Source organism: Streptomyces cupreus, from assembly GCF_014257025.1.
GTDB classification, from domain to species: Bacteria; Actinomycetota; Actinomycetes; order Streptomycetales; family Streptomycetaceae; genus Streptomyces; species Streptomyces cupreus.
In genome coordinates this window covers 1-57671 of the sequence record NZ_JACMSF010000002.1, presented here as the reverse complement: position 1 = coordinate 57671, position 57671 = coordinate 1, and the positions used below count along the sequence as shown (strand labels likewise).

The window sequence follows — 57671 nt, the reverse complement described above, 5'->3', positions numbered from 1 at the left end:
CGCCTCGGCCGTCAGCGCCTCCAACTCCTCGGCGACACGGGCGTATTCGGCCTCCGCCTCCCGATGCACCCAGGCGATCGACGACCCGGGCAGGATGTCGTGGAACTGGTGCAGCAGCACCGTCTTCCACAGCCGGTCCAGCTTCTCGTACGGGTACACATGGCCCGGCGCGTGCAGCGCGGCCGTCGTCGCCCACAACTCCGCCTCGCGCAGCTTGTGTTCGCTGCGCCGGTTGCCCTGCTTGGTGCGGGCCTGGGTGGTGTAGGTGGCGCGATGCAGCTCAAGGTAGAGCTCGCCGACCCAGACCGGGGCGTCCGGGTACTCCTCGCGGGCCTTGGCGAAGAAGTTGTCCGGGTGTTCCACGACGACCTTGGGCGAGCCCTCCAAGTCGGCAAGCCTGCGGGCCCGTTCCATGATCTCGCGGGTGGGGCCGCCGCCGCCGTCGCCCCAGCCGAAGGGGGCCAGCGAGCGGGTGGCGCCGCCCTTCTCGGCGTAGTTGCGGACCGCGCGGGCCATCTCCACGCCGCTGAAGCGGGCGTTGTAGGTGTCGACCGGCGGGAAGTGGGTGAAGATCCGGGTGCCGTCGATACCCTCCCACCAGAAGGTGTGGTGGGGGAACTTGTTGGTCTGGTTCCAGGAGATCTTCTGGGTGAGGAACCACTCGTTGCCCGCGAGCTTGGCGAGCTGCGGGTAGGCCGCGTTGTAGCCGAAGGAGTCCGGCAGCCACACGCCCTTGGTCTCGATGCCGAAGTGCTCGATGAAGAACCGCTTGCCGTGGATCAGCTGGCGGGCGATGGCCTCGCCGCCGGGCAGGTTGCCGTCGGACTCGACCCACATGCCGCCGACCGGCGCCCACTGCCCCTTCTTCACCGACTCCTGGATGCGCGCCCACACCTTGGGGTAGTTGTCGCGCACCCACTCGTACTGCTGGGCCTGTGAGCAGGCGAAGATGAAGTCGTCGTACTCCTCGGCCAGCGCGGTGACGTTGGAGAAGGTCCGGGACGTCTTGCGCTTGGTCTCGCGGATGGGCCAGAGCCAGGCGGAGTCGATGTGCGCGTGGCCGACGCCGGAGACGATGTGGGCGCTGGCGTGGGCGGGCTTGGACAGCACGGGCCTCAGGGCCTCGCGCACCTCGGCCGCCGAGCCGGAGATGTCGTCGAGGTCGAGCAGGTCCATCGCCCGGTCCAGGGCGTGCATGATCTCGTGCCGACGCGGGTCGTGCTCGCCGAGCTCCAGCATCAGTTCGCGCAGCACCTGGATGTCCAGGTCGAGGTGGAAGACCTCCTCGTCGAGGACGGCGAGGTCGGCGCGCTTGAAGGTGTAGAGCGGCTTGTCCCCTGCGGTCAGGACGTCACCGAGCGGGGTCGGGCCCGCGAAGTCGCCTGCGAGGATGTCAGGGTTGGAGGCCGCCTCGACCAGGTAGTCGATCTGCTCGCCACCGGTCGCAGGGTTGCCGATCGGGACGTACTGATTGAGGGGGTTGACCGCCTTCAGCGGGGTGCCGTCCGTCAGATGGACCAGGGCCTCGGCCTGGTTGCCGGGCCAGTCCCCCACGAAGCCGAGGTCGATGACCGCCTCGACGCGCCTGCCCGCCCATTCGGCGGGCACCTGTCCGCGCATCCGGAACCAGGTCGTGCCCCAGGGCGGGCCCCAGGGGGTGTCCATGGCGAACGGGGCGTAGGAGGCTGCCGCCGCCTCCTCGAAGGGGACGGGCTCGCCCGGCGCCTGCCATGCCTCGACCGCCAAGGGCGCGGTGGCCGCGTAGAGGGCGGGCTTGATGCGCTGGCTGTGGAGGCGCTCGACGCGCTCCTCGATACGTCGGCGTTCGTCGTGCATGAAAGTCTCCAGGGAACGAACGGGGGAAAGCGCTTACACGAGGGCTTACACAAGGTACGCGAGGCCAGGATGGACCGCGGTGTAGCCGTCGACCAGCCTGCGGGCGACGTTCACCGAGTCGACCAGCGGGTGCAGGGCGAAGGCCTTCACGGCCGTCGCACGGGAGCCGGACTCGGCGGCGGCGAGCACCTCGCGCTCGACGGCCTTGACCGAGCAGACGAGTCCGGTGGCGTGGTCGGGCAGCGGGTCGACGGCGACGGGGTGGGCGCCGTTGGCGTCGACGAGGCAGGGGACCTCGATGACGGCATCGTTGTCGAGGACGGACAGGGTGCTCTGGTTGCGGACGTTGAGGATCAGGGTGGTGCGCTCGTCGCGGGCGATGGCCCGCATCAGGGCGAGGGCGACCTTCTCGTAGCCGCCGGAGAGGTCGTCGGCGTCGCGCTCGCCGACGCCCGCCGTCTCCCGGTTCTCGGCCATGTACGTGGCCTCGCGCTCGGCGCGGGTACGGTCCCAAGAGGCCAGGGCTTGGGCGTCCGGGTCGGTCATCTCGTCGTAGAACCGGGCCTGTTGGTCGCGCAGGAAGGCGCCGCGGGTCCGCTCGGCCTCCTGGTAGGCCTGTACGGCCTCGCGGTTGAAATAGTAGTAGTGCAGGTATTCGTTCGGGATCGCGCCGAGGGACTTCAGCCAGTCGGGGCCGAAGAGCTTGCCCTCCTCGAAGGAGCCGAGCAGGGCGGGGTCGGCGAGCAGGCGGGGGAGTTCGTCGCGGCCGGCGACGCGCAGGCCGCGGACCCAGCCGAGGTGGTTGAGGCCGACGTAGTCGATCCACGCCTCGGCCGGGTTCTTCACGCCGAGGACACGGGCGATACGGCGGCCGAGGCCGACCGGTGAGTCGCAGATGCCGATGACGCGGTCGCCGAGGTGGCGGGACATGGCCTCGGTGACCAGGCCCGCGGGGTTGGTGAAGTTGATGACCCAGGCGTCGGGCGCGAGGCGGGCCACGCGCCGGGCGATGTCGACAGCCACCGGTACGGTCCGCAGGCCGTATGCAATACCACCGGCACCCACCGTCTCCTGTCCGAGCACACCCTCGGCGAGCGCCACCCGCTCGTCGTTGGCACGGCCCTCCAGACCGCCGACGCGGATCGCCGAGAAGACGAAGTCGGCGCCGCGCAGGGCCTCGTCGAGGTCCGTCGTGGCGGTCACCCGGGGGGCGTCGGGGACCTGGGCGGCCTGTTCGGCCAGCACGCGGGTGACCGCGGAGAGCCTCTGGGGATCCAGGTCGTGCAGCACGACCCGGGTCACCCGCCCCTCGCCCCGGTCCCCGAGCAGCGCCCCGTACACGAGCGGCACCCGGAATCCGCCGCCGCCCAGAATCGTCAGCTTCACGCTTGCACCTTTCCTGCCACGACCACGTCGACGCCGGCCTCCTCCAGGGCGGCCCGGGTCGTCGTGTCCACGGGAGCGTTCGTCACCACCACGTCCAGGTCCTCGGGACCGCAGACCTTCGCCATACCCGTACCCGGGAACTTCGCCGAGTCCGCCAGCAGGACGACCTTGTCGCTCGCCGCGATCATGGCCCGCTTGACCGGCACCTCGACCACGGTCGTGTCCATCACCTGCCCGCCCGGACGCACCCCGCTGGTGCCGAGGAAGAGCCAGTCGGCGTGCAACTGGCGCAGATTGTCCTCGGTGAGGAAGCCGACCAGGGAGCGGTACTCGCGGCGGACCATGCCGCCGAGGATGACCAGCTCGATGCCCTCGTCGTCGGCGAGTTCCTCGTAGACCACCAGATTGCTGGTGATCACGGTGATGCGGCGGCCGTGCAGCTGCCGGGCCAGCCGGTAGGCGGTGGTGCCGATGTCGAGCAGCACCGACTGACCGTCCTTGATCATCGCGGCGGCGCGTTCCGCTATGACGTCCTTCTCGGCCACACGGACCTCGGCGACCTCCGCGAACGGCTGGTCGCCCTCCTCCACGACCGCGCCGCCGTGGACCCGGGTCAGCAGGCCCTCCTCCTCCAGTTTGAGCAGGTCACGCCGGATGGTGGCGGGGCTCACGCCGAGCTGCTCGGACAGGTCCGTCACGGCCGCGGGCCCGCCGGAGCGCAGGGCCCGCAGGATGAGTTGATGTCGTCGTTCTGCCAGCACGGCATGAACACTACTCGTCATCTTCAATCATTTCTATGCTCAGTTCTGCTTGGGTATTGACCAATGTCGCCGAGCGGCGCACGATTCCGGTCACTGAAATGAAGAGTTTTGACGAACTCCCGGCGAAGGGATGCGCGCGTGGACGACGACCGGCCCGATGTGCTGCTGACCGGGCTGCTCTTCTACGACCTCGTCCTGACCGGGCTCGGCAAGCCGCCGACGCCCGGCGAGGAGATCTGGACCGAGGGCATGGGCAGCAGCCCCGGCGGCATCGCCAACCTGGCGGTGGCCGCCTCCCGGTTCGGCCTGAGGACCTCCCTGGCCACGGTCTTCGGCGACGACTTCTACGGCACCCACTGCCGTGACGTCCTCGCCGGCCAGGAGCACATCGACCTCGCCCTCTCGCGCACCGCCCCCGGCTGGCCCACCCCGGTCACCGTCTCCCTCGCCTACGGCGCCGACCGCGCCCTCGTCACCCACGGCCAGGAGCCGCCGTACTCGCAGGACGCGCTGATGGGCGATCCCCCCGAGGCGCGCACCGCGCTCGTGCACCTCGAATCCGAACCGCGCGAGTGGATCGGCAAGGCGGCCGCGAACGGCACGCTCATCTACGCCGACGTCGGCTGGGACCCCACCCAGCGGTGGCCGGCGAGCCTGCTCGACCAGCTCGCCCTGTGCCATGCCTTCCTCCCCAACGAGACCGAGGCGATGGCCTACACCCGCACCGACAGCGCCCTCGCGGCGCTCGGCACGCTCGCCGAACTGGTGCCGGTGGCCGTGGTCACCCGCGGCGGCGACGGCGCGGTGGCCGTCGACCAGACCACCGGCGAGTTCGCCGAGGTCCCCGCGCTCGACATCGATGTCCTGGACGCGACGGGCGCCGGGGACGTCTTCGGCGCGAGCTTCGTCGCGGCCTCGCTCGGCGGCTGGCCGCTCGCGGAGCGGCTGAGGTTCGCGGTGCTGGCCGCCGGTCTGTCCGTAGGGCGGCACGGCGGGGCGCTCGCCGCGCCCGGCTGGTACGGCGTCCACCGCTGGTGGCAGGCGCTCGACGATCCCGGACTGCGGCGCTCGTACGGCTTTCTCGCCGACCGGCTGCCGCCGGACCCGGGACCGCCGGTCCGCCACGCCCCCGTCACTCCCCCGAACATCCCCCTTGGTACGTGAATCCCGAAAGGCGGTGGGAGCTGTGCGGCTCTCACGAAGAGGCCTGCTGCGCGCGGGCCTGGCCGGTACGGCCGCCACGGCACTGGGCGGTCTGGCGACCGGCTGTGCCGTACCGACCGGCTCCACGGGCCGGAACATGGTGCTGTGGTACTGGAGCGGCGGCCTGAGCGACACGGTCGTCGAGAACGCGAAGGCGCGTTACGACAGCTCCGTCACCCTCAAGGCCCAGCAGATCGGCGGCTACTACCGCTCCAAGCTGATCACCACGATGGCGGGACGAGCCCACATCCCCGACATCGCGGGGCTCAAGGGCGAGGACATGGCCTCGTATCTGCCGAACGCCGACCAGTTCGTGGATCTGCGGACCTTGGGCGCGGACCGGCTGAAAAGCCAGTACCTGTCCTGGAAGTGGGACCAGGCCATCGCCGACGACGGCTCGATGATCGGCTTCCCGATCGACTGCGGTCCGCTCGCGCACTACTACCAGCCGGCGGTGTTCGAGAAGGCAGGGCTGGCGTACGAGCCCGACGACGTCTCCCGCGAGATGGGCACCTGGGAGGCGTTCTTCGCGGCCGGTGAGCGGCTGAGGAAGCGCATACCCGGCACCTGTCTGCTCGTCGACGTCCTCGCCGTCTACGAGAACTCCGTCAACCAGGGCACCCAGCGGTACGTGGACAAGGACGACCACTTCATCGGCGACCAGGAGCACATCCGCACCGCCTGGGACCGAGCTGTCGAGGCCAAGCGGCGCGGGCTGATCTCCGACATCGTCAACGGCACCCCGGACTTCAACGCCGCCACCGAGAGAGGCCTGCTGCCCAGCCAACTGGGGGCCTCCTGGGCGGCGGGCGACCTCAAGCTCGGGCTGCCGAAGACCGCAGGGAAGTGGCGCGTCGCCGCCATGCCGGGCGGACCGGCGAACAACGGCGGCTCGTTCCTGTCCGTCACGAAGGCGTGCCGGGAGCCGGAGCGGGCCTTCGAGATCATCACCTGGATGCTGAACCCGGCCAACCAGGCGCAGGGCTTCGTCGACGCCGGTCTGTTCCCGTCGACGCCGGCCTCGTACGAGATGAAGAAGCTGCGTGAGCCCGACCCGTTCTTCGGGGGTCAGATCACCATGGATGTCTTCGGACCGGCGGCGGAGCAGATCCCCGTCGCCTACAACAGCCCCTACGACGTGGCGCTCGGACAGCCCATCAAGGACGAGATGAAGAACGTCGGCGTCCTCGGCAAGAACCCGGACAAGGCCTGGAGTGACGCCATGAGCAAGTGCCGGCGCATCGCGGACCACCTGGGGGTGACCTACTGATGGCCGTCATCGAACAGACCCCGCCCGCGGTCGCACAGCCCACCCCCACCCGGCCCAAGACGGGCTTCCGCACGTACTGGCACCTCTACGCCGCGATCTCCCCCTTCTATCTCCTCTTCCTCTCCTTCGGCCTGATCCCCGTCGGCTTCTCGCTCTATCTCTCCTTCCACCGCTGGGACGGCCTCGGCTCCATGGAGTGGGCGGGCCTGTCGCAGTACCAGTACCTGATCTCCGACAGCGACTTCTGGCAGTCGATCGGGAACACGATCGTCATCTGGGCGCTCGCGACCTTCCCCATGATCTTCCTGGCGATGGTCACGGCCGTGATGCTCAACTCCGCCGTCCGCTTCAAGAACGTTTACCGCTTCGCGTACTTCCTGCCGAACGTCACCTCGATCGTGGCCGTCGCGATCGTCTTCGGCTCGATCTTCTCCACCAACTTCGGCCTGATGAACGCCCTGTTGCAGGCCGTCGGCCTGGATCAGGTGGCCTGGCTGAACACTCCGTGGGGCATCAAGGTCGCCATCGCCACCCTGATGACCTGGCAGTGGACCGGCTACAACGCGATCATCTTCCTCGCCGGGCTCCAGACGATCCCGAGTGATCTGTACGAGGCGGCCCGCATCGACGGCGCCGGTCCCGTGCAGACGTTCTTCCGGGTCACCCTGCCGCTGCTGCGGCCGACGCTGCTGTTCGTGCTCGTCGTCTCGACGGTCACCGGCCTGCAGAGCTTCGCCGAGCCCCAGGTGCTGCTGCAGACCACGGCGAACGAGTCGACGTTCTCGGGCGGCCCCGACCACGCGGGCCGGACCATGGTCCTCTACTTCTTCCAGCAGACCTTCGACAACAACGACTTCGGCTACGGCGCCGCCGTGGCATGGGGCATCTTCCTCGTCGTCGTCATCTTCTCGATCATCAACTGGCGCCTGGTGCAGCGCCGGGGCGAAGAATAGGAAGGCCGGTCACCATGGCATCCATCAAGGGCTCCCGGCGCCGGGGCATCGCCCTGCACGCGGTCCTCGTCATCGGTCTGCTGCTGTCGGCCTTCCCGTTCTACTGGGCCGTGATCATGTCGACGCACACGTCGACCGAGATCTTCTCCTATCCGCCGAAGCTGCTGCCGGGCACGCACTTCCTGGAGAACGTCCGCCATCTCCTCGACAACATCGATTTCTTCGGGTCGATGTTCAACTCGCTCCTTGTCGCGACCTCAGTGACCTTTCTGGTTCTGTTCTTCGACTCGCTGGCCGCGTTCGTCTTCGCCAAGTTCCGGTTCCCGGGGCGGCGGCTGCTTTTCGCGCTGATGATGGCGATCTTCATGGTGCCGGCGCAGCTGGCCGCCATCCCGCAGTTCGTCATCATGGCCAAGCTCGGCTGGATCGGCTCGATGACCGCACTGATCGTCCCGGCCGCGGCGAACGCGTTCGGCATCTTCTGGATGCGCCAGTACATGAGGAGCGCCATCCACGACGAACTCCTGGACGCCTCCAGGCTGGACGGCGCGAGCTTCATGCGCCAGTACTGGCATGTGGCGCTCCCGGTCGTCCGGCCCGGCCTCGCCTTCCTCGGCATCTTCACGTTCATGGGCCAGTGGAACGACTACGCCTGGCCGTTGATCGCCCTGACCAACCCGGACAATGTCACCTTGCAGGTCGCACTGTCCCAACTCAACGGCACCCACGGCACCACGGACTACGGCATGGTGATGACCGGCGCGCTCCTCGCCCTCGTCCCGCTGCTGATCGTCTTCGCCATCGGCGCCCGGCAGATCATCGGCGACCTCGCCAAGGGGGCCGTGCGCGGATGAACGCCCTGTTGGCGCTCCGCCCCTGGGAGGCACCCGAGGTGACCTCCTGGGGGCGGCTTCCGATGTCCGCGGTCGACCGGCGGACCGGCGCCATGTCACTGGACGGTGAGTGGCGCTTCCAGTTGCTGCCGTCGCCGGACGCCGCATTGAGCGACGTCTGGTCCACTTCGTACGTCCCCGGCGCCTGGACCCTCCAGGACACCGACGACCTCCCGCAGTACACGAACGTCCGCATGCCGTTCGCGGAGTACCCGCCCTCGTCGCCCGTGGCCAATCCGACGGGGGTGTACGAGCGGGAGGTGAAGGTGCCCGCCGAGTGGGCCGGGCGGCGGATCGTGCTCCAGGTCGGGGCGGCGGAGCTCGGCTTCTACGTCGTCGACGAGGCGGACATCGAGTCGCACGACCACGCGCATGAGATCGCCGACGACCCGCGCTATCTGGGCGCCTTCGTGGACCGCGTCTCGCGGATGGTGCTGCGGGACAAGAACCATCCTTCGGTCATCATCTGGTCGCTGGGCAACGAGTCCGACTACGGGGCGAACCACGACGCGGCGGCGGGCTGGGTGCGCCGGCACGATCCGGCACGGCCGATCCAGTACGAGGGCGCGGCCAGACTCGACTGGGCGGCGACGGACGACGTCTCCGACATCGCATGCCCCATGTACGCGCCGATCGAGGACTGTGTCGCCCACGCGCTCTCCGGCGAGCAGACCAGACCGCTGATCCAGTGCGAGTACTCGCACGCCATGGGCAACAGCAACGGCACGCTCGCCGACCACTGGGCCGCCATCGAGTCAACGCCGGGTCTTCAGGGCGGCTTCATCTGGGAGTTCTGGGACCACGGAATTCTGCAGCGCGTGACAGACGGCAGACCCGCCGGGCGCTCCGGCGCCGGGCTGTACGACAACGGTGTCGCCGCGCCCGGCTTTCGCTGGGCGTACGGCGGCGACTTCGGCGAGGCGATCCACGACGGCGCGTTCATCGCCGACGGCATCGTCCTCCCCGACCGCACGCCCAAGCCCGTGATGTACGAACACCGGGAGATCGCGGCGCCGGTGCTCTTGCACTCCTTCCGCCACGAGGGGCTGGTAGTGCAGAACCACCAGTGCTTCCGTGGCCTGGACTGGCTGGAGGCCCGCTGGGAGCTGGCACTCGCGGACGGCCGCACCCTGACCGCTCCGGCCGAGCTGCCCGATCTCCGGCCCGGCGAGACGGCGGCGGTGCCGCTGCCGTTCGAGCTGCCTCAGGACGGTGGTGAGGCCTGGGTGACACTGCGGGTGACCACGAAGGACGACGAGCCATGGGGACCGCGCGGCACCGAGGTGTGCACGCCCCAACTCCGGCTGCGGGCGGCACCGGCTCCACGGGAGGCGACCGTCACGAGCGGTCCTCCCGTCGAGGTCGACGCCGAGGGTCTGCTGGTCCATCCGCTGCTGACCGCGGCCCCCACCCTGTCGCTGTGGCGCGCGCCCACCGACAACGACGAACTCGGTGGCATGGCACCGCGCTGGCGGACCTGGGGCCTCGACGCACTGGTCCGCAAGGTCGTGTCGGTGCGCGAGGACGACGGCCGGGTGACCGTGCACGCGCAGTACGCGGGCACGGTCGGCGTCGTCCGCCACGTCCAGACGTTCACTCCCGTCCAGGGCGGGGTCCGCATCGAGGAGTCGGCCGAGCTGCCCGAGTCCTTCGCCGACGTGGCCCGGGTCGGCTCGGTCTTCGAGACGGTGCCGGGGCTCGACCTGCTGGAGTGGTTCGGGCAGGGCCCCTGGGAGTCGTACCCGGACCGCAGCGCGGGAGCACCCGTGGGCCATCATCGGGTGCCGGTGGACGAGTTGTTCACGCCCTTTCTGCGCCCGCAGGAGAGCGACGGCCGGCACGGCGTACGGCATCTCACGCTGTCGGCGCCGGATGCCACGGGTCTCGCGGTACGGCTCGACGAGCCCCGGCAGGTCTCGGTGAACCGATACCGCGCCGCCGACCTCACCGCCGCCGCCCACCATGACGAACTGGTCCCGCGCTCCGAGTGCGTGGTGCACATCGACGCGGCTCACCGGGACCTTGGCACCGCCTCGTGCGGCCCGGACACCTCGGCCTCCTATCTGATCCCCCCGGGTGTCCACCGCTGGACCTGGACCCTGCGCGCCCTCTGAATCCCTCCCGTCACGGAACTCTCATCGGAGACGATGTGTGCACCTCGCACGAGCCTGGGCAGGAGTCTGCCCGCGCGAACGCCGGCAGACGCAACTTCCTCAGGGCCACCGCGCTGATCGGCGCCGCGGCCACCGCCGTCACGCTCCCAACGGTCGCCGAAGCGGCGGCAGTCGAGCGCGACCGGCGGCCCGACACCGAGAGCCGCCGCTTCACGCTCGCCGTGATGCCCGACACCCAGTACCTCTTCGACGGACCGAGCATCAACGCGGCGCCGGTCGAGGCCTCCCTGCGCTATCTGCTGGAGCACGGGCGCGAGGACAACGTCGTCTTCCTCTCCCACCTGGGCGATCTGACGGAGAACGGCGCCAAGGCCGAATGCGACGCGATCGGCGAGGCGTTCGAGCTGCTCGACCGGCGGGGCGTCGGCTACAGCGTCCTCGCGGGCAACCACGACGTCCGCTCCTCGACGAACGACCAGCGCGGTGCGACTCCGTACCTGGACACCTTCGGCCCGGACCGCTTCGCCGGAAAGCCGACCTTCGGCGGGGCCTCCCCCGACGGCTACAACACCTTCCACGTCTTCAAGGCGGCCGGATGCGAATGGCTCGTCCTGGCGCTGGACTGGCGGCTGTCGGAGAAGGGCTACGCCTGGGCGAAGGACGTAATCGCCCAGCACCCGAGCACCCCGGTCATCCTCACCACGCACGAACTCGTCCACGGCGACGACGCGTTGTCCTCCTACGGCCAGCAGCTGTGGGACAAGCTGGTCAAGGACCACGACCAGATCTTCCTCACCCTCAACGGCCACTACTGGCCGGCCGCCCGCGCGGTCCGCAAGAACACCGCAGGGAACGACGTCCATCTGCACCTGACGAACTATCAGAACCGTTACTACGGCGGCGCCGCGATGATCCGCCTCTACCACTTCGACCTCGACCGGAACACGATCGACGTCGAGACGCTCTCGCCGTGGATCCTGGGCCGGGCCTCGAAGGGACTGAACGAGCTGGAGCGGCAGGAGATGGAGCTGTCCGGTGACGCGGACCGGTTCTCCGTCGACATCGACTTCGCCGAGCGCTTCGCCGGGTTCGCGCCGATACCCGAGCGCCCGGCCCGGCCGGCCGCCGAGATGCTGGTGCGCGGCACGCTCGCTTACTGGCGGTTCGACGGCCACGAGGAGGGCGCGCCGGTCGAGGGCACGGTCCGTGACCTGTCCGGCAACGGCAACGACCTGACGGTGGTCAGGGTCGGCGACTCCGACCTGACCTGGTCCACGGCCCACCACCCCGACCAGCCGGGCCACGGCAGCCTGTACTTCCGGGGCGGCAAGCCCCCGCTGAAGGGCGCCTACCTCCGCACGATCGACGGCGCTCCCCTCAACTCGGCCACCCTCAAGGCCGGTTACACCATCGAGGCGTTCTACTGGCTCCCGGCCGACTGGACCGCGTCCCGCAACGCCTGGGCCGGACTGATCGGCCGTACCGGCACCGGCGGGGCGGCGGGCAGGACCGAGGGCGACCCGGACGAGCCGCTCGCCACCCTCTCGCTCTCCGACGGACCCGGCCCGCAGTGGGCCGTCCGCCCGCTCAACCAGCAGGGCATCGCCACCAACTGGGGCGACGAGACGGCCCCCGAGAAGTGGTGGCACCTCGCCGTCGTCAACGACGGCACCCACACCACGATGTACGTCCAGGGCTGCCCCGTCGCCCGCAACCCGCACGCCCCCGCCATCGGCCTCACCACGGTCGGCCTGCCCTGGCTGCTCGGCGGCTACGAGTACGGCGGAAAGATCGACCAGATCCTCTACGGCCGGCTCGGCGACGTCCGGATCGTCGGACGGGCGCTGCCCGTCACGTCGTTCATGAACCACTGACACCACCCTTGCGAAAGAGACCTCCCATGAACGACCAGCAGCTGCCCGCCTGGGCCGACCCGTCCGTCTCCCCCGAGTCGCTCGACCCGCAGGGCCTGTCCCGGCGTGGACTCCTGCGCGGCGCGGGCCTGTTCGGCGCCGCCTTCGCCCTCGGTGCCGCCGCCGTCCCCGCGTCCGCCTCCGAACGCTCCCTCGGCGGCGACGACCCGCGCCTCGCCTATCTCGTCGGCGACCATCACATCCACACCGTGTACAGCCACGACGCGAAGTACACGTTCTCCCAACTGGCCGCCGCGGGTGCGAAGTACGGCCTGGACTGGATGGTGTTCACCGAACACTCCAACTTCGGGCACGCCAAGTACGGCGCCCCGCTGGAGCACGAGGAGATCCTCAAGGCCCGCGCCGAGAACCCGCGCCAGCTCATCTTCCAGGGCCTGGAGTGGTACATCCCGGCCGCCGAGCACTGCACGGTCTTCACGGCGCCCGGCCCCAACGAGGTCGAGCTGCTCACGAAGTTCGAGAGCACCTACGACGGCAAGCTGCTCGGCTACACCGACGGGGCCCCCGGCCACCCCAACACGGCGCGCAACGAGGCCCACGCCGTCAAGGCGATCCAGTGGCTGGCCGAACAGCGGCGCACGGGCTACATCGACGACGTCCTGGTCCTCGCCAACCACCCCATGCGGCTCGGCATCGACTCCCCGCACGAGATGCGCAACTGGCGGGACGCGGCGCCCGAGATCATGATCGGCATGGAGGGCGCGCCGGGCGCCCAGGGCGCGGCCATCCCCGGCTGGCGCGGCACGACCTCCATCCGCGGCGAGTACGAGAACAAGCCGTCCGCCAACTCCTTCGCCGGTTACCCGACGGACGGCTACCTGACGTACGGCGGCTTCGACTGGGCGACGGCGACCGTCGGCGGGTTGTGGGACTCGATGCTGGCAGAAGGCAGCCTGTTCTCGATCACCACCAACTCCGACGCCCATCGGATCGTCTTCGACACCTGGAAGAACGGCGACTGGCAGCCGGGCCAGAACTTCGACAACACCGGCAGGCTGCCCGACCCGGTCAACACCGACTCCCCGCAGCCCGGCAGCGACTTCTGGCCCGGCCAGTTCTCCCGCACCCACGTCGGCGTCACCCGCTACGGCTACCGCTCCGTGATGGCGGGCCTGCGCGCGGGCCGCGTCTGGCTGGACCACGGGCATCTGCTGGACGGGCTCGACGTCCGGCTGAAGCGGGACTGCGACCTCGGCCGGGGCGTCACCCTGGGCGGCCGCCTCCGCGTCCGCAAGGGCGAGCGGCTCACCCTCAGCATCACGGTGACCAGCGCCTCCCGCCCCAACCCCCAGGGAATCCTGCCCGAGTTGGCGCATGTGGACGTCATCCGGGGCGCGGTGCGCGGCCCGGCGGCCGACCGGGACGACTGGCGGGCGCCCGACACCAAGGTCGTCCACACCAGCGACGTCGGCGGCCGCAAGGGGACGTACACCCTGCGCGTCCCGCTCGTCGCCGGGGACGAGTCCTTCTACGTCCGTCTGCGCGGCAGCGACGGCAACCGGAACGGCGCCGGGTACCTCGGCGCGTCGGTCGACCCGCACGGGCCGATCGTGCACGAGCCCGGCAACGGTGACCCGTGGGCCGATACGTGGTTCTATTCCAACCCGATATTCGTCGACGTGAAGGGTGCTTGATGAAGCGTCAACTCGCGTGCCTGGCCGCCTTATTCGGTGCGTTCGCGGTGGGCGCCGGGACCGCCTCGGCGGCCGGTGACCCGCACTGGGAGGAGACCAGCACGGCGTACACCGACACCCTGGGCGGCGGGCAGGGGCTCGCCAGCCGGGCCGACGGCTCGCTGCTGTACCGGGGTCTGGTGGACATCCCGCTGTCCCTGCGGATCAAGGGCTGGAACCACGTCGGCGACCCGGACATCGCCCAGGGGCATGTCTTCGACGCCTACCAGGGCCCGGACACGGCCACCTCCAAGATGTTCGCGGTCACCACCCCGGCCGGGAAGCGCTACGAGTACGTGCATCGGCTCAACCCGGGCGAGAAGCTGAACAACTCCTTCGCGACCGTCTCGCCGGACGGACAGTGGATGGTGTCGGGCGAGTGGGGCGACCAGAACCGCCTCCAGGTCTTCCCGACCCCGCTGCTCAATCCGTCCACACCGCCGACCGGCGGCGATCTGAAGGAGGCCTGGCAGATCACCCTGGACAAGCCGGTACGGGACATCCAGGGCTGTGACTTCATCACCGACACCCGTCTGGTGTGCGCCTCCAACGACGCCACCGGCTCCCTCTTCCCGGAGATCCGCCCCCTCCTCCAGGTCGACCTGCCCCGCAAGCTGGACGGTCAGCCGATCACCGGCGCGGTGAAGGCCCTGTTCGCACTGCCGCAGCGCAGCCTGTGCACGGGCACCTTCGAGACGGAGGGCGTGGACTACGACACGAAGAGCGGCATCCTGCGCGCCGAGGTGATCCAGCCCGGCGTGTGCGCGGTGTCGACGAGCGTCTACTCGTACCGCCAGGTCACGGACTGATCCACCAGAGGTACGGTGGGCCGCGTGACCATGGAAGAGTCGCTGCGGCCCCAGTCCCTCATGCTGACGTTCCTGGGCGAGCAGGTGCTCGGCCGGGACGTCTGCGTGTACTCGGGCTGCGTCATCGATGTCTTCGCCCGCGCGGGGATCGGCGAGCAGGCCACGCGCTCGACGCTGACCCGGATGGTGAACCGGGGTCTGCTGCGCCGCCAGCGCGAGGGCCGTCGTATGTACTTCGGGCTGACGGAGCGCTCGACGGCCGTACTGCGCGACGGCGAGCGCAGGATCTGGCACACCGGCGCCGTCAACCGGCAGTGGGACGGCACCTGGACCCTGCTCGGCTTCTCGCTCCCCGAGTCCTGGCAGCGCCAGCGCCACGATCTGCGCTCCCAGCTCACCTGGAGCGGCTTCGGACCGCTGTTCAACGGCCTGTGGCTCGCCCCCGGCGAGGTCGATGTGTCGTCCCTGGTCGCCGAACTCGGCCTGTCCGCCCATGTGAAGGTCTTCCGCGCCCACGCGGACACCGGCATGGACATCGGCGCGATGATCGAGGAGACCTGGGAACTGTCCGAACTGGCCGCCCGCTACGACGCGTTCGTGGACCGCTGGCAGCCGTGGGAGACACAAGCCCCCGACCCGGACGACGCGCTCACCCTGCGCCTGCGGCTGCAGGCGGAGTGGCTGCGGCTGATCCGCCGTGATCCCCGGCTGCCGGTCCGCCATCTGCCGGAGGGCTGGCCGGCGGACCGGGCCGAGAAGACGTTCCGGGCGGTCCACGAGCGGCTCACCCCGCTCGCGGACGCCGCGGCCGAGCGCCTTCTCGACCTGGTGCCGGTGCGCGAGGATCAGGCGTAGAACCGCGACAGGCTCTGCAGCACCGCCGCCGGCTTGGTGCCGTCCTCGATCTCGATCGTGCCGTCCACGGTGATCTGCGCCCCGCCGGGCACCTCATCGACCTCGGCGAGCCTTCCGACCAGGCGGATCCGCGAGCCGACCTTCACCGGCGAGGGGAAACGCACCTTGTTCAGGCCGTAGTTGACCTTCGTGGTGACGCCCTGGACGTCGAGCAGCTCGGTGAACAGGGGGATGAAGAGGGAGAGGGTGAGATAGCCGTGGGCGATGGGGGCGCCGAAGGGTCCGGCGGCGGCCTTCTCGGGGTCCACATGGATCCACTGGTGGTCGCCGGTGGCGTCGGCGAAGGTGTCGATGCGTTCCTGGGTGACCTCGATCCACTCGCTGGTGCCGAGGTCGCTGCCGGCCAGCTTCTTCAGTTCGTCGAGGCCGTTCACGGTGATGCTCATGGGGTTCCTTAGCTGTTGCCGTACCGATTGCGGACACGGGACTTGAGGAGCTTTCCGGAGGCGGTGCGCGGGAGTTCGTCCGCGAGGACGACCGACTTCGGGATCTTGTATCTGGCGAGGCGGCCGGAGAGGGAGGCGAGGATGTCGTCGGGGTCGAGCGTGGCGCCCTCGCGGGGCACCACGACCGCGCGCGGGACCTCGCCCCACTTGTCGTCGGGCACGCCGATGACCGCGCACTCGACGATGTCCGGGTGGGCGAGGAGCAGGTCCTCGATCTCGGCGGGGTAGATGTTCTCCCCACCGGAGATGATCATGTCCTTGATGCGGTCGACGATGAACACATAGCCGTCCTCGTCGATGCAGGCCGCGTCCCCGCTGCGGAACCAGCCGTCCGCGAAGGAGGCGGCGCTCTCCTCGGGCAGCCCCCAGTAGCCGGACATGACGTGCGGCCCGCGCACGACCACCTCCCCCGTCTCGCCGACGTCGGCCGGAGTCAGGTCGGGGCGCACCACCCGCACATCGCTGAAGAAGTGCGGCACACCCGCCGAACCCGCCTTGCTCACCGCGTGTTCGGCATCCAGGAAGAGCGCGCCGGGCGCGGTCTCGGTCATGCCGTAGCCCTGGAGGAAGGTCAGCCCGCGTTCCTGGTACGCGGCGATCAGCGGGGTCGGCACCGGGGAGCCGCCGCAGGTCAGGATCCGCAGGGAGGACAGATCGGCGTCCGCCCAGCGCGGATGCCGGGCCAGTTGGTCGAACATCGTCGGCACCCCGAACATGAAGCTGATCCGGTGCCGTTCGACCAGCTCGAAGGTGGCGTCCGGGTCGAAGGACTCGACCAGGACACAGGTGCCGCCCTTCAGCAGGACCGGGAGCGTCAGCATGTTCAGGCCGGCCGTGTGGAACAACGGGGCGGAGACCAGGGCGCGTTCATCGGTGATCAGGTCGGTGTCGACGAGGACGTTGATCGCGTTCCAGGTGAGGTTGCCATGGCTGAGCATGGCGCCCTTGGGGCGCCCCGTCGTGCCCGAGGTGTACATGATGATGCAGGTGTCGTCGGGGGCGACGGGTTCGTCGACGGGGTCGTCCGAGGCCGACGCGAGGACGGCCTCGTACTCCTCGCCGACCTCCAGATAGGTACGTACGTCCGTGCTGCCCGGCAGTCCCGCGACGAGCCCGGTGTGCGAAGGGCCGTGGATCAGTGCCTTCGCGCCGGAGTCGGCGAGCTGATAGGCGATCTCGGGTCCGGCCAGGCGTGTGTTGAGCGGGACGAAGACCGCGCCGAGGGTGCCCGCGGCGAACAGGGTCTCCAGATAGGAGGGGTGGTTGGGGCCGAGGTAGGCGATACGGTCGCCGCGGCGCAGGCCCCGGGCGCGCAGGGCGTGGGCGAGGCGGGTGGTGCGGTCGTACAGCTCGGCGTAGGTGAAGCTGGTGTCGCCGTGGATCAGGGCGGTGCGGTGCGGGGTCTTGCGGGCCCGGCGTGCGGGCCATGACCCGGTTCCCTCGTTGCGCATCGGGCACCCCTTACGGTTTGGTCAGCCCGAGCAGACGGGCGGCGTTCTCCTTGAGGATCTTCGGCCTGACCTCGTCCTTGATCTCCAGCTTCGCGAAGTCGGCGAGCCAGCGGTCGGGGGTGAGGACGGGGAAGTCGGAGCCGAAGAGGACCTTGTCCTTGAGCAGTGTGTTGGCGTACCGCACGAGCTGCGGCGGGAAGTACTTCGGCGACCAGCCGGACAGGTCGATGTGCACGCCCGGCTTGTGGGTGGCGACGGCGAGGGCCTCGTCCTGCCAGGGGAAGGACGGGTGCGCCAGGATGATCTTCAGATGCGGGAAGTCGGCGGCGACGTCGTCGATGTGCAGCGGGTTGGAGTACTTCAGCCGGATTCCGCCGCCGCCCGGCACTCCGGCGCCGATCCCGGTCTGTCCCGTGTGGAACAGGGCGATCGTGCCGGTCTCCTCGATCACCTCGTAGAGGCCGTAGGCCACCGAGCGGTCGTCGGGGAAGAAGCCCTGGATGCTGGGGTGGAACTTGAACCCCTTCACGCCATACTCCTCGACCAGCCGGCGCGCCTGTCTGATCCCCGCCTTGCCGCGGAAGGGGTCGATGGAGGCGAAGGGGATGAGGACGTCGGAGTTGGCCGCCGCGGCCTCGGCCACCTCCTCGTTCGGGACCGGTGCCGTGCCGGTCGCGGACTCGGCGTCCACCGTGAAGATCACGGCGGCCATGTTCCGCTCCCGGTAGTGGGCGGCGGTCTCCTCAAGAGTCGGCTTCCGCTTGCCCTCGACCTTGAAGTAGGCCGAGGAGGCGGCGTGCAGGTCGTCGGCGAGCGAGGAGTGGCCCCGGGAGGAGACCTCCGCGTGGGTGTGGACATCGATGGCGACCAGCTTGTCCAGGTCCATCACGCCTCCGGGAGCTTCGGTGCCGGGATGCCGACCGTCTGGAGTTCGGCGCCGACCGAGGCGGGCCAGGCGTCGGCGAGGGTGTCGGGGGTCCAGCCGCCGTCGGCGTAGGCCGTGCTGATCTCCTGCGGATGCGACCAGAGTGCCACCTTGTCGCCGCCGATGCCGATGCACTGGCCGGTCACCGAGCGGGCCGCCGCGGAGGCCAGGAAGGGGACGAGTGCCGCGCAGTCCTCGGGGGTGCCGAAGCCCTCGCCCTTGCGGAGGAAGTCGGGGAGCGGGTCCCCGTTCCGCATGGCCTCGATGTACGGCGCGAAGGCGGGGATGGTCTCGGTCATCGCGGTCGCGGCGACGGGCACGATCGCGTTGACGGTGATGTTCGCGCGGCCCAGCTCCATGGACCAGGTACGGGCCATGGCGGCGATGCCCGCCTTGGCCGCCGCGTAGTTGGTCTGGCCGAAGTTGCCGCGCTGCCCGGCCGGGGAGCCGACCAGGATCAGGCTGCCGCCCTCGCCCTGCTCGCGCATCCGGACGGCGGCGGCGCGGGCGCAGGTGAAGGTGCCCCTGAGGTGGGTCGTGACCACGGCGTCGAAGTCGTCGTCGGTCATCTTCCACAGCACCTTGTCGCGCAGGATGCCGGCGTTGGTGACCAGCGCGTCGAGCCGCCCGAACTCGGCCACGGCACGCTCGACGAGCCGGTCCGCGGCCTCGGTCGTACCGACCGCGACCGCCTCGGCGACGGCCGTGCCGCCCGCCTCGCGGATCGACTTCGCGGCCTGTTCGGCGACGGCCTCGTCGAGGTCGTTGACGACCACCGAGGCCCCGTGGGCGGCCAGGGCGTGCGCGTAGGCGAGGCCGAGGCCCCGGCCGCTGCCGGTGACGACGGCGGCCTTGCCGGTGAGATCGATGCTGGGCACGGCTGAGTCCCTTCAGGTCGGGAGGTGTGCGACGTGGAGATAGAAGCTAAGAGCAATAATTGGTGACGTCAATAGTTGTCGCCGACCGCCGGGTGCGAAAGACTGGGGCCATGGACACCAAGACCACCCCGATCGACGCAAACGAGCCGTGGATGCGCGAACTGCACGCGGACACCGGCTATCTGCTCTACCGACTGGGCCTGCGCTCCGGGCAGCTGTTCAACTCCTGCCTCCAGGAGTCCGGACTGCGCCTGCGCCACTACGCGGTGCTGCGCTTCCTCGCCACCTGCGAGGGTGCCCTCCAGCGCGAGCTGAGCGCCCGCCTCGGCTACGACCCGAGCGCGATCGTCGGCCTGGTCGACGACCTGGAGAAGGCGGGCTTCGCCGAGCGCCGCCCCTCCCCCGACGACCGCCGCAGCCGGATCGTCGTCCTGACCGATCCCGGCCGCGCCTTCCTGCGCGACATCGACGAGGCGGGCCTGCGCGTGACGAACGAGCTCCTGGATCCGCTCGACCCGGCCGAGCGCGAGACCCTGCACGCCCTGCTCCTGCGGATCGTCCAGGACGGACCGACCTGACGAAGGCGAATGTTGTGCAAATGATTGACGGCTGCACGACTACTGCCTAACTTCACGGAGGCATCAGGCACCGTCCCCCAGGGAGCCCATCGTGCAGCCAACCCAACTCTCCCCAGAATCCCGGCAGTTGCGCAGAGTCGCGCTGTCCGGCCTGCTCGGCACCGCCGTCGAGTTCTACGACTTCCTCGTCTACGGCACGGTCGCCGCGCTCGTCTTCGGCGATCTGTTCTTCCCCGGCGCCGACCCCGCCGTCGGCACGATCGCCGCCTTCGGCACCTTCGCCGCCGGCTATGTCGCCCGACCGCTCGGCGGCATCCTCTTCGGTCACTTCGGCGACCGGGTCGGCCGTAAGTCGATGATGCTGCTGACCATGCTCCTGATGGGCAGCGGCAGCTTCCTGATCGGTCTGCTGCCCACCTACGACGCCATCGGTGTCTGGGCGCCCGTGCTGCTGGTCCTGCTCCGGCTGGTGCAGGGCATCGCGATCGGCGGTGAGTGGGGCGGCGCCACCCTCATGGTCGTCGAGCACGCCGAGCACAGCCAGGGCGCAAGGCGCGGACTGTGGTCCAGCTTCACCCAACTCGGCGCCCCGCTCGGCTCGTTGCTCTCGGCCGGAGTAGTCACCGCCGTCGCCGCCCTGCCCGACGACGACTTCCGCTCCTGGGGCTGGCGCGTGCCGTTCCTGCTCAGCGTCGTGCTGCTCGCCGTCGGTATGTTCGTCCGCCTCAAGGTCGCCGAGAGCCCGCTGTTCACCAAGCCCGAGCCGCGCGAGAAGCCGCCCGTACTGGAGGTGCTGCGGCGGCCGAAGCCGGTGCTGCTGGCGGCCTGTGTCGGCATCGGCGCCTTCACCGCACAGTCGCTGCTGACCAGCTTCATGATCACGTACGCCGTCGACGAGGGCTACAGCCGCCCGCAGGTGCTCACCGCGGTGACCGTCGCCTCCGCTGTCGCCCTGCTGGTCCTGCCCGCGGCCTCCGCCCTGTCCGACCAGGTCGGCCGCCGCCCCGTGGTCCTGACCGGCGCCATCGCCTCCGCCGCGCTCGCCTTCCCGGTCCTGGCGTTGGTGAACTCCGGCTCCCCCGGCCTGCTGATCCTCGCCCTCGCCCTCGGTCACGGCGTGGCCCAGTCGACGATGTACGGCCCGCTGGGCGCCCTGCTCACCGAGATGTTCGGCACCCGGGTCCGCTACACCGGCGCCTCCCTCGGCTATCAGGCGGCCACCCTGCTCGGCGCGGGCTTCTCCCCGCTGATCGCCAGCAGCCTGCTCGCCTCGAACGGCGGCGGCAGTACCCCTATCTCGCTGCTGCTGTGCGGCGGCGCGGCGATCACCGCCCTGACGGTGTGGCGGATCCGCGAGACCCACACCGACGCCCTGGAACCCGCCCCGGCCCGTTCCGCGACCCCCACTCCGGAAGGGACACCCCGTTGAGAACCCTGGTCGTCGTCGCGCTGGCCGTCACCCTCACCACAGCCGCCGCACTGCCCGCCTCCGACACCCACCTGGAGGGCGAACTCCCCTCGGGCGCCGCCTACCTGATGGACGTCCCCGCGGACTGGAACGGCACGGTCCTGCTCTACAGCCACGGCTACCGGGCCGCCGGCTGGCCCAACCCGCCCCAGAACGCACCCGATTCGGCCACCCGGGACAAGCTCCTGGACCAGGGATACGCGCTCATCGGCTCCTCCTACGCCACCACCGGCTGGGCCGTGACCGACGCCGTACCCGACCAACTCGCCACGCTCGACGTCTTCACGGAGAAGTTCAGCGAGGCCGACCGGACCCTGGCGTGGGGCACGTCCTACGGCGGACTGGTCACGACCACCCTCGCCGAACGGCACGCCGACCGCTTCGACGGCTCGCTCTCCATGTGCGGCCTGGTGCAGGGCGGGGTGGCGAACTGGAACAGCACGCTGGACCCGGTGTTCGCGCTGAACACCCTGCTCGGCTCGGACGTCCGGCTCACCGGCTTCGCGGACCAGGCCGAGGCGCAGGGCGCCGCGCAGACGCTCACCGCGGACGTCACGGCAGCTCAGGAGAGCCCGGAGGGCCGGGCCCGCATCGCCCTCGCGGCGGCCCTGCACAACATCCCCGGCGACGCCGTACCAGGGCTCATCCAATTCCCCGCCTTCAGCTGGCGCCAGGAAGCGGAGAGCAGGGCGGGCGGGAACCCGTCCTGGAACACGGGCGTCGACTACACGGCGATGCTCCACCGCTCGCCCCTCTACAAGGAGGTGACCGAGCTCTACAAGGAGGCGGGAGTAGCGCTGCGCGCCGACCTCAAGGCCCTCAACCGCGCACCCCGCATCACCGCCGACGCCTCGGCCGTACGGTGGATGAGCGACACCAGCGTCTTCAAGGGCCGCCTCTCGGACCCCCAGTTGAACATCCACACCACCGGCGACACCCTGATCCCCGTACAGTCGGAGAGTGCCTACCGCAGGGCCGCCACCGCGGCAGGCGCGGGCCAACTGCTGGCGCAGGCCTACGTGGACGCGCCGGGCCACTGCACATTCACCCCGGGCGAGATGGTGGGCGCCCTGCGGACGCTGGAGAACCGGCTGGACACGGGCCGCTGGGACGTGGCACCGGGATCGCTCAACTCCCTTGCCCAGCAAGAGGATCCGACCACTGACGCCCGCTATGCCGCTTACCGGCCCACCCCCTACCCCCGCCCCTACGACCTGGCCCACCCGGGAGACGCCCGGCCATGACCCCTCGCTCCGCGCCCGACCGGCTGCTGTCCGTGCTCGCCGCGTTCGACCACGAGCACCCGGCGTTGAGCCTGACGGACATCAGCCGGCGGGCCGGGCTGACCCTGACCACCGCACACCGCCTGGTGGGCGCCCTGACCGAGTGGGGCGCCCTGGAGCGGGACTCCTGCGGCGTCTACCACGTGGGACTCAGGCTGTGGGAGATCGCGGCACTGGCACCTCGCGGCCTCGCCCTCCGGCAGGTCGCGCTGCCGTATCTGGAGGATCTGTACGAAGCGACCCACGAGAACGTGCAGTTGGCGGTGCGCGACGGCACCGAGGTCGTCTACATCGAATGGCTCTCCGGCCGCTCGGCGGTCGGCGTCCACATCCGCGTCGGCGCGCGCTGGCCGCTGCACGCCACCGGAGTCGGCCTGGCCCTTCTGGCCCACGACGACCCGGCCCGCCAGGACGAGTACTGCACCGGCCCACTGGCGTCCTTCACCCCGTACACCATCACCGACCCGGCCCGTCTGCGCCGCGAACTGGCCGAAGTGCGCCGCACGGGCGTGGCGGTGAGCAGTCGTCAGGTCACGGACGACGCCCTGTCGGTGGCCGCCCCGGTACGCGGTCCGGGCGGCGCGGTGGTCGCGGCGGTGTCGGTGGTGGTGCCCGAAGCCGACGCCCAGGTACCGGTGTTGGCCCCGGCGGTGCGGATCGCGGCGCGGGGGATCTCGCGTGGGCTGGGGTGGCGGCCCTGACTCAGCCGAGCCGGGTGCGGGCCAGGTAGGTCACTTCCTCGCCCGCGTGCCGTGCCGTCGCCCGGCACGCGAGGGTCGTGTCGGAGGTGACCCGGGCCGGGGTGACGCGCCAGCGGACCGTCAGTTCGTCGCCCGCTCGCAGGAGGGGGGCGGTCAGCGGGTCCAGGGCGTGGAGGTCCCAGCCGCCGGGGGCGCCGAGGGTGAGGCGGGGGGCGGTCCAGGGTCGGGCGGAGCCGTTGGCGAGGGTGGCGGTGACGGTGAAGTCCGGTGCCCTGTCGGTGACTTCCAGCGTGAGGCCGAACGGCTTGCGCGGGTAGGTCGGCGACCAGGAGTCGCGCATCAGCTTCACCAGGGCGTCCGCCTGGGCCGGGCGCGCCGATGCCAGGTCGTGTCGCTCGCCCGGGTCCCGGGACAGGTCGTACAGCTCCACGTCCCACTCGTCGTCGGGGGCGCCCCGGTCCAGGCCCGGTGCGAACCGCACCGCCTTCAGGTCGCCGCGGCGCAGCGCCTCCGCGAGGTGCCGGCCCCGGCCCTGGTCGACGGCGTCGGCGCGCGGGGTGACTCCGCTGTGGTTGCGGTAGAAGTACAGGTGGTTGTGGCGGGCGGTGTGGCCCGAGCCGCGCAGCAGCGGGGCCAGGGAGAGACCGTCCACGTCGGTCGGGGCGGGGGCTCCGGCGAGGTCGGCGAGGGTGGGGAGCAGATCCGTCATCGGCGTGGGGCGGTCGGTGGTGCCGGCCGGGATGTGCCTCGGGGACCAGGCGATGAGCGGGACGCGGATGCCGCCCTCGTAGAGATTCCGCTTGTAGCCGCGCAACGTGCCGTTCGCGTCGAAGAGTTCGGGGTTGGTGTGGCCCTCCTCGTGCGGGCCGTTGTCGCTGGTGATCAGGACGAGGGTGCGGCCCGCGATGCCGAGCCCGGTGAGACGGTCGACGATCTCGCCGACCAGCGAGTCGAAGGTGGTGACCTGGGCGGCGTGCCGGCGGTCGGGGCCCGGCCAGGGGCGGTCGCCGTACTCGCCGTCGTCCGGGGTCTGGCTTGGGGCGTGCGGCAGGGCCGGGGTCAGGCAGAGGAGGAAGGGCTCGGCGCGGTGCGCGTCGAGGAAGGCCAGCGCGCGCTCCTTCAGCAGGTCGGGCGCGTAGACCTCGCGGGCGTCGCCGCGGTTGGCGGGGATCTCCTGGCGGGTGCCGTTGTGCCAGAGGTACTCGGGGAAGTAGTCGTGGGCGTGGCGGTGCCCGATGTAGCCGTAGAACTCCTCGAAACCACGGGAGTTGGGGTGGCTCGGCTGGTCCGGCCGCTCGGGGCCGAAGCCCCACTTGCCGAAGATGCCGGTGCGGTAGCCGAGCGAGCGGAGCGCCTCGGCGAAGGTGAAGTCCCGGTCGGTGAGCGCTCCTTGGCCGCCCGGTCCCCAGGGGTTCTCGCGGACGGTGGCGTGCCCGGCGTGCAGTCCGGTGAGCAGCGAGCAGCGCGAGGGCGCGCAGACGGGGGCGGTGGCGTAGGCGTCGGTGAAGCGCAGGCCCTCGGCGGCCAGGGCGTCCAGGCGGGGGGTGCGGATGAGTTTCTGGCCGTAGGAGCCGAGTTCGCCGTGGCCGAGGTCGTCGGCGAGGATCACCACGAAGTTCAGCCGGTCCGAGCCGGACTGCACGGCCGGTACGGCGGAGGCGGGCCTGCCGTCCGTCGGTGGCAGCGCCTTCTCGCCCTCCTCGCACGCGACGGCCGCCGTGGCAGCGACCGGCACGGCGGCGGCCGCGGTGAGGAAGCGGCGGCGGCTCGGCATACATGTCTCCTGGGAGGCGACGGGCAGGGGGTCCGGAGACGATGGTGATCGCAGCCGTCGGTCCAGGACCATGCACACGCTGTGAACGCTCTGTTTCGACCTTTCAGAGGGAAAGCCCCGGCTCCTGGTTCCTTCTCCACGGCATCGAAACGATCACAAACGGAGGCACGATATCCCTCTCACCGGTGAGGACGCCGCCGCATCCGGCCTCCGATACTGGAACGGCCTCTGGCCCCGAGGAGCCGCCCATGTCCCCGCCGTCCTGGCTCGCCCCTGCCGCCACCCGGCTGCGCACCGGACGGGCAGACCGTCGGCACCTACCCGGTCACCGGCGCGACGCCGATCACACCACCTGGTCCGGGATCATGGTGATCAGCGAGCGGTACAAGGAGACCCGGACGGAGTCCTCCACGGTGGGCCTCGGCGACGAGTACGACATCTCCGACGTCCCGCACGCCCAGCGGCTAATAACCTCCGGCACCTTCATCCACGGCACCTACTGGGCGTCCACCTCGGTGTTCGGCAGTGAGAACACCAGCCACGGCTGCATCGGGCTGCATGACGCGAAGGGCGCGGACGACAAGTCGGTGGACGGCTTCAAGTTCTGCGACAGTTCGATGCTCGGCGATGTGGTGGTCGTGACCAACTCCGGTAAGGAGACGGTCTATCCGGCCAACGGGCTGGGCGGCTGGAACCTGTCCCGGGCGGAATGGCAGGCCGGGCAGGCGCGCAGCGCATTCACGGGTTGAATCCTCCCCCTCATGAATGAGGGGGATTCCTGACTCAGGCCGCCTCCGAGAGCAGCGCTCCCGGAGGTCTTACGCCTTCGGCATCAGCCGGGTTGAGACCAGCCCGGACGAGCATCACGCGGGCGGAGTTCTTGTCCCTGGGCGAGGCAGTTCCGCACGCGGTGCACGTATACGTTCGTTCCGACAGCGGCAGTGCGTGCTTGGTTCTCGCCCCGCAGTGCGCGCAGTCCATCGTGGTGTGGGCCGGGTGCACCAGGTGTACGACCCGGCCGTGCTTGCGGGCCATCTCGGTCAGAGCCCGTTTGGTGGCGCCGATCGCCGCGTCAGCGGCCTTGCGCGCCATCGTCGACTTCGCCAGAAACCTGGGCCGGAAGTCTTCTACCGCCAAAGCGTCGTGGTCACGGACCACGCGCTTGGCCCATTTGCGGCTCGTGTCCTGACGTTGCCGGGCGATCTTCGCGTAGGTCTTCGCCCGCCGCTTCTTCGCCTCCCGGTAGCCCTTCGAGGCGGCCTGCCCCTTCTTCGGCTTGCGGCGGGCCATCATGCGGTCGTACCGCGACAGCTTGGCCTGTGCCTTCTTCCCGTGCTGGGCGTGCGGGAGATCGTGGGCGTCGGACGTGGTCGTCGCGATTTCGCGGACACCCCAATCGACACCGATCACCCGGCCGGTCTCCGGCAGCGGCTGCACCCGGACAGGGACCACGAACGAGCAGTACCAGTGCCCCACCGTGTCCTGGTACACGCGCACGCTGGAGGGCGCGGCGGGCAGGTCCCGCGACCACACCGGCGTCAGGACGATGCCCCCGGCCAGGTGCAGACGGCCGTCCTTGAGACGGAACCCGCGCTTTGTGTAGTTCAGGCTCGGCAGGGCTTCACGCTTCTTCTTCCACCCCGGCATCCCGGCCCGCTGCCGCTGCGGAAGCCGCTCGCGGATGGCCTTCTGCGCCTTCGCCCTGGACTTCCCGAAGTCGCGGATGACCTGCTGTTGCGGCACCGAGCTTCCCTCCCGCAGCCAAGGAGTACGGGCACGGGCCTCGGTCAGCATCCTGTCGAGTTGGGCAGGGCCGCAGGTCTCCTTGCCGGCGTCCTCGGGCCGAGTCCTGTTCCGGGCATGGATCTGCCTGGACTTGGCCACGCTCTCGTTCCAGATCCAGCGGCACCGGTCCCACTCGTCGATCAGCGCGGCGCGTGCGGTCGACGACACGCGCAACCGGAACGTCCACCGGGCGTGCCCGGCTTCCTCCTCGACCACCCCCACTCCCGCCACGCTCTCCCCCTTGCTCTCGCCCCGGACCGCACCACCTGAGCCCGCCGACCCCTTGATACGACCGTACGTGCGAGGCCCGCACACGCGCACCCGATCGCACGATCACCACTCCAACCGGTGACCACAGGCACGAGCGTTCGCACCGCCCCCGGCTGTGTCGGGCAGTCGCCAGGCGCTCCGCGCCCACGAACCGGATGCGGCGACGCTCCGCGTCGCCATGCCGGGATGCGAATCCTCCCCGGCGTCAACGCCGGCGCCTCCTCGCAAAAACAAGTGAACTCGCTGTGCCGTGAACGGGATTTCCTTGCTTCACCTCTTGACGACCTGAGCGCCGGGGAGCACATTGGCGGCACTTTGAGAGCGCTCTCAAGCGTGCTCAAGGGCTCCCCGCACCCCACACTCCGTACCCGAGAGGCAGCACCTCCCATGAGTGAAAGCTCCGGCACTCCCCACAGACGACGACGCCCGCTGCGTCGGGCACTCGTCGCCCTCTTCAGCGCCCTGGGCCTCGCGGCGGCCGCCGTCGCGTCCGCGGATGCCGCCGCTCCGCCGCCCCCTTCGGGCTGGACGCAGGTCTTCGTCGACGACTTCAACGGCGCGGCCGGCACCGGCGTCAACACCGCCAACTGGCAGTACGCGACCGGCCACGGCTACCCGGGCGGCCCCGCCAACTGGGGCACCGGCGAGATCGAGAACATGACGTCCAGCACCGACAACGTCGCCTTGGACGGCACCGGCAACCTCCGCATCACCCCGCGCCGTGACGCCTCCGGCAACTGGACGTCCGGCCGGATCGAGACCAACCGCGGCGACTTCCAGCCGCCGGCGGGCGGCAAGCTGCGGGTGCAGTCCCGGATCCAGATGCCGAACGTCACGGGCGCGGCCGCGCGCGGCTACTGGCCCGCGTTCTGGATGCTCGGCACGCCCTACCGCGGCAACCTGTGGAACTGGCCGAGCGTCGGCGAGCTGGACATCATGGAGAACGTCCAGGGCCTCAACACCGTCTGGTCGACGATGCACTGCGGCACGAGCCCCGGCGGCCCCTGCAACGAGACCACGGGCATCGGCGGTTCCCGCGCCTGTCCCGGCACCACCTGCCAGGCGGGCTTCCACACCTACGCGGTGGAGTGGGACCGCTCGACCAGCCCGGAACAGATCCGGTTCTACGTCGACGACATCAACTACCACACCGTGCGGGCCGATCAGGTGGACGCGACGACCTGGAGCAACGCCACCAATCACGGCTTCTTCATCATCCTGAACGTGGCGATGGGCGGCGGCTTCGTCGACGCGTTCGGCGGCGGACCGGACGCGGCGACCGTGCCCGGTCACTCGATGGTCGTCGACTATGTCCAGGTGCTGTCCAGTGGGAGCGGTACCACACCCCCGCCGACCGGCAACCGCGACGCCTACAGCGCCATCCAGGCCGAGTCCCACGACAGCCAGTCCGGCACGATCACCGAGGCGACCTCGGACACCGGCGGCGGCCAGAACATCGGCGCGATCGCCAACGGCGACTGGGCGCTGTTCCGGGGAGTCAACTTCGGCTCCACGGCGGCCACTCAGTTCGTCGGCCGGGTGGCGAGCGGCGCCGGATCCGGGGTGAGCGGACTGGTCGAGGTGCGCCTGGACAGCCGTAGCAACGCGCCCATCGGAAGTTTCGCGCTGGCCAACACGGGCGGCTGGCAGAGCTGGCGCACGGTCCCGGCCAACATCAGCGCGGTGACGGGCACGCACGACGTCTATCTGACCTTCACCAGCGGACAGCCGGCGGACTTCGTGAACGTGAACTGGTTCAACTTCGGCCGCTGAGAGGAGCGGTGAGCCGCCGGCGGTCCGGTCCCCGGGCGCGAAAAATTCGGACCGCCGGCGCGCACCGCGGTGCGAGACTGCGCCGCATGCTCAGCGAACTGGACTACCTCCGCGAGATCGAACGCCTCGCCCACCAGGTCAAGGTGGCGGCGTACGACGAGGGCTGGCCCCGCCCGGACGCGGACCCCGAGGACGCGACACCGCTCCAGCGCCGTGTGAACGCGCTGGCCCGGGTGCTGCACCACTACCATTTCGAGGGCGACGGCTGCCTGGAGGAGGACCGCCCCCGGGTCCGGCTCTTCGGTGCCGCGCTGCTGAAGCCGGGCGGCCTGGCGGACTACGACGAGACCTGCGCGCGATTCGGAGTCCAACCCCGACCGGAGGGCTGGGCGTTGTGGCACACCTGGGGCGACGGCGAGCTGAAGGTGACCATGGTGGTGTCCGCCGTGGAGAGCACCGAGGGGCTGCTCCAGAACTGGTCGCACGGCAGGTCGGTCGACCCCGTGACCCCACTGCCGTCCCAGGTCGCCCTCGTCCACATGGGCTGGATGGGCCCGATGACACTCTCGCCGCGAGGGGTCCGTCGTGTCGGAGTGGGCGGACAGCCGTTTGCCTGAGCGGCCCGAGCGAAGCAGCCACGACGGCGCCGCAGACAACCACTGACCGCCCCGGCGCCTACCGCAACTCCGCCCGGAACGCCGCCGGGGTCATGTCCGTGTGCTGGTGGAAGAACTTGGAGAAGTTCGCCGCGTCGGGGAAGCCGATCGCCGCGCCGACGCGGCCGACCGGCAGTTCCGTGTGGGCCAGCAGCCGCTTCGCCTCCAGGATCACCCGCTTGTCGATGAAGCTCTTCGGCGTCTCGCCCGTGGCGGCGCGGACCGCTCGGACGAGGGTACGGCGGGAGCAGCCGAGCTGATCGGCGTAGGCGCTGACGCTGTGGTTGGTGGCGAAGCCGCGCTCCACCGCGTCCCGGAACTGGGTGAAGGCCGAGCCGGCCTCCCGGCGGGCCGTGTCGTGCGAGCTCGCCGCGAGATGCGCGAGGCGCAACAGGAACGCCGAGAGGGAGTGGCGCAGGACCGCGGTGTGCAGGCTCAGGGGGAGCGTCGTGTCCTTGTACTCGCGGCGGAGCTGGCCGAGCGCCGAGCGGAGCGCCGTGAGCTGCGGCTCGTCGGGGTGGAGCAGGGGCGGCAGATCGTAGCGGTACAGGCCGGTCGCCTCGACCGTCGCCCGGGGCAGGAAGCCGGGCTGCATGGTGAGGACGGTTCCCCGGTACTCGTCGGCCGTCGAGAAGCGGTGGATCTGCCCGGGGCGGATCCAGAGCAGATCGCCGGGGCCCGCCTCGTACTCGGTGAAGTCGATCATGTGGCGGACGGGGCCCTCGTCGAAGAGCATCACGACGTGGAAGTCGATGCGGTGCACCCGCTCCAGCGGCACATCGGCGTGCCAGGTGCGATCGGGGCGCATGGGTCCGACCTGCATGCCGACGCCGAGCACGCTCAGGTCGACCGGGAAGGGGAAGGTTCTGATCCCGTCCTCGCCGCCGCCTTGCACCGTTCTGTCCACCATGTCCTTCTCGTACCGCCCCAGCCACGCACTCCGTGTCCCACTTTCACCACAGGCTGACACACGGCGACCTTCCCCTCTAAAAGTCAGACTTTTACTTTTGAACGCGCCAGAGAAGAAACCCGCTTCCACCAAGGACTTCTTGAAGATGAGCACGCAGACACCGGACAGCTTCGAATGGACCGAACTCGACCGGCGTGCCGTCGACACCGCACGCCTGTTGGCGGCGGATGCCGTGCAGAAGGTCGGCAACGGCCACCCGGGCACCGCGATGAGCCTCGCGCCCGCGGCGTACACGATCTTTCAGAAGGTGATGCGGCACGATCCCGCGGATCCGGAGTGGACCGGCCGTGACCGTTTCGTCCTCTCCCCCGGCCACACCTCACTGACGCTCTACACCCAGCTCTTCCTCGCCGGCTACGAGCTGGAGCTGGACGACCTCAAGGCCTTCCGGACCCAGGGCTCCAAGACGCCCGGCCACCCCGAGTACGGCCACACCGCGGGCGTGGAGACGACGACGGGACCGCTCGGACAGGGTGTCGCCAATGCCGTCGGCATGGCCATGGCCGCCCGCTACGAGCGCGGCCTGTTCGACCCCGAGGCCCCCGAGGGCGAGTCCCCCTTCGACCACACCATCTGGGCGATCGTCTCCGACGGCGACCTGGAGGAGGGCGTCTCCGCCGAGGCCTCCTCGCTCGCCGGCCACCAGAAGCTCGGCAACCTGGTCTTCGTCTACGACGACAACCACATCTCCATCGAGGGCGACACCGCGACCGCGTTCTCCGAGGACGTGCTGGGGCGCTACGAGGCCTACGGCTGGCACACCCAGCGCATCGAGCCCACCGAGGACGGCGACGTCGACGTCCGCGCCCTGTACGCGGCGCTGAAGACCGCGCAGGCCGAGACCGGGCGCCCCTCGATCATCGCCATGCGCACGATCATCGCCTGGCCCGCGCCGAACGCCCGCAACACCGAGGCCTCGCACGGCTCCGCGCTCGGCGAGGACGAGATCGCCGCCACCAAGCGGCTGCTGGGCTTTGACCCCGCACGCAGCTTCGAGGTGGCGGATGACGTGCTGGCGCACAGCCGCCGCGCCCTCGACCGGGGCGCCGAGGCGCACGCCGCCTGGGACAAGCGCATCGCCGAGTGGCGCACCGCCGTCCCCGAGCGCGCGAACTTGTTCGACCGGGTGGTCGCCGGTCAGCTCCCCGAGGGCTGGGAGTCCTCGGTCCCGGTGTTCGAGCCCGGCAAGTCCGTCGCCACCCGCGCCGCCTCCGGCAAGGTCCTCCAGGCGCTCGGCGCGGTGCTGCCCGAGCTGTGGGGCGGCTCCGCCGACCTGGCCGGCTCCAACAACACCACCATCGACAAGACCAGCTCCTTCCTGCCCAAGGGCAACCCGCTGCCGGAGGCCGACCCCTACGGCCGTACCGTCCACTTCGGCATCCGCGAGTTCTCCATGGCCGCGGAGATGAACGGCATCGCCCTGCACGGCAACACCCGTGTCTACGGCGGCACCTTCCTGGTGTTCTCCGACTACATGCGCAACGCCGTCCGGATGTCCGCGCTGATGCAGCTCCCCGTCACCTATGTGTGGACGCACGACTCCATCGGCCTCGGCGAGGACGGCCCCACCCACCAGCCGGTCGAGCACCTCGCCTCGCTGCGCGCCATCCCGGGCCTGAACATCGTGCGGCCCGCCGACGCCAACGAGACCGCCGTCGCCTGGGCGGAGATCCTGCGCCGGCACGCCACCGACCCGGCCCCGCACGGCCTCGCCCTCACCCGCCAGGGCGTGCCGACGTACGAGCGCAACGAGGACGCGGCCAAGGGCGGTTACATCCTGCGCGAGGCCTCGACCGGGACGCCCGACGTCGTCCTCATCGCCACCGGCTCCGAGGTGCAGCTCGCCGTCGCCGCGCGCGAGCGGCTCGAAGCCGAGGGGATCGGCACCCGGGTGGTGTCGATGCCGTCCGTGGAGTGGTTCGAGCAGCAGCCCCGCGAGTACCGGGACAGCGTCATTCCGCCGTCCGTGCGAGCGCGCGTCGCCGTCGAAGCCGGGATCGGTCTGACGTGGTACCGGTTCGTGGGTGACGCAGGACGCATCGTCTCCCTCGAACACTTCGGCGCCTCCGCCGATGCCAAGACCCTGTTCGCCGAGTACGGCTTCACTCCCGAGAACGTCGCAGCGGCCGCCAAGGAATCCCTGGCCGCCGCGCGTGGTTGATCCGACCGCCAGAAAGAAGATGATCACAGTGACCGAAACACTCAAGCGCCTCTCCGACGAGGGCGTCTCCATCTGGCTGGACGACCTGTCCCGTAAGCGGATCGCCTCCGGCAACCTCGCCGAACTCGTCGCCACCAAGCACGTGGTGGGCGTCACCACCAACCCGTCCATCTTCCAGGCCGCCATCGGATCCGGCGACGGGTACGAGGAGCAGCTCGCCGACCTCGCCGTGCGCGGGGTCACGGTCGACGAGGCCGTACGGATGATGACGACGGCCGACGTACGCGCCGCCGCCGACGTCCTGCGCCCGGTGTACGACGCGACCGGCGGCCGGGACGGCCGGGTCTCCATCGAGGTCGACCCGCGGCTCGCCCACGACACGGCGGCCACCGTCGCCGAGGCCAAGCAGCTCGCCTGGCTGGTCGACCGCCCCAACGTCATGATCAAGATCCCGGCGACCAAGGCGGGTCTGCCGGCCATCACCGCGGTCCTCGCCGAGGGCATCAGCGTCAACGTCACGCTGATCTTCTCCCTGGAGCGCTACCGCGAGGTCATGGACGCCTATCTGCTGGGCCTGGAGAAGGCCGCCGAGCGGGGCCTGGACCTGTCGTCCATCCACTCCGTCGCCTCCTTCTTCGTCTCCCGCGTCGACAGCGAGATCGACAAGCGGCTGACCGTCCTCGGCACCGAGGAGGCCCTCGCCCTGAAGGGCCGCGCCGCCCTCGCCAACGCCCGCCTCGCCTACGAGGCGTACGAGGAGGTCTTCGCCTCCGACCGCTGGGTGAAGCTGGCCACCGCGCAGGCCAACAAGCAGCGCCCGCTGTGGGCGTCGACCGGCGTGAAGGACCCGGCCTACAAGGACACCCTCTACGTCGACGACCTGGTCGCGCCCGGCACCGTCAACACCATGCCGGAGGGCACCCTGAACGCCACCGCCGACCACGGCGGGATCACCGGCGACACCGTCACCGGCGGCTATGTCCAGGCCCGCGCCGACCTGGAGGCCGTGGAGCGCCTCGGCATCTCCTACGACGAGGTCGTCACCAAGCTGGAGGACGAGGGCGTCGCCAAGTTCGAGGACGCCTGGCAGGAGCTGCTGGACGCGGTCGCCAAGTCCCTACAGAGCAAGGGAGCGGAGCAGGAATGACCACCGACTGGACCAACCCGCTGCGCGACGCCCGCGACCGGCGCCTCCCGCGCATCGCCGGCCCCTCCGGCCTGGTCATCTTCGGCGTCACCGGCGACCTGTCCCGCAAGAAGCTGATGCCGGCGGTCTACGACCTCGCCAACCGCGGTCTGCTGCCGCCGGGCTTCTCCCTCGTCGGGTTCGCCCGCCGGGACTGGGAGGACCAGGACTTCGCGCAGGTCGTGCACGACGCGGTCAAGGAACACGCCCGCACCCCCTTCCGCGAGGAGGTCTGGCAGCAGCTCGCCGAGGGCATGCGGTTCATCCCGGGTGACTTCGACGACGACATGGCGTTCAAGCAACTGCGCGCCGCCGTCGACGAGTTGGACGCCTCGCGGGGCACCAGCGGCAACTACGCCTTCTATCTCTCCGTACCGCCGAAGTTCTTCCCGAAGGTCGTCCAGCAGCTGAAGAAGCACGGCCTCGCCGAGGCTCCCGAGGGCTCCTGGCGCCGTGCGGTCATCGAGAAGCCGTTCGGCCACGACCTGGGCAGCGCCCGCGAGCTGAACGCCATCGTGCACGACGTGTTCGACCCGGAGCAGGTCTTCCGGATCGACCACTACCTGGGCAAGGAGACCGTCCAGAACATCCTGGCGCTGCGCTTCGCCAACCAGATGTTCGAGCCGATCTGGAACCGGTCGTACGTCGACCACATCCAGATCACGATGGCCGAGGACATCGGCATCGGCGGCCGGGCGGGCTACTACGACGGCATCGGCTCGGCCCGTGACGTCATCCAGAACCACCTGCTTCAGCTGATGGCGCTCACCGCGATGGAGGAGCCCGCCTCCTTCGAGGCCGGTTCGCTGCTGATGGAGAAGCTGAAGGTCCTCAAGGCCGTGAAGCTTCCGGAGGACCTGGGCCGGCACACCGTGCGCGGGCAGTACGCGACCGGCTGGCAGGGCGGCGAGAAGGTGCGCGGCTACCTCCAGGAGGAGGGCATCGACCCGGCCTCCACGACGGACACGTACGCCGCGGTGAAGTTGGAGGTCGACAACCGCCGCTGGGCCGGAGTGCCGTTCTACCTGCGCACCGGCAAGCGGCTCGGGCGCCGGGTCACCGAGATCGCGGTGGTCTTCCAGCAGGCGCCGCACTCCCCCTTCGACCGCACCGCCACGGAAGAACTGGGCAAGAACGCGATCGTCATCCGCGTCCAGCCCGACGAGGGAGTCACCGTCCGCTTCGGCTCCAAGGTGCCCGGCACCTCCATGGAGATCCGGGACGTGACGATGGACTTCGCCTACGGCGAGTCGTTCACGGAGTCCAGCCCGGAGGCGTACGAACGCCTCATCCTGGACGTCCTGCTCGGCGACGCCAATTTGTTCCCCCGTCACCAGGAAGTGGAAGAGTCCTGGAAGATCCTCGACCCGATCGAGGGGTACTGGGCGCGGCACGGCAGGCCGGCGCAGTACGCCTCGGGCAGCTGGGGCCCCGAGGAAGCCGACGAGATGCTCGCACGAGACGGACGGAGCTGGCGCAGGCCATGAAGATCGACCTGACCGACACCACGGCAAGCAAGATCAACAAGGCTCTCGTACAGGGTCGCCGCGCCATCGGCACCCCTGCCGTGGGCATGGTCCTGACGATGGTGATCGTCACGGACGAGGAGAACGCCTACGACGCGATCAAGGCGGCCGAGGAGGCCTCGCACGAGCACCCCTCGCGCACCCTGGTCGTCATCAAGCGGCATGCCCGTACCCCGCGCGACCGCACCGCCTCCCGCCTCGACGCCGAGGTCCGGGTGGGCGCCGACGCGGGCACCGGCGAGACGGTCGTGCTGCGGACCTACGGCGAGGTCTCCGACCACGCCGACTCGGTGGTCCTGCCGCTGCTGCTGCCGGACGCCCCGGTGGTCGTGTGGTGGCCGGTGGAGGCGCCCGAGAACCCGGCCAAGGACCCGCTGGGCGCGCTCGCCCAGCGCCGGATCACCGACCTGTACGCGGTGGAGAACCCCTTCGAGGTCCTGGAGACCCGGGTCCGCTCCTACGCGCCCGGCGACACCGACCTCGCCTGGACCCGGCTGACCCCGTGGCGCTCGATGCTGGCCGCGGCCCTGGACCAGGCCCGGGAGCAGATCATCTCGGGGGCCGTGGAGGCCGAGGCCGACAACCCGGCCGCCGAACTGCTCGCGCGCTGGCTGGAGGCACGGCTGAGGGTGAAGATCGACCGGATCGTCACCGCCGGGCCGGTGGTCACCGCCGTACGGCTCGGCACCGCGAACGGCGAGATCGTCATCGACCGCCCCGAGGGCCCGCTGGCCACGCTCTCCCTGCCGGGACAGCCCTCGCGCACCCTCGCGCTGAAGGTCCGCACCACCTCCGAACTCATCGCCGAGGAGCTCAGGCGCCTCGACGCGGACGAGATGTACGCCGTCGCCCTGCGGGGCGAGGTCGCCAAGGAGACCCCCTCTCATGTCTGACTCCCCGAAGCTCACCCGGCGGCCTGAGTGGACCGCCCTGGAGGACCACCGCGCCGAGTGGCACGTCCATCTGCGTGACCTGTTCGCCGCGGATCCCGAGCGCGCGGACCGGTATGTGGTGCGCGTCGGCGATCTGCGCATCGACTACTCGAAGAACCTCGTCACGAACGAGACGCTCGCCCTGCTCCAGGAACTGGCCGTCGCCACCGATGTGTTCGGGCTGCGCGACGCCACGTTCCGCGGCGACCGCATCAACATCACCGAGGACCGGGCGGTCCTGCACACCGCGCTGCGCGCCCCTCGGGACGCGGTGATCGAGGTGGACGGCAAGAACGTGGTGCCGGGGGTGCACCGGGTCCTCGACAAGATGACGGCCTTCGCCGAGGGGGTCCGTTCCGGGCGCTGGACCGGCCACACCGGCAAGCGCATCAAGAACGTCGTCAACATCGGCATCGGCGGCTCCGACCTCGGCCCGGCGATGGCGTACGAGGTGCTGCGGCCCTACACCGCACGGGAGTTGACCTTCCGGTTCGTGTCGAACGTCGACGGTGCCGACCTCCACGAGGCGGTGCGCGACCTGGACCCGGCGGAGACGCTGTTCATCGTCGCCTCCAAGACCTTCACCACGATCGAGACGATCACCAACGCGACCTCGGCGCGTTCCTGGCTGCTGGCCGGGCTCGGCGGCGAGGAGAAGGCGGTCGCGAAGCACTTCGTCGCGCTGTCGACGAACGAGGAGAAGGTCACCGAGTTCGGCATCGACCCGGACAACATGTTCGAGTTCTGGGACTGGGTCGGCGGCCGGTACTCGTTCGACTCCGCGATCGGCCTGTCCCTGATGATCGCCATCGGTCCGGCGGCGTTCCGGGACCTGCTGGACGGCTTCCACCTCGTCGACGAGCACTTCCAGACCGCCCCCGCCGAGGCCAACGCCCCGCTGATCCTGGGCCTGTTGGGCATCTGGTACGGCAATTTCTTCGACGCCCAGTCGCACGCGGTGCTGCCGTACAGCCACTACCTGTCCAAGTTCACCGCGTACTTGCAGCAGTTGGACATGGAGTCCAACGGCAAGTCGGTGGACCGTGACGGACACCCCGTGGACTGGCAGACCGGACCGGTGGTGTGGGGCACGCCCGGCACCAACGGGCAGCACGCCTACTACCAGTTGATCCACCAGGGCACCAAGCTGATCCCGGCCGATCTGATCGGCTTCGCCCGGCCGGTGGACGAGCTGAGCGAGGAACTCAAGGCGCAGCACGACCTGTTGATGGCCAACCTGTTCGCGCAGGGGCAGGCGCTCGCCTTCGGCAAGACCGCCGAGGAGGTCCGCGCGGAGGGCGTGGCCGAGGAGCAGGTGCGGCACCGCACCTTCCGCGGCAACCACCCGACGACCACGATCCTCGCCCGTGAGCTGACCCCGTCGGTCCTCGGCCAGCTCATCGCGCTCTACGAGCACAAGGTGTTCGTCCAGGGTGCCGTCTGGAACATCGACTCCTTCGACCAGTGGGGCGTGGAGCTCGGCAAGGTCCTCGCCAAGCGCGTCGAGCCCGCCCTCACCGAGGGCGCCGAGGTCCCCGGCCTCGACTCCTCCACCGCGGCTCTCGTGGCCGCCTACCGTGAACTGAAGGAAGTGCACTGAAATGCAGCTCGGACTCATCGGCCTCGGCAAGATGGGCGGCAACATGCGCGAGCGGATCCGCCGCGCCGGCCACACCGTCATCGGCTACGACCGCAACCCGGACCTCGCCGACGTCGCCTCCCTCGCCGAACTGGTCGACAGGCTCGAAGGGCCGCGCGTGGTCTGGGTGATGGTCCCGGCGGGCGCCGCCACCCAGTCCGTCGTGGACGAACTCGGGCAGCTCCTGTCCCCCGGCGACATCGTCGTCGACGGCGGCAACTCCCGCTGGACGGACGACGAGAAGCACGCGCGCGAGCTCGGCGAGAAGGGCATCGGCTTCGTCGACGCCGGTGTCTCCGGCGGCGTCTGGGGCCTGGAGAACGGCTACGCGCTGATGGTCGGCGGCGACGCCGAGCACATCGCCAAGGTCCAGCCGATCTTCGACGCGCTCAAGCCCGAGGGCCCGTACGGCTATGTCCACGCGGGCAAGGTCGGCGCCGGGCACTTCTCCAAGATGGTCCACAACGGCATCGAGTACGCGATGATGCAGGCCTACGCCGAGGGCTGGGAGCTGCTGGAGAAGGTCGACTCGGTGACGGACGTCCGGGAGGTCTTCCGCTCCTGGCAGGAGGGCACCGTCATCCGTTCCTGGCTGCTGGACCTGGCCGTGAACGCCCTCGACGAGGACGAGCACCTGGACAAGCTGCGCGGCTACGCGGAGGACTCCGGCGAGGGCCGCTGGACCGTCGAGGCGGCCATCGACAACGCCGTACCGCTGCCCGCGATCACCGCCTCCCTCTTCGCCCGGTTCGCCTCCCGCCAGGAGGACTCCCCGCAGATGAAGATGATCGCGGCGCTGCGCAACCAGTTCGGCGGCCACGCCGTCGAGTCGAAGTAGGTCCGGCCATGGGGGATCTACTGCTGGTCCGCCATGGCGAGACGGAGTGGAGCGTGTCGGGACAGCACACCAGCTGGACCGACCTGCCCCTCACCGAGCACGGCGAGGAACAGGCCAAGTCGCTCGCTCCGCTCCTCTCGTCCCGGACCTTCTCCCTGGCGCTGACCAGCCCCCTGGGCCGCGCCCGCCGCACCGCCGAACTCGCGGGCATCATCGGGGCGTTGCCCACCGAAGACCTCCGCGAGTGGGACTACGGCGGCTACGAGGGCATCACCACCCGCGAGATACACCGCACCCGCCCCGACTGGTACCTGTGGACCGACGGCGTCCCACCGGGCCCGGACGGGCACCCCGGCGAGTCTCCGACGGAGGTGGGGAAACGGGCCGACCGTGTCCTGTCCCGCGTGGACGGCGCTCTGCCGCACGGGGACGTGGTGCTGGTGGCCCACGCCCACTTCCTGCGCGTCCTCACGGCACGGCGGCTGGGGCTGTCCCCGGCGGAGGGACGGCTGTTCCAGTTGGCGACCGGGACGGTGAGCCGGCTGTCGTTGGAGCATGGGCGGCCGGTGATCGCGGAGTGGAACACGCGTCCTTAAAGGCGCGGTTGACACCCGTGGTTCGGCCGGGTCAGAGTCCCCAGCGATGGAGATCAACGATCTGACGGCGGCCGAACTGCGGGTGTGGCGGGCGTTCCCGCGCGGTGAGCAGGTGGACTTCGGCACCGCCGGGGACGAGGACACGGCGGGCGGCGCCGACTGGGGGCCGGAACGCACCCTGCGCGCCTCGGTGTTGAGGGCCTTACTGGTCAGCGCGCCCCAGGAGGAGGGGGAGATCGCCGTCCTCTGGGTCACCGGCGCCCGGATCACCGGCGTGCTCGATCTCACCCACGCCGTCATCGACCACCCGGTCCGGCTGATCGGCTGCCACTTCGACGAACGTCCGGAGCTCTACGGCATCCAGCTGCGCCGGCTCAGCCTGCGCGGCTCCGTGCTGCCCGGGGTGGGCCTCGGCGCCGCCCGCGTCGACGGCACCCTCCGCTTGACCGACTGCCGCGTCCAGGGGCCGCTGTCACTCGCGGGCGCCCAGATATCGGGCGCGGTGTTCCTCGACGGCGCCGAACTGACCGCGCCCGACCCCTCGGAGCCCGTGCTCAGGCTCAACCAGGCCGTCATCAACGACGACTTGTGGGCGCCCGGGATGCGCGCCCAGGGGGAACTCCGGCTCAGCGGAGCCACCATCAGCGGGTCGGTCAACCTGACCGACGCACAGCTGGACCGGCCCGGCCTGATCGCGATCGACGGACAGACACTCACCGTCGAGGGCGACCTCCAGCTCCGCCGGGCCGAGATCCACGGCTGGATCGGCCTCAGGGGTGCCCGGATCGCGGGCCGCCTGGACCTGTCGTACGCCCGCCTGTCCAATCCCGGCGACGCCACACTGCGGGCACGCAGCAGCATGATCGGGGAGCTGTGGCTGCGCAAGGGCCCGCCGCCCGAGGGCACGCTCAATCTGCGCCGCGCGGTGATCGACGACCTGTTCCTGGAACCGGAGATGGTTCCGGCGGAGGTCCGGCTCGACAACCTCGTCTACACCACCCTCACCCCGCACGAGCCCGCCGAGCGCCGGCTGGCCATGCTGGAGCGGGACCGCGACGGCTATGTGCCGCACGCCTATGAGCAGTTGACCGCCGCCTACCGCCGCATCGGCGACGACAACGCGGCCCGTCTCGTCCAGCTCGCCAAACAGCGCAGACACCGCTCCACGCTCTCCTGGTACGGCCGCATGTGGGGGCACGTCCAGGACGCGACCGTCGGCTACGGCTTCCGCCCGCTGCGCGCCTTCGGCTGGCTGGTGTCACTGCTCGCCGTCGGCTCGGTGACATACGCGCTCAACGAGCCCCAGCCGCTGAAGGCCGACGAGGCACCACACTTCAACGCCGTCTTCTTCACCCTCGACCTGCTGCTGCCGGTGATCTCCTTCGGCCAGGAGGGCGCCTTCGACCCGGCGGGCTGGTGCCAGGCGCTGTCGTACGTCCTCGTCCTCACCGGCTGGGTCCTGGCCACGGCGATCCTGGCCGGTGTGACCCGCACGGTCAACCGCCAGTGACCGCCCGCACCGCATGCTGCGCCGCCAGCCGCACCGGCGCGTTCTGGGCGCCGTAGCCCCGATAGCCGTCGTCACGCTGGACGAGTTCGAAGAACACCCGCCCCACGGTCTGGGTGTAGCAGTGCCGGAAGGCGCCGCCCGTGTCCCGGTCGTAGAGGATGCCCAGTTCGCGGTAGGTCTCCAACTCGCCGTCGGCGAAGTCGAATCGGGCCGCCAGGTCGTCGTAGTAGTTGGCCGGGACGGGGAGCGGGCCGCCGCCCGCCTCGCGGAAGCGCCGGGCCGCCGTGACCACGTCGTCCGTGGCGAGGGCGATGTGCTGGGCGTGGACCGTGTCGTCCCCCGGAGCCGCGCGCACGGTCAGGGCGATACGGACGCTGCCGTCGGCGTTGGTGACGGCGCGGCTGCGCAGCAGGCCGTAGGGGTCGGCGACGTCCACGCTCGGCTGGGCGTGCAGGCCGAGGACACCGCGGTGGAAGAGGGTCGCCTCGTCGAAGTGGTGCCAGGGCTGGGTGAGCGCGAGATGGTCGACGCCGGTCACGGCGGTGGCCGCCGGGGTGTGCGCTACGTCCTCGAAGTCGCCCCGCCAGTCGGACAGGGCGCCGCAGAAGAACAGTTCCGTGCCGTCGGGGGCGGCCACGGCGTCCAGGGCCGCGTCCTCGGGGGCGCGGCGGCGGGGCAGCACCGGGGCGAGGAGGGCCTCGGCGCGGCGGGCGGCGCCCGTGGGGTCGGGTGACTCCAGGCCGATGGCGGTGAGTCGGACGCTCTCGCGGCGTGCGGCACCGCCGGTGTTGACCAGGATCCGGGCCTCGCCCTGCTGCCAGAGGTCGACCGGCTTGCTGCGGTGCCGTGCGGTGCGGGCGAAGCCCAGGGCGGACAGCACGGCCGAGACCGGTTCGGCGTCAGGGGTGAGGAGTTCGGCGAAGGCGACCCCGGTGGGGACGACGGGTGCGGGCGGCTCGGCGAGGCCCACGGACTCCTGGAGGACCAGCAGGGAGCGCTGGGCGTCCACGGCGGTGGGGCCGGCCTCGGCCTGCCGGAAGACGTCGTTGAAGACCTCCAGCGAGAGCGGTCCTTCGTATCCGGTGCGCAGCACGTGCCGGACGAGCCCGGCCACGTCGAAGCCGCCCTGGCCGGGGAAGCAGCGGTGGTGGCGGCTCCACTGCAGGACGTCCATGCCGAGCAGCGGGGCGTCGGCCAGTTGCAGGAAGAAGATCTTCTCGCCGGGGATGTCCTCGATGCCTTTCGGGTCGGAGCCCCGGGAGAGGATGTGGAAGCTGTCCAGGCAGGTGCCCAGGGCCGGGTGGTCGGCCTGCTCGACGATGCGCCAGGCGTGGTCGTACGTACTGACGTGCCGTCCCCAGGCGAGCGCCTCGTAGGCGACGCGGATGCCGAAGTCCTGGGCGAGGTCGGCGAGTTCGGCGAGCTGCCGGGCCGCGAGGTCGTCGTCGTCCATCGCCTGCGGGGAGACGCTGGAGCAGACGAGCACGGTGTCGGCGCCGAGGCGGCCCATCAGCTCGAACTTGTGCCGGGCCCGGCGCAGATTGCGCGCGAAGACGTCCTCGGGCACCGCCTCGATGTCCCGCATCGGCTGGTAGAGGTCGACGGTCAGCCCCAGATCCGCACAGCGGGCGCGGATCTCCTCGGGGGTCAGCGGGCTGGCCAGCAGGTCGTTCTCGAAGATCTCCACGCCGTCGAAGCCGGCCCGGGCAGCGGCCGTGAGCTTCTCGGTGAGAGATCCACTGAGGGAGACGGTGGCGATGGACGTACGCACGTCGGTACCTCTCTTACTGCGGGGTTTACTGCGGTGCGGCCATGACGTCGGTCAGCGCGGCGAACTCCGCGAGCATCCGCGCGCTCTCCGGCTCCCGCCCGGTGAACAGCCGGAACGCGTCCACGGCCTGGAACACGGCCATACCGCCGCCGTCGAGGGTGGCGCAGCCCAGCTCCCGGGCGGTGCGGAGCAGTTCGGTCTCCAACGGCCGGTAGACCACCTCGGCGACCCACAGCCCGGGGTGCAGCAGCTCGGCGGGGAAGGGCAGGCCGGGGTGGGCCGCCATGCCGGTCGGGGTGGCGTGCACGATGCCGTCGGCCACGCCGAGCAGCTCGGCCAGCCGGTCCGGGGACGCGGTGGCGGCCCGCCCCTCGCCGAAGTGCCGGTTCAGGGAGTCGGCGAGGTCGGCCGCCCGCTCGGGCAGCGCGTCGACGACCGTGACCCGCTCGGCGCCGAGGGTGAGGGTGGCATGCGCCACGGCCGCCCCCGCGCCGCCCGCGCCGAGCTGGACGACCCGCTCCAGGGGCGCGTCGGGCAGCCCGCGCGCGAAGGACGCGGCGAAACCGGTGACGTCGGTGTTGTGGCCGACGGCCCGCCCGGCGTCGAAGACGACGGTGTTGACCGCGCCGAGCGCCTCGGCCTGCTGGGACAGGGCGTCGAGGTGCTCGATGACGAGCTGCTTGCACGGGTGCGTGATGTTGAGCCCGTCGAAGCCGAGATCGCGCGCGGCCCGCACCAGCTCGCCGACCCGCTCGGGCGGTACACCGAGGACGTCGATGTCGATCAGCCGATACACATACCTGAGCCCCTGCCGGTCGGCCTCCCGCTCGTGGAGGGCCGGGCTGAGCGAGGGTCCGATACCGGAACCGATCAGTCCGACGAGATACGAGTCCTTGGGCACCGCGGACCTCCAGGGCAGCTAATGTACGAACTAGTACGTTAGTCATAGCACTGCTTCCCCGGGCAGAGGAAGTGGTCCGGGCCGAGCTCTTACAATCGCGACACCTGTCCCTCGCCCGAAGGAACCCGATGACCAGCGTCGACGAACAGGCACGGCACGGCGGACGCATCCGTGACGCCGCCCGCACCCAGGCCGAGATCCTCGACGTGGCGACCCAGGAGTTCGCACGCGCCGGCTACGACGGCGCCCGCGTCGACGAGATCGCCGCCCGCACCCGCACCACGAAGCGGATGATCTACTACTACTTCGGCGGCAAGGAACAGCTGTTCACGGCCGTACTCGAGCGGGCGTACGGCGTGATCCGCGAGGCCGAGCAGCAGCTCGACGTCGAGCATCTGGACCCCGTCGCGGCCATCCGGCGCCTGGCGGAGGTGACCTTCGACCACCATGAGGCACACCCCGACTTCATCCGCCTGGTCAGCATCGAGAACATCCACGGCGCCGAGCACATCGCCGCCTCCGAGAAGCTGGGCAAGATCGGCTCACCGGCGCTGGACGTGATCCGCCGCATCCTGGCGGCCGGGCAGGAGTCCGGCCTGTTCACCGCCGACGTGGACGCCGTCGACCTGCACGCGATGATCAGCTCCTTCTGCTTCTTCCGGGTCGCCAACCGGCACACCTTCGGCGCCCTGTTCGGCCGCGACCTCGTCGATCCGGCCCAGCGCGAGCACTACCGCACCATGCTCGGCGACATGGTGATCGCGTACCTGACGGCGGAGCGCGCGGCGGACTGACCGCACACCGGGCGCGCGGCACCTTCGTACGGCACGACCCCTTGACACGCGGGAAACGCGGGCGCAACATCCCTTCCCACCGGTACTAACTATCCAGTGGGTTAATTAGCCGAAGATCCGGCCCTTTCCCCCTCCGCTCACTCCCCTTAAGTTGGAGTTCCCTCAAAGGAGCCGCCGTGTCCGTCCCCACCCCCGCCGCCCCGCCCGGGCAGCCGAAGAAAGCCGCGACCGCCGCGTGGATCGGCAGCGCCCTGGAGTACTACGACTTCTTCATCTACGGCAGCGCGGCCGCCCTGATCTTCCCCGAGGTCTTCTTCGACGAGTCCGACCCGGCCACCGCGACCCTGCTGTCGCTGGCCACCTTCGGTGTCGCCTACGCCGCCCGCCCGATCGGCGCGCTCTTCCTCGGCCACTACGGCGACCGACTCGGCCGTAAGAAGATCATGGTCTTCACGCTGATCCTGATGGGCCTGTCGACGTTCCTGATCGGCTGTCTGCCCACCCGGGACCAGGTCGGCACGCTCGCCCCGGTGCTGCTGGTGCTCTGCCGGGTCCTCCAGGGCATCTCCGCGGCCGGCGAGCAGGCCAGCGCGAACTCGATGACCCTGGAACACGCGCCACCGCACCGGCGCGGCTTCTTCACCAGCTTCACCCTCAGCGGCACCCAGGGCGGCCAACTGCTCGCCACGCTCGTCTTCATCCCGATCGCCGCGCTCCCCGAGGAGCAGTTGCTGGCGTGGGGCTGGCGGGTGCCGTTCTGGATGAGCATCGCGGTCGCCGTCGTCGGCTACGTCATCCGCCGCAAGCTTGACGAGACTCCGGCCTTCGCCCAGCAGGCGGCGACGGAAGGCGTGGTCAAGCTGCCGCTGGCGGTGCTGATGCGCGAGCACTGGGCCGATGTGCTGCGGGTGATCGCGGGCGCGCTCGTCGCCTCGGTGAGCACGATCTTCACGGTGTGGGCGCTGGCGTACGCGACGAGCGACTCCGTCGGCATGAGCCGGTCGTCGATGCTGTGGGTGGGTGCGCTGGCGAACCTCGTCGCGCTCGCCGCGATCCCCCTGTGGGCCACGCTCTCGGACCGCGTCGGCCGCCGCCCGGTGTACCTGATCGGCGCGGCGGGCAGCGCGGCGATGATGTTCTTCTACCTGTGGTCGATCTCGACGGGCAACTACCCGCTGACCCTGCTGCTCGGCATCGTCACCTTCGGTGTGGTCTACAGCGCCGCGAACGGCGTCTGGCCGTCCTTCTACGGCGAGATGTTCTCGACGCGGGTCCGGCTGTCCGGCATGGCGATCGGCACGCAGATCGGCTTCGCGGTCGCCGGTTTCGCGGTGACCTTCGCGGCGCAGATCGCGGGCCCGGACGGCGACAACTGGTCGGCGGTGGCGCTGTTCACGGCCGCCCTGTGCGTCCCGCCGGTCATCGCCGCACTGTCGGCGCGCGAGACGCACAAGGTTCCGACGGAGCAGCTCGGCGAGCGCATGCCCGACGAGGCGGCCCAGCGGGAGACGGTGACGGCCTGAGCCTTTGCCGCCTGCTGAACCCCGGACGCCGTTGCGGCTCCGGGGTTCGGGCCGTTACGCGTTGGACCAGCCCCGCTCGCAGAGGACCAGACGGTAGCCGTCGGGGTCCTCGATGGTGACGCCCCACTGGTTCCAGTAGGGGTTGGGGGACGGGACCCGCTTGCCGCCGTGCTCTTCGAGCCGCGCGACGAGGTCCTCCGGTACGGGTCCGTCGACATAGAGGACCAGCAGGTCCTCCTCGGTCGGCCGAGGCTCGACGGGACGGGCGGGCTCATGGACGAGTTCGAGGTGCCAGTCGGCATCGGGCCAGCCGAGCATCAGCAGATCATGCTCACCGGGTTCGGATCCACCCTCCGCCCGCCATACGACGCTCAGCCCCAGCCCCTCGCCCCAGAAGCGCTCGGCAGCGCACCTCCGCCGGAAATCGGTCATCGGGCCTGCGCCGGGGGGCCTAAGTCTCGGGGGCGCCGGAACCAACCGCCCCGAGCACGGCGCTGATCGCGCCCACCGGGGCTGAGATGACGTCGCAGCACAAGGGCCCTTGCACCCGACTTGCTCAGCCGCGCTTCGGGACTCCGTAGGCCCGGTCCACCTTCAGTCGCAGCACCAGGCGGCGGTCCCGGACCATCGCGGCACGGAAGTCGTCCCAGTCGGGGTGCTCGCCCTGGACGTCGCGGTACAGGCGGATGAGTTCCTCGACCGTCTCGTCGTGCGGGTCCTTCGCGACGGGCGTGAGGTCGGCGGTGCCCTCGGCGACGGTGTAGGCCCATCGGTCGGAGCTGGTCACGTGGTACGACGCCCGTGGGTCCCGGCGCAGATTGCGGGTCTTGGCGCGATCGTCGGTGATCGAGACCCGGATGATCCGCTCGTCCGGGTAGTAGGCGTGGCTGACGTTCGACAACTGGGGGCGGCCGTCGCGCTTGAGGGTCACCAGCACACCGCCGTGCCCCTCGGAGAGCAACTGGAGCAATGCCTGTTCAGTCCGGTCCTGAGTCATGTCTCGTAAACCGGACTGGCCGAGCCGGACATTCCCGCGCCGAGCAAGGCGATCCACAGGACCGCACGCCTGTTCCTGCGCGACGATGAGGTCGGAGGCCGTTCCGGCTGGGTAGACCGGAGCACCTCGACGCTTGCATGCGTAAGGAGAGCGATGGCAGAGCTGCGACAAGAGGTCGAACCGGGCGAGGTCGGCCTGGATCCGAAGGCGCTGGACCGCCTGGACCAGCACTTCGCGCATTACGTCGACGAGGGGCGGCTGCCCGGCTTCCTGGTCGCCGTCTCCCGTGGCGGACGCGTCGCCCACCTCACCACGCACGGCCACCGTGACGTGGCCGCCGGGCTGCCGGTGTCGGCGGACACCCTCTGGCGGATCTACTCCATGACCAAGCCCATCACCTCGGTCGGCGCGTTGCTGCTGGTGGAGGAGGGGAAGCTGTCGCTCGACGACCCGGTGGGCCGCCATCTGCCGGCCTTCGCCGAGCCGCGGGTGTACGTCGAGGGCTCCGGCAGCGACGTCCGCACCCGCCCGGCCGCCGGTCCGATGATGATCCGGCATCTGATGACCCACACCGCGGGCCTGACCTTCGCCTTCTACCACTGCCACCCCGTCGACGCCCTCTATCGCGACGCCCATCTGGAGTCCGCGGTGCTGCCCGGCTCGGATCTGGCCGAGACGGTCGACGTGTACGCGCGCCTGCCGCTCCAGTTCGACCCGGGCACGCAGTGGAACTACTCGGTCGCCACCAATGTCCTCGGCCGGGTCATCGAGGTCGTCTCCGGGCAGCCGCTCGACGAGTTCCTCGCCGAGCGCGTCTTCCGCCCGCTCGGCATGACCGACGCCGGTTTCCGCGTCACGGACCAACAGGCGGACAGACTCGCCGAGTTGTACGGCGAGACCGACGACGGGGGGATCACTCCGATCCCCGGGCTTCCGCTGCTGCACGGCCGCCCCCGGTTCCTGTCCGGAAGCGGGGGCATGGCCGCCTCGGCCCATGACATCCACCGCTTCATGGAGCTGCTGCGCCGTCGCGGCGAACTCGACGGCACCCGTCTCCTCGCCCCCGAGAAGGTCGACCTGATGACCTCCAACCATCTCCCCGGCGGCGCCGACCTGCGCTCCTTCGGCAGCCACCCGGCCCACGACGAACCCGGCAACGACGGCGTCGGCTTCGGCCTCGGCGTCTCCGTCGTCATCGACCCGTCCCGCACCCGGGCCCCCGCCGGCCTCGGCACCTACGGCTGGAGCGGTGTGGCGACCACGACCTTCTGGATCGACCCGACCCGCGATCTGACCGTGCAGTTCATGACCCAGGTACGGCCGAAGACATCCCAAACGATGTTCCCGGACCTGAAGCGGCTGGTCCACGAGGCCCTCACCGACTGACGCGCAGGGTGAACCCCACTCCCTCCAGGGCCAGTTCACACAGCCACCGACCGTGCACCACCCGGTCGCTCATACGCAGTTGGCCTCCGGGCGCGGGGCGTCGGCCGCGAACCGGTCGGCGCTCAAGGGGCTGACGTCCACGAAGGGTACGCGGCCGAGGTACAGGTCGCGGACGACCTCGCCGACGGCGGGTCCCTGGAGGAAGCCATGGCCGGAGAAGCCGGTGGCGTAGAGGAAACGGGAGGGGGAAGTCGCCTCGCCGATCAGAGCGTTGTGGTCCGGGGTCTGCTCGTACAGGCCCGCCCAGCCGCCGGTGCGGCGCAGGTCGAGGAGGCTCGGGGCACGGTGTTCCATGGCCTCGTACAGCCGGGGGATCCAGCGGTCGTGGGTGCTGGTGTCGAAGCCGGGACGCTCGTCGGGGTCGGACATGCCGACGAGGAGGCCCGGGCCCTCCGTGTGGAAGTACAGGCTCGTGGTGAAGTCGATGGTCATCGGGAGGTGGGGCGGCAGATCCGGGACCGGTTCGGTGACCGCGATCTGGCGGCGCAGCGGCTCCACCGGCAGATCGACCCCGGCCATGGCGCCAAGAGCCCGCGACCAGGCGCCGGCAGCGCAGATCACCGTGCCGGTGGCGATCCGGCCATTCGTGGTCCGCACGCCGGTGATCGTGTCGCCGTGCAGGTCGATGCCGGTGACCTCGGTGTGCCGCAGGACGGTCGCGCCGTGGCGGCGGGCGGTGGCCGCGTAGCCCTGGACGACGGACTCGGGTGTGCAGTGCCCGTCGTCGGGTGAGTACGCGGCAGCGAGCAGTCCGTCGGTGACGATCAGCGGGGAGAGGCGGCGGGCCTCGGCCGGGTCGAGCATGCGGCTGGGTACGCCGAGGGAGTTCTGGAGCCGTACGCCCGTCTCGAAGGAGGCGACCTCCTCCGGGGTGGACAGCAGGAACAGATAGCCGACCTTGTGCAGCCCGATGTCCTGCCCGGTGTCCGCCTCGAACCGGTCGAAGGCCTCCAGGCTGCGGGCGCCGAGCCGGATGTTGAGCTCGTCGGAGAACTGTGCCCGCACCCCTCCGGCCGCCTTGGAGGTGGAGCCCGAGGCCAGTTCGTCCCGCTCCACGAGGACGACGTCCCGCACCCCCGCGCGGGCCAGATGACAGGCGATGCTCGCGCCCATCACCCCGCCGCCGACGACCACGACCTCCGCCTTCACCGGCTCTCCTCCCGCGCCGCGTCGATCACGGCCCAGGCCGCTGCGGCGTCCTGGATGCCGAGGCCGACGCTGTTGTAGTAGACGATGTCCCCGGGTGCGGTGCGGGCGGTACGGGCGCCGGTGAGCACCCCGCCCAGGGGGATCAGGTCCTCGGCGGTGAGCACTCCCGCGGCCAGCGCGTCCACGACCGGTCCGGCGTGGTGGGCGGCGGTCTCCGGGTCGTCGACGACCACGGCCGCTGACCGCCGTACGACCTCCGCGTCGACCTCGCGGCGGGTCGGTTCGAAGGAGCCGACGCTCACCACCGTGCTGCCGGGCGCCAGCCACTCCCCGTGCACCACCGGGGTGGCGCTCAGGGTGCAGGCGGCGACGAGGGAGGCTCCGGTGACGGCCTCCTCGGCGGTGCCGACCGGCTCGACGGTCAGGCCCAGCTCGGCGGTCAGAGTCTCGGCGGCCCGGGTCCGGTTGCGCTCGGTCGGGCTCCACAGCCGTACCGACTTCAGGTCCCGCACCCGGGCGAGGGCCCGGACGTGGGCGAGGGCCTGGGTGCCGGAGCCGAGGACGGCGAGGTCCGCGCTGTCGGGGCCGGCCAGCGCGTCGACGGCCACGGCACTGCCCGCGGCCGTGCGCAGGGTGGTGAGCGCGGTGCCGTCCATGACCGCGGTCGGCCGGCCGGTCACCGGGTCGAGGGCGGTGACGACGGCGTGCACGGTGGGCAGACCCGCCGCCGCGTTGCCCGGGTTGACGCTGCCGATCTTCGCGACCGCCCCGGTGTCCGCGGACAGCCGGGAGAGGTACGCGAACATGACACTGTCGTCGAAGCGGCTCGGGTGCATGATCTTCCCGGGCAGATCGGCGCCGGTCGAGCCGAGGGCGGTGAAGGCGGCGCGCTGCGAGGCGATGGCATCGTCCATGGAGAGCAGTCGGGTCACCTGGTCGCCGGAGAGGAAGAGGACGTCGTCGTTCATTCCCTCTTCCTATCCGGGCGGCCCCCGCGGGAATCAGGACCAGTGCGCCACGGCGTCCAGATGGGGCAGGTGGTGGTCCAGGCGCTCCCGCTTGGTGCGCAGATAGGTGATGTTGCTCTCGCACGGCGGGATGAGCAGCGGGACCTGCTCGGCGACCGTGATCCCGTGCTCCAGCAATGCCTCCCGCTTGCGCGGGTTGTTGGACATCAGACGGACGCTGCGTACCCCGAGGTCGTCCAGGATCCGGGCGGCGACGCCGTAGTCGCGGGCGTCGACGGGCAGGCCGAGGGCGAGGTTCGCCTCGACGGTGTCCAGGCCCTCCGCCTGCAGGGCCATCGCCCGCAGTTTGGCGAGCAGTCCGATGCCCCGGCCCTCGTGCCCTCTCAAGTAGACGACGACACCGCGGCCTTCCGCGGCGACCGCGCGCAGCGCGGAGGCCAGCTGGTCGCCGCACTCGCAGTGCTGGGAGCCGAACGCGTCACCGGTCAGGCACTCCGAATGCAGCCGGGTGAGGACGTCCTCGGTGCCGATGTCACCGTGGACCAGAGCCACTTGCTCGTCACCGCGATCGTGGTCCATGTAGCCGACCGCGCGGAATTCCCCGTACACCGTGGGCAACGGGGCATTCACAACGCGTTCCACGCCGGTGCGCTTCTGTGACTTCTTTCCGAGTACGCCAACTTTTTCTGTCATGATCTGGTTCCTAAGCAGAGACGAAGGGCCGTGAAAAGATGAGTGGTTCGGAAACGCGGTCGGCACACGGTCTGGTGCCGGCGGACACCACGGAAGACGTGCGGACGCGCGGGGCGGGCGTCTCACGGCAGGTCGCCGTCCTTCCCGTCGGCAGCTTCGAACAGCACGGCCCCTTCCTGCCGCTCGCCACGGACACGCTCGTCGCCTGCGCCGTCGCACGGGAGATCGCCGCCGCGCACCCCGTGCACCTCCTTCCTCCGGTGACGATCTCCTGCTCGCACGAGCACGCGGCATGGCCGGGGACCGTCAGCATCTCCTCGGTGACTCTTCATGCGGTGGTACGGGACATAGCGGATTCGGTGCGCCGCTCGGGCGTGGACGCCCTGGTGGTGGTCAACGGACACGGTGGAAACTACGTACTGGGCAACGTCGTTCAGGAGTCCTCCGCGCGCGGTGAGCGGATGGCACTGTTCCCGGCCGCGGAGGACTGGGAAGCGGCGCGGGAACGGGCCGGGGTCGCCACCTCGCTGCTGACGGACATGCACGCGGGGGAAATAGAGACCTCCATCCTTCTGCATGCGCATCCGGAAATGCTGCGGCCCGGATACGAGACCTCCGATTTCGTCGCGGACGACCGGCGTCATCTGCTCTCCCTCGGTATGTCCGCCTATACCGATTCGGGTGTCATCGGCCGCCCTTCCCTGGGTTCGGCGGAAAAAGGGAAGGAACTGCTGGCGAGCCTTTCGGATGCCTTCGCCGCGTATTTCTCCGTGCTGGGCGCAGAGTAGGGCGCCCGGCGGCGCACGACCAGGACCAGGACACCGGGCAGGCTCGCGGCCAGGCACAGCACGCCGTACACGACGGCGACCGCGAGCCCGCTGCCCGCGCCGAGCCCGGCGGCGCCGAACGCCCAGGCGGTGACGCCCTCCCGGGGGCCCCAGCCGCCGACGTTCAGCGGCAGGCTCATCGCCAGCAGGGCGAGCACGGCCAGCGGCAGGAGTACGGCGACGGAGGCGGTGGCGCCGGCGACCCGGGCCGCGAGGACGAACGTGGCGAGGTGTCCGGCCAGTACGACGACGGACGACACCGCCACGCCGGGCCAGTTGCGCAGCGACGGCAGCCCTTCGAGGGAGGCGAGCAGGACGCGCCCGCGCCGGGAGGGCGGCCGGCTCAGCCGCAGGGCGAGGACGACCGCGAGTGCGCCGAGGGCGGCGAGCGCGAGCAGCGGCGCGAGATGGCGGGCCTCGTCGCGCACGGGGGACGGCATGGTCAGCAGGACGACGGCGCCGACCAGGACCAACGCGAGCTGTCCCGCGACCCGTTCGAGCACCACCGAGCGCACGCCCCGGCCGAGGTCACCGGCGCTGCGTCCGTGCCGGACCGCGCGGTGCACATCGCCCAGGACGCCGCCGGGGAGGGCCGCGTTCAGGAACAGCGCGCGGTAGTAGTCGGCGACGGCCGCGCCGAGCGGCAGCCGGATCCGCAGGCCTCGGGCCACCAGCTGCCAGCGCCAGGCGCTGAACACGGTGGTGACGACACCGATGCCGACGGCCGCGAGTACGGCGGTCGTATCGATGCGGCGCAGGCCGTCGATAAAGACTCCGGTGCCGAGGCGCCACAGGAGGACGGCGAGGATGGCGATGCCGACGGCCGTGCCGAGGTGGGCACGGAGTTTGCGAGGGCGGGGGGATTCGGTGGCGGCCACGGGGACCGAGAGGGACGTCGGCCGCTGGGCCGCACGCACTTGCACGGCGAGCGCCCCCACCGTCTCCGCGCTCATGACGTCGCCCCGTCCGCCGGGCGGGACAGCGCCAGCAGGTCGTTGTGGTGGACGACGACCCGCAACTCCCCCGCCTCGCAGGCCGCCAGCCGCTCGCGGAGATAGCGCTCGGCCGGACCACGCAGCTCCGGGCGCTGTTCCACCGCCGCGCCGACCCAGCCGCGCAGCCACTGCGCGGTGAGCGCGGACTCGGCGGGGCCGAGCTGCCAGGGGCTCGGGTGCACCCGTACCGTCGCGCCGTGTTCGGAGAACGCCTCGCAGGCCACGGTGATCGCGTCCGGGCCGAGCAGGTCCGTGCGCCGCTGGTGGGCGTTGAACGCCTCGGCGATCTCGTCGTCGAGGGGGTCGGACGGGGTGAGCTCCACGCGGCCCGCGACGGACAGTGTCAGCAGTGCCGGGCAGCCGGCGCCGGTGCAGGCGGAGACGAGGGTCTCGATCTCCTCCCGGGTGAGGACGTCGAGCAGCGCGGAGGCCGTCACCAGGGAGGCACCGGCCAGCACGTCCGGGGTGAGCCGGGCGACGTCGCCGCGGCGGGTCTCGACGGTGACCCGGCTGCCGTCGGCGGCGGCGCGCGGGGAGGCGACGGCGGCGAAGTGCAGGAGGTAGGGGTCGCGGTCGTGCAGGATCCAGTGCTGGGCGCCGTCGAGGCGGGGCCCGAGCCAGCGGCCCATCGAGCCGGTGCCGCAGCCCAGGTCGTGGATGACCAGTCCGTCGGTCTTTCCCGGCATATTGGCGAGCCTGATCCGCAGCGGATCGATCAACTCGTGTGCCCGCGCGGCCCCGTCGGGCCCCTCGCGCAGCTCCAGCCACTCGGGGGCGTAGCGCGGGGGTTCCTCCGGGCCGGACTCCCGCAGCTTCAGCGTCGGGCGCTCACCGGGACCGGCGCCGGGGATCACGAGGTCCTCGCCGCCGGTTCGGGGCTGCGCCGGAATCCACCCCATGTCATGTGTCGCCGCCGTCTTCCTCATACCGCCCTCCTGGGTTCGTTCGGCAGTCGGCCCAGTACTCCGGCCAGGCTGCGGGCCGTGGTCGCCCAGCCGTCGAGGGCGGCCCGTCGGCCCCGCGCGGCCGCCTTCAGGCGTCGTCGTACGTCCGCCTCGCCGAACCAGCCGCGCAGTTCGGCGGCGAGGGCGGGGGGGTCCTCCGGTGGGACGAGGATTCCGGGCACCCCGCCGTCGGGGGCGCGGCCGACCGCCTCGGGCAGACCGCCGACGTCCGTCGCCAGCACCGGGATGCCGCGCGCGAGCGCCTCGGTCACCGCCATGCCGTACGTCTCGGCGTACGACGTGAGGACCATCAGGTCGGCGGTGGCATAGCTGGCGTCGAGTTCGGCGCCGGCCTGCGGTCCGGCCAGCACCAGCCGGTCCTCCAGGCCGTGCTTCCCGATCAGGGCCCGCAGTCCGGCCACGTACTCCGGGTCCTGGCCGAGTCCGCCCACGCAGACGCAGCTCCACGGCAGCTCGGTCACCGCCGCCAGCGCCTCGACCAGCCGGTGCTGTCCCTTGCGCGGGGTCACCGCGGCCACGCACAGCAGCCGGGAGACTCCGTCGGTGCCGGAGGCGAGGGGGGCGATGTCGGCGCCGGGGGCGGCGACATGGACCCGGTCGGGGGCGAGGCCGTGGTGGGAGACGAGGCGCCGGACCGCCCAGTCGGAGGTCGCGATCACGGCCGGGACCGCCCGCAGCACCGTCCGCTCCCGGGCGTCCAGTTCCGCGGCGACCTCGGCCGACAGGCCCCTCTCGTCGCCGAGCGGCAGATGCACCAGCACTGCCAGCCGCAGCCGCTCCGCCTCGGGTACGACGATCTCGGGCACCCCGCACGCGACGAGACCGTCCAGCAGCACCACCGTGCCGTCCGGCAACTCCCGGAGCGTACACGCGAGTTCCGCACGCGCCGTCTCGCCGGGCCGGGGCCACTCGCCCGCCACCGCGTGCTTGTGGACCTGCCAGCCGAAGCCGGGCAGGTCCAGACTGACCCGCCGGTCATAGGCGTTGCCGCCGCTGGGCATGGCCAAGTCGTCGACGCCGCCCGGCATCACGAAGTGCACGGAGCGCAGGGACATGGGCACGATCTCGGCGTTCTTCAGGGCGGAGTTCTGCACCGGCACATAAGTGAGGCGTGCCCGTTCCACTGTCACGTCGGTCACAGGGCACGCTCGTAACTCGCCCAGGCGACATGCGATTCGTGCAGGGTGACGGTGAGGCCGGCGAGGCCCTTGGCGCCCTCGCCGAGCGCCCCCTTGTGCACCCGCTCGGCGAGCCGGTCGGCGATGACCTTGGCCAGGAACTCCGTGGAGGTGTTGAGCCCGGCGAAGTCGGGTTCGTTGTCGAGGTTGCGGTAGTTCAACTCGGCCACGACGGCGCCCAGTTCCTGGGTGGCGAGCCCGATGTCGACGACGATGTTGTCCTCGTCCAGCTGTTCGCGCCGGAACGTGGCGTCCACCAGGAACGTCGCTCCGTGCAGTCGCTGCGCGGGCCCGAAGACCTCGCCGCGGAAGCTGTGGGCGATCATGATGTGATCGCGGACGGTGATGCTGAACAACGGACGACCCTCCAGGTGCGGCGCGTCTGATCCCCGGCTGATCCTTGCCCGGGATGTGGAGTAGTACGGCTCTTCGCTTCCCGTTGTTCAGCCGTCTCTCACTCTTTTCTCAGGTCAGGCGCTCGCCGTGTACCGCACGCGGTGACACAGCGCCGGAATCTCCCCGGACGCGAGTCTCGGCAGCACCTCCGGCAACTCCTCGAACGCGCTTTCCCCGGTGACGAGTGCGTCGAGGGCCGGGTCGGCGAGGAGTTCGAGGGCGAGGGCGAGCCGGTCGGCGTAGGTGCGGTTCGCGCGGGCCGGGGAGACGGTGCCGACCTGGCTGCTGCGGATGACCAGCCGGCGGGAGTGGAAGGCCTCGCCGAGCGGGAGGGTGACGGGGCGGTCGCCGTACCAGCTCAGTTCGAGGACCGTACCTTCGGCGGACAGCAGTTCGAGCGAGCGGGCGAGGCCCTGCTCCGTCGCGCTGGCGTGCACGACGAGGTCGCACTCCCCGTGGGCCTCGTGCGGCAGCGCGAAGTCGACGCCGAGCGCCTCCGCGGTCTTCGCGCGCGTCGGATCGGCGTCCACCAACTGGACCCGTACGCCCGGGAAGCGGGCCAGGAGTGCGGCCACCGAGCAGCCGACCATGCCGCCGCCGACCACCGCGATCCGGTCGCCGATCAGGGGCGCCGCGTCCCAGAGGGCGTTGACGGCGGTCTCGACGGTGCCGGCGAGTACGGCCCGTTCGGCGGGCACGTTCGCGGGTACCCGGGTGACGGCGGCGACCGGGACGACGTAGCGCGTCTGGTGCGGGTAGAGGCAGAAGACCGTGGCGCCGACTAGGTCCGCGGGGCCCTCCTCGACCTCGCCGACGCTGAGGTAGCCGTACTTCACGGGCGCGGGGAAGTCGCCCTCCTGGAACGGCGCCCGCATCGCCGCGTACTGGCTCTCGGGGACGCCGCCGCGGAAGACGAGGGTCTCCGTGCCGCGGCTGACCCCGGAGTACAGGGCGCGGACCAGCACCTCGCCCTCGGACGGGACCGGAAGGGTCACCTCCAGGATCTCGCCTTCACCCGGACTGCTGAGCCAGAACGCGCGTGCGGGTGGCCTCATCCGCATCCTCCTGAACGATCGGGAAGTAGTTCACGTACCGAGGTGTGCACAGGCCGCGCACAGTACGCGGCGTTGATCGACTCTGTCACACGGCCGGAGGATGTTCGGTGGCCCTGAACAACACTTACGACGCGAGGCTGGTCCAGCAGGAGACGGCGCTCGGAGCGGGCGTACAGATCCTGGTGCTGGCGCTGCTCGGCACGGCGATCGGCATGGGGCCGGCGGGCTGGCTGACCGGACTCGCCTTCGCCGTCGCCACCTGGGCGGTGCTCTCCCGGGCCCTGCACCGCTCCCGGCTGCGCTCCTTCGGCCCCGCCAACCGGGTCACCCTCGGCCGCTCCATCCTGGTCGGCGGGGTCACCGCCCTGGTCGCGGACTCCTTCCAGAGCCCGCCGCCGCTCACCCTCCTCGTCGGTCTGACGGCCGTGGCCCTGATCCTCGACGGCGTCGACGGCAAGGTCGCCCGCCACACCGGCACCTCGACCGCGCTGGGCGCCCGCTTCGACATGGAGGTCGACGCGTTCCTGATCCTGGTGCTCAGCGTCTACGTCTCGATGGCACAGGGCCCGTGGGTGCTGCTGATCGGCGGTATGCGCTACGGCTTCGTCGCCGCCGCCCGCTTCTGGCCGTGGCTGAACGCCCCGCTGCCGCCGAGCACGGCCCGCAAGACCGTGGCCGCGCTCCAGGGCGTGTTCCTGCTCCTGGCCGCCTCGGGCCTGCTGCCGCATCTCGCCGAGCTCGGCGTCGTCGCCACGGCTCTCGCGGCGCTGGTGTGGTCGTTCGGGCGGGATGTTCTGTGGCTGTGGCGGACTTCGCGGGTTCAGGAGGTCGTGGAGGTGAAGGAACTGGTCGCTGCCTGACGGGTTCAGGAGGGCGAGGGGGGCCGCAGCCGGTCGCTGCCTGACCGGTTCAGGAAGGTG

At 70.6% G+C, this 57671-nt stretch carries 49 protein-coding genes and 2 pseudogenes (1 of these 51 running past the window's edge); 29 read left to right on the top strand and 22 right to left on the bottom strand.

Translation table 11 applies throughout. The annotated features are described in order from the left end of the window. The 3 genes in view from H4N64_RS02050 to H4N64_RS02040 are tightly spaced (at most 45 nt apart) and all read right to left on the bottom strand, a layout consistent with a single transcriptional unit that may run on beyond the window. Positions 1–1836 carry the 5' portion of an alpha-mannosidase gene (locus H4N64_RS02050; protein WP_186280315.1) on the bottom strand. 1206 nt of this gene lie to the left of the window's left edge, so 1836 of the gene's 3042 nt are visible here — the first part of the coding sequence; the start codon lies at positions 1834–1836; its stop codon lies off the left edge, out of view. Positions 1837–1881: 45 nt separating this feature from the next. Further along, complete coding sequence (locus H4N64_RS02045) at positions 1882–3222, bottom strand: family 4 glycosyl hydrolase (RefSeq protein ID WP_186280314.1); 1341 nt, start codon at positions 3220–3222, stop codon at positions 1882–1884. Continuing rightward, positions 3219–3983, bottom strand: coding sequence for a DeoR family transcriptional regulator (locus H4N64_RS02040; protein WP_186280313.1), 765 nt, complete (start codon positions 3981–3983; stop codon positions 3219–3221). Before H4N64_RS02040 ends, H4N64_RS02045 begins: the two co-directional genes overlap by 4 nt. Before the next feature lie 138 nt (positions 3984–4121). Here H4N64_RS02040 and H4N64_RS02035 point away from each other — a divergent pair, with 138 nt between their 5' ends. From H4N64_RS02035 to H4N64_RS01995, 9 genes are read left to right on the top strand one after another with little or no spacing between them, the layout of a single operon-like run. Beyond that, on the top strand, positions 4122–5147 hold the full coding sequence (locus H4N64_RS02035; RefSeq protein ID WP_186280312.1) for a PfkB family carbohydrate kinase: 1026 nt from the start codon (positions 4122–4124) through the stop codon (positions 5145–5147). Positions 5148–5169: 22 nt separating this feature from the next. After that, positions 5170–6456 carry an extracellular solute-binding protein gene (locus H4N64_RS02030; RefSeq protein ID WP_186280311.1) on the top strand — a complete coding sequence of 429 codons (1287 nt, stop codon included), beginning with the start codon at positions 5170–5172 and terminating at the stop codon, positions 6454–6456. Beyond that, a complete protein-coding gene (locus tag H4N64_RS02025) occupies positions 6456–7409 on the top strand; it encodes a carbohydrate ABC transporter permease (protein ID WP_186280310.1) in 954 nt (317 codons plus the stop codon). The genes H4N64_RS02030 and H4N64_RS02025 overlap by 1 nt, the downstream gene beginning before the upstream one ends. 14 nt (positions 7410–7423) lie before the next feature. Then, positions 7424–8263, top strand: coding sequence for a carbohydrate ABC transporter permease (locus H4N64_RS02020; RefSeq protein ID WP_186280309.1), 840 nt, complete (start codon positions 7424–7426; stop codon positions 8261–8263). Further along, positions 8260–10416: a glycoside hydrolase family 2 TIM barrel-domain containing protein gene (locus H4N64_RS02015; RefSeq protein WP_186280308.1), complete on the top strand. Its 2157-nt coding sequence runs from the start codon at positions 8260–8262 to the stop codon at positions 10414–10416. The genes H4N64_RS02020 and H4N64_RS02015 overlap by 4 nt, the downstream gene beginning before the upstream one ends. Positions 10417–10451: 35 nt before the next feature. Continuing rightward, positions 10452–12290 carry a LamG-like jellyroll fold domain-containing protein gene (locus tag H4N64_RS02010; protein WP_186280307.1) on the top strand — a complete coding sequence of 613 codons (1839 nt, stop codon included), beginning with the start codon at positions 10452–10454 and terminating at the stop codon, positions 12288–12290. Between the two features lie 26 nt (positions 12291–12316). Continuing rightward, the gene (locus tag H4N64_RS02005; RefSeq protein WP_186280306.1) at positions 12317–13984 is read left to right on the top strand and encodes a PHP domain-containing protein; all 1668 of its coding nucleotides are present in this window, start codon (positions 12317–12319) and stop codon (positions 13982–13984) included. Beyond that, the gene (locus tag H4N64_RS02000) at positions 13984–14832 is read left to right on the top strand and encodes a hypothetical protein (protein ID WP_186280305.1); all 849 of its coding nucleotides are present in this window, start codon (positions 13984–13986) and stop codon (positions 14830–14832) included. The genes H4N64_RS02005 and H4N64_RS02000 overlap by 1 nt, the downstream gene beginning before the upstream one ends. A 30-nt stretch (positions 14833–14862) precedes the next feature. Continuing rightward, the gene (locus H4N64_RS01995; RefSeq protein ID WP_186280555.1) at positions 14863–15687 is read left to right on the top strand and encodes a PaaX family transcriptional regulator; all 825 of its coding nucleotides are present in this window, start codon (positions 14863–14865) and stop codon (positions 15685–15687) included. Here H4N64_RS01995 and H4N64_RS01990 read toward each other — a convergent pair. From H4N64_RS01990 to H4N64_RS01975, 4 genes are read right to left on the bottom strand one after another with little or no spacing between them, the layout of a single operon-like run. Next, positions 15678–16133, bottom strand: a complete 456-nt coding sequence (locus tag H4N64_RS01990; RefSeq protein ID WP_186280304.1) for a MaoC family dehydratase — start codon at positions 16131–16133, stop codon at positions 15678–15680. The genes H4N64_RS01995 and H4N64_RS01990 overlap by 10 nt on opposite strands. An 8-nt stretch (positions 16134–16141) precedes the next feature. Continuing rightward, positions 16142–17644: an acyl-CoA synthetase gene (locus H4N64_RS01985; RefSeq protein ID WP_186280303.1), complete on the bottom strand. Its 1503-nt coding sequence runs from the start codon at positions 17642–17644 to the stop codon at positions 16142–16144. A gap of 10 nt (positions 17645–17654) precedes the next feature. Then, positions 17655–18530 carry an amidohydrolase family protein gene (locus H4N64_RS01980; protein ID WP_186280302.1) on the bottom strand — a complete coding sequence of 292 codons (876 nt, stop codon included), beginning with the start codon at positions 18528–18530 and terminating at the stop codon, positions 17655–17657. After that, positions 18530–19447 (bottom strand): SDR family oxidoreductase, encoded by a 918-nt coding sequence (locus tag H4N64_RS01975; RefSeq protein ID WP_186280301.1) that lies wholly within the window; start codon positions 19445–19447, stop codon positions 18530–18532. Before H4N64_RS01975 ends, H4N64_RS01980 begins: the two co-directional genes overlap by 1 nt. 110 nt (positions 19448–19557) lie before the next feature. On the opposite strand from H4N64_RS01975, the gene H4N64_RS01970 reads away from it, so the two are divergent. From H4N64_RS01970 to H4N64_RS01955, 4 genes are all read left to right on the top strand, one after another. Continuing rightward, entirely contained in the window at positions 19558–20025 is a 468-nt protein-coding gene (locus H4N64_RS01970) for a MarR family winged helix-turn-helix transcriptional regulator (protein ID WP_260859504.1), read from the top strand. 91 nt (positions 20026–20116) lie between these two features. Beyond that, positions 20117–21454, top strand: coding sequence for an MFS transporter (locus H4N64_RS01965; RefSeq protein ID WP_336246618.1), 1338 nt, complete (start codon positions 20117–20119; stop codon positions 21452–21454). After that, the gene (locus tag H4N64_RS01960) at positions 21451–22737 is read left to right on the top strand and encodes an alpha/beta hydrolase family protein (RefSeq protein WP_222108425.1); all 1287 of its coding nucleotides are present in this window, start codon (positions 21451–21453) and stop codon (positions 22735–22737) included. The genes H4N64_RS01965 and H4N64_RS01960 overlap by 4 nt, the downstream gene beginning before the upstream one ends. After that, positions 22734–23477 carry an IclR family transcriptional regulator gene (locus tag H4N64_RS01955; protein ID WP_186280299.1) on the top strand — a complete coding sequence of 248 codons (744 nt, stop codon included), beginning with the start codon at positions 22734–22736 and terminating at the stop codon, positions 23475–23477. Before H4N64_RS01960 ends, H4N64_RS01955 begins: the two co-directional genes overlap by 4 nt. A gap of 1 nt (position 23478) precedes the next feature. On the opposite strand, the gene H4N64_RS01950 is transcribed toward H4N64_RS01955, so the two are convergent. Next, the gene (locus H4N64_RS01950; RefSeq protein ID WP_186280298.1) at positions 23479–25251 is read right to left on the bottom strand and encodes a sulfatase-like hydrolase/transferase; all 1773 of its coding nucleotides are present in this window, start codon (positions 25249–25251) and stop codon (positions 23479–23481) included. A 297-nt stretch (positions 25252–25548) separates the two neighbouring features. Between H4N64_RS01950 and H4N64_RS44760 the strand changes: the two are divergent. Next, a pseudogene (locus H4N64_RS44760) lies at positions 25549–26000 on the top strand (L,D-transpeptidase); the annotation flags it as partial. A 34-nt stretch (positions 26001–26034) separates the two neighbouring features. Here H4N64_RS44760 and H4N64_RS01940 read toward each other — a convergent pair. After that, positions 26035–27267, bottom strand: coding sequence for an RNA-guided endonuclease InsQ/TnpB family protein (locus tag H4N64_RS01940; protein ID WP_336246617.1), 1233 nt, complete (start codon positions 27265–27267; stop codon positions 26035–26037). Between the two features lie 426 nt (positions 27268–27693). Here H4N64_RS01940 and H4N64_RS01935 point away from each other — a divergent pair, with 426 nt between their 5' ends. Together H4N64_RS01935 and H4N64_RS01930 are read left to right on the top strand one after the other, a co-directional pair. Next, positions 27694–29079: a glycoside hydrolase family 16 protein gene (locus H4N64_RS01935; RefSeq protein WP_186280296.1), complete on the top strand. Its 1386-nt coding sequence runs from the start codon at positions 27694–27696 to the stop codon at positions 29077–29079. An 86-nt stretch (positions 29080–29165) separates the two neighbouring features. After that, positions 29166–29696 carry a hypothetical protein gene (locus H4N64_RS01930; protein ID WP_186280295.1) on the top strand — a complete coding sequence of 177 codons (531 nt, stop codon included), beginning with the start codon at positions 29166–29168 and terminating at the stop codon, positions 29694–29696. A 58-nt stretch (positions 29697–29754) separates the two neighbouring features. Here H4N64_RS01930 and H4N64_RS01925 read toward each other — a convergent pair whose 3' ends face one another. Continuing rightward, a complete protein-coding gene (locus H4N64_RS01925; protein WP_186280294.1) occupies positions 29755–30645 on the bottom strand; it encodes a helix-turn-helix domain-containing protein in 891 nt (296 codons plus the stop codon). Between the two features lie 145 nt (positions 30646–30790). Here H4N64_RS01925 and tkt point away from each other — a divergent pair, with 145 nt between their 5' ends. From tkt to H4N64_RS01885, 8 genes are read left to right on the top strand one after another with little or no spacing between them, the layout of a single operon-like run. Next, positions 30791–32866 (top strand): transketolase, encoded by a 2076-nt coding sequence (tkt, locus tag H4N64_RS01920; RefSeq protein WP_186280293.1) that lies wholly within the window; start codon positions 30791–30793, stop codon positions 32864–32866. 19 nt (positions 32867–32885) lie between these two features. After that, entirely contained in the window at positions 32886–34013 is a 1128-nt protein-coding gene (tal, locus tag H4N64_RS01915) for a transaldolase (protein ID WP_186280292.1), read from the top strand. Continuing rightward, positions 34010–35539, top strand: a complete 1530-nt coding sequence (zwf, locus tag H4N64_RS01910; RefSeq protein WP_186280291.1) for a glucose-6-phosphate dehydrogenase — start codon at positions 34010–34012, stop codon at positions 35537–35539. The genes tal and zwf overlap by 4 nt, the downstream gene beginning before the upstream one ends. Next, a complete protein-coding gene (opcA, locus tag H4N64_RS01905) occupies positions 35536–36471 on the top strand; it encodes a glucose-6-phosphate dehydrogenase assembly protein OpcA (protein ID WP_186280290.1) in 936 nt (311 codons plus the stop codon). Before zwf ends, opcA begins: the two co-directional genes overlap by 4 nt. Beyond that, on the top strand, positions 36464–38110 hold the full coding sequence (pgi, locus tag H4N64_RS01900; RefSeq protein ID WP_186280289.1) for a glucose-6-phosphate isomerase: 1647 nt from the start codon (positions 36464–36466) through the stop codon (positions 38108–38110). The genes opcA and pgi overlap by 8 nt, the downstream gene beginning before the upstream one ends. A 1-nt stretch (position 38111) precedes the next feature. Continuing rightward, positions 38112–38987 carry a phosphogluconate dehydrogenase (NAD(+)-dependent, decarboxylating) gene (gnd, locus tag H4N64_RS01895; RefSeq protein WP_186280288.1) on the top strand — a complete coding sequence of 292 codons (876 nt, stop codon included), beginning with the start codon at positions 38112–38114 and terminating at the stop codon, positions 38985–38987. Positions 38988–38995: 8 nt separating this feature from the next. Beyond that, complete coding sequence (locus H4N64_RS01890; protein ID WP_186280287.1) at positions 38996–39583, top strand: histidine phosphatase family protein; 588 nt, start codon at positions 38996–38998, stop codon at positions 39581–39583. Between the two features lie 46 nt (positions 39584–39629). After that, a complete protein-coding gene (locus H4N64_RS01885; RefSeq protein ID WP_186280286.1) occupies positions 39630–41093 on the top strand; it encodes a translocation/assembly module TamB domain-containing protein in 1464 nt (487 codons plus the stop codon). On the opposite strand, the gene H4N64_RS01880 is transcribed toward H4N64_RS01885, so the two are convergent. Next, positions 41080–42864, bottom strand: coding sequence for a TIM barrel protein (locus H4N64_RS01880; protein ID WP_186280285.1), 1785 nt, complete (start codon positions 42862–42864; stop codon positions 41080–41082). The genes H4N64_RS01885 and H4N64_RS01880 overlap by 14 nt on opposite strands. A gap of 25 nt (positions 42865–42889) precedes the next feature. Beyond that, positions 42890–43765: a shikimate dehydrogenase gene (locus H4N64_RS01875; protein ID WP_186280284.1), complete on the bottom strand. Its 876-nt coding sequence runs from the start codon at positions 43763–43765 to the stop codon at positions 42890–42892. 128 nt (positions 43766–43893) lie between these two features. On the opposite strand from H4N64_RS01875, the gene H4N64_RS01870 reads away from it, so the two are divergent. Both H4N64_RS01870 and H4N64_RS01865 read left to right on the top strand, forming a co-directional pair. Further along, on the top strand, positions 43894–44559 hold the full coding sequence (locus H4N64_RS01870; protein ID WP_186280283.1) for a TetR/AcrR family transcriptional regulator: 666 nt from the start codon (positions 43894–43896) through the stop codon (positions 44557–44559). 176 nt (positions 44560–44735) lie between these two features. Continuing rightward, positions 44736–46082 carry an MFS transporter gene (locus H4N64_RS01865; protein WP_186280282.1) on the top strand — a complete coding sequence of 449 codons (1347 nt, stop codon included), beginning with the start codon at positions 44736–44738 and terminating at the stop codon, positions 46080–46082. Positions 46083–46136: 54 nt separating this feature from the next. Here the strand turns inward: H4N64_RS01865 and H4N64_RS01860 are convergent, their stop codons facing one another. Both H4N64_RS01860 and H4N64_RS01855 read right to left on the bottom strand, forming a co-directional pair. Further along, complete coding sequence (locus H4N64_RS01860; RefSeq protein ID WP_186280281.1) at positions 46137–46514, bottom strand: VOC family protein; 378 nt, start codon at positions 46512–46514, stop codon at positions 46137–46139. Positions 46515–46638: 124 nt separating this feature from the next. Beyond that, entirely contained in the window at positions 46639–47079 is a 441-nt protein-coding gene (locus tag H4N64_RS01855) for a PPOX class F420-dependent oxidoreductase (RefSeq protein WP_186280280.1), read from the bottom strand. A gap of 153 nt (positions 47080–47232) precedes the next feature. Here H4N64_RS01855 and H4N64_RS01850 point away from each other — a divergent pair, with 153 nt between their 5' ends. Continuing rightward, positions 47233–48465, top strand: a complete 1233-nt coding sequence (locus tag H4N64_RS01850) for a serine hydrolase domain-containing protein (RefSeq protein WP_186280279.1) — start codon at positions 47233–47235, stop codon at positions 48463–48465. Positions 48466–48534: 69 nt separating this feature from the next. Here the strand turns inward: H4N64_RS01850 and H4N64_RS01845 are convergent, their stop codons facing one another. The 3 genes from H4N64_RS01845 to ribA are packed head-to-tail and all read right to left on the bottom strand — an operon-like array spanning position 48535 to position 51335. Further along, positions 48535–49674 carry an FAD-dependent oxidoreductase gene (locus H4N64_RS01845; RefSeq protein ID WP_186280278.1) on the bottom strand — a complete coding sequence of 380 codons (1140 nt, stop codon included), beginning with the start codon at positions 49672–49674 and terminating at the stop codon, positions 48535–48537. After that, entirely contained in the window at positions 49671–50642 is a 972-nt protein-coding gene (locus H4N64_RS01840) for an ornithine cyclodeaminase family protein (protein ID WP_186280277.1), read from the bottom strand. The genes H4N64_RS01845 and H4N64_RS01840 overlap by 4 nt, the downstream gene beginning before the upstream one ends. Before the next feature lie 33 nt (positions 50643–50675). Continuing rightward, a complete protein-coding gene (gene ribA / locus H4N64_RS01835) occupies positions 50676–51335 on the bottom strand; it encodes a GTP cyclohydrolase II (protein ID WP_186280276.1) in 660 nt (219 codons plus the stop codon). Positions 51336–51373: 38 nt separating this feature from the next. On the opposite strand from ribA, the gene H4N64_RS01830 reads away from it, so the two are divergent. Further along, the gene (locus H4N64_RS01830; protein ID WP_186280275.1) at positions 51374–52123 is read left to right on the top strand and encodes a creatininase family protein; all 750 of its coding nucleotides are present in this window, start codon (positions 51374–51376) and stop codon (positions 52121–52123) included. Between the two features lie 65 nt (positions 52124–52188). Here the strand turns inward: H4N64_RS01830 and H4N64_RS44755 are convergent. From H4N64_RS44755 to H4N64_RS01810, 5 genes and pseudogenes are all read right to left on the bottom strand, one after another. Beyond that, positions 52189–53115 (bottom strand): annotated as a pseudogene (locus H4N64_RS44755) (lysylphosphatidylglycerol synthase transmembrane domain-containing protein); the annotation flags it as partial. Next, positions 53112–54083 carry an SAM-dependent methyltransferase gene (locus H4N64_RS01825; protein WP_186280274.1) on the bottom strand — a complete coding sequence of 324 codons (972 nt, stop codon included), beginning with the start codon at positions 54081–54083 and terminating at the stop codon, positions 53112–53114. The pseudogene H4N64_RS44755 and the gene H4N64_RS01825, both read right to left, overlap by 4 nt. After that, positions 54080–55261, bottom strand: coding sequence for a glycosyltransferase (locus H4N64_RS01820; protein ID WP_186280273.1), 1182 nt, complete (start codon positions 55259–55261; stop codon positions 54080–54082). Before H4N64_RS01820 ends, H4N64_RS01825 begins: the two co-directional genes overlap by 4 nt. Beyond that, positions 55258–55656 carry a 6-pyruvoyl trahydropterin synthase family protein gene (locus H4N64_RS01815; RefSeq protein ID WP_186280272.1) on the bottom strand — a complete coding sequence of 133 codons (399 nt, stop codon included), beginning with the start codon at positions 55654–55656 and terminating at the stop codon, positions 55258–55260. Before H4N64_RS01815 ends, H4N64_RS01820 begins: the two co-directional genes overlap by 4 nt. 114 nt (positions 55657–55770) lie before the next feature. Then, on the bottom strand, positions 55771–56751 hold the full coding sequence (locus H4N64_RS01810; RefSeq protein ID WP_186280271.1) for a zinc-dependent alcohol dehydrogenase: 981 nt from the start codon (positions 56749–56751) through the stop codon (positions 55771–55773). A gap of 107 nt (positions 56752–56858) precedes the next feature. Here H4N64_RS01810 and H4N64_RS01805 point away from each other — a divergent pair, with 107 nt between their 5' ends. Further along, on the top strand, positions 56859–57611 hold the full coding sequence (locus H4N64_RS01805; RefSeq protein ID WP_186280270.1) for a CDP-alcohol phosphatidyltransferase family protein: 753 nt from the start codon (positions 56859–56861) through the stop codon (positions 57609–57611). Positions 57612–57671: the final 60 nt, after the last annotated feature.

What these genes read in the sequence shown, in the direction of transcription:
- H4N64_RS01970 (WP_260859504.1), top strand. Translation starts at nt 19,558, where the DNA reads ATGGACACCAAGACCACCCCGATCGACGCAAACGAGCCGTGGATGCGC.
- H4N64_RS02025 (WP_186280310.1), top strand. Translation starts at nt 6,456, where the DNA reads ATGGCCGTCATCGAACAGACCCCGCCCGCGGTCGCACAGCCCACCCCC.
- H4N64_RS01850 (WP_186280279.1), top strand. Translation starts at nt 47,233, where the DNA reads ATGGCAGAGCTGCGACAAGAGGTCGAACCGGGCGAGGTCGGCCTGGAT.
- opcA (WP_186280290.1), top strand. Translation starts at nt 35,536, where the DNA reads ATGAAGATCGACCTGACCGACACCACGGCAAGCAAGATCAACAAGGCT.
- H4N64_RS01995 (WP_186280555.1), top strand. Translation starts at nt 14,863, where the DNA reads ATGGAAGAGTCGCTGCGGCCCCAGTCCCTCATGCTGACGTTCCTGGGC.
- H4N64_RS02020 (WP_186280309.1), top strand. Translation starts at nt 7,424, where the DNA reads ATGGCATCCATCAAGGGCTCCCGGCGCCGGGGCATCGCCCTGCACGCG.
- H4N64_RS01980 (WP_186280302.1), bottom strand. Translation starts at nt 18,530, where the DNA reads ATGGACCTGGACAAGCTGGTCGCCATCGATGTCCACACCCACGCGGAG.
- H4N64_RS01955 (WP_186280299.1), top strand. Translation starts at nt 22,734, where the DNA reads ATGACCCCTCGCTCCGCGCCCGACCGGCTGCTGTCCGTGCTCGCCGCG.
- H4N64_RS01825 (WP_186280274.1), bottom strand. Translation starts at nt 54,083, where the DNA reads ATGAGGAAGACGGCGGCGACACATGACATGGGGTGGATTCCGGCGCAG.
- H4N64_RS01860 (WP_186280281.1), bottom strand. Translation starts at nt 46,514, where the DNA reads ATGACCGATTTCCGGCGGAGGTGCGCTGCCGAGCGCTTCTGGGGCGAG.
- H4N64_RS01925 (WP_186280294.1), bottom strand. Translation starts at nt 30,645, where the DNA reads ATGGTGGACAGAACGGTGCAAGGCGGCGGCGAGGACGGGATCAGAACC.
- H4N64_RS01855 (WP_186280280.1), bottom strand. Translation starts at nt 47,079, where the DNA reads ATGACTCAGGACCGGACTGAACAGGCATTGCTCCAGTTGCTCTCCGAG.
- H4N64_RS01840 (WP_186280277.1), bottom strand. Translation starts at nt 50,642, where the DNA reads ATGAACGACGACGTCCTCTTCCTCTCCGGCGACCAGGTGACCCGACTG.
- tkt (WP_186280293.1), top strand. Translation starts at nt 30,791, where the DNA reads ATGAGCACGCAGACACCGGACAGCTTCGAATGGACCGAACTCGACCGG.
- H4N64_RS01950 (WP_186280298.1), bottom strand. Translation starts at nt 25,251, where the DNA reads ATGCCGAGCCGCCGCCGCTTCCTCACCGCGGCCGCCGCCGTGCCGGTC.
- tal (WP_186280292.1), top strand. Translation starts at nt 32,886, where the DNA reads ATGATCACAGTGACCGAAACACTCAAGCGCCTCTCCGACGAGGGCGTC.
- H4N64_RS01935 (WP_186280296.1), top strand. Translation starts at nt 27,694, where the DNA reads ATGAGTGAAAGCTCCGGCACTCCCCACAGACGACGACGCCCGCTGCGT.
- H4N64_RS01830 (WP_186280275.1), top strand. Translation starts at nt 51,374, where the DNA reads ATGAGTGGTTCGGAAACGCGGTCGGCACACGGTCTGGTGCCGGCGGAC.
- H4N64_RS01990 (WP_186280304.1), bottom strand. Translation starts at nt 16,133, where the DNA reads ATGAGCATCACCGTGAACGGCCTCGACGAACTGAAGAAGCTGGCCGGC.
- H4N64_RS02005 (WP_186280306.1), top strand. Translation starts at nt 12,317, where the DNA reads ATGAACGACCAGCAGCTGCCCGCCTGGGCCGACCCGTCCGTCTCCCCC.
- gnd (WP_186280288.1), top strand. Translation starts at nt 38,112, where the DNA reads ATGCAGCTCGGACTCATCGGCCTCGGCAAGATGGGCGGCAACATGCGC.
- H4N64_RS01985 (WP_186280303.1), bottom strand. Translation starts at nt 17,644, where the DNA reads ATGCGCAACGAGGGAACCGGGTCATGGCCCGCACGCCGGGCCCGCAAG.
- ribA (WP_186280276.1), bottom strand. Translation starts at nt 51,335, where the DNA reads ATGACAGAAAAAGTTGGCGTACTCGGAAAGAAGTCACAGAAGCGCACC.
- H4N64_RS01810 (WP_186280271.1), bottom strand. Translation starts at nt 56,751, where the DNA reads ATGAGGCCACCCGCACGCGCGTTCTGGCTCAGCAGTCCGGGTGAAGGC.
- H4N64_RS01870 (WP_186280283.1), top strand. Translation starts at nt 43,894, where the DNA reads ATGACCAGCGTCGACGAACAGGCACGGCACGGCGGACGCATCCGTGAC.
- zwf (WP_186280291.1), top strand. Translation starts at nt 34,010, where the DNA reads ATGACCACCGACTGGACCAACCCGCTGCGCGACGCCCGCGACCGGCGC.
- pgi (WP_186280289.1), top strand. Translation starts at nt 36,464, where the DNA reads ATGTCTGACTCCCCGAAGCTCACCCGGCGGCCTGAGTGGACCGCCCTG.
- H4N64_RS02000 (WP_186280305.1), top strand. Translation starts at nt 13,984, where the DNA reads ATGAAGCGTCAACTCGCGTGCCTGGCCGCCTTATTCGGTGCGTTCGCG.
- H4N64_RS01885 (WP_186280286.1), top strand. Translation starts at nt 39,630, where the DNA reads ATGGAGATCAACGATCTGACGGCGGCCGAACTGCGGGTGTGGCGGGCG.
- H4N64_RS01930 (WP_186280295.1), top strand. Translation starts at nt 29,166, where the DNA reads ATGCTCAGCGAACTGGACTACCTCCGCGAGATCGAACGCCTCGCCCAC.
- H4N64_RS02015 (WP_186280308.1), top strand. Translation starts at nt 8,260, where the DNA reads ATGAACGCCCTGTTGGCGCTCCGCCCCTGGGAGGCACCCGAGGTGACC.
- H4N64_RS01890 (WP_186280287.1), top strand. Translation starts at nt 38,996, where the DNA reads ATGGGGGATCTACTGCTGGTCCGCCATGGCGAGACGGAGTGGAGCGTG.